General features: G+C 71.9%; 63 protein-coding genes (1 of these 63 running past the window's edge). 27 read left to right on the plus strand and 36 right to left on the minus strand.

Annotated features, from left to right (window positions below; all coding sequences use genetic code 11):
* Both D1J60_RS15020 and D1J60_RS15025 read left to right on the plus strand, forming a co-directional pair.
* Positions 1 to 1,384, plus strand: partial view of a serine/threonine-protein kinase gene (locus tag D1J60_RS15020; protein ID WP_125821443.1) — the 3' portion only. Its footprint begins 581 nt before the window's first position; 1,384 of the gene's 1,965 nt are visible here — the last part of the coding sequence; its start codon lies off the left edge, out of view; it ends in the stop codon at positions 1,382 to 1,384.
* Between the two features lie 26 nt (positions 1,385 to 1,410).
* Positions 1,411 to 1,719 (plus strand): hypothetical protein, encoded by a 309-nt coding sequence (locus tag D1J60_RS15025; protein WP_125595366.1) that lies wholly within the window; start codon positions 1,411 to 1,413, stop codon positions 1,717 to 1,719.
* Here the strand turns inward: D1J60_RS15025 and D1J60_RS15030 are convergent.
* Entirely contained in the window at positions 1,716 to 2,951 is a 1,236-nt protein-coding gene (locus D1J60_RS15030) for a glycosyltransferase (RefSeq protein ID WP_125821444.1), read from the minus strand. The two genes, D1J60_RS15025 and D1J60_RS15030, sit on opposite strands and share 4 nt — an antisense overlap.
* Positions 2,952 to 3,048: 97 nt before the next feature.
* On the opposite strand from D1J60_RS15030, the gene D1J60_RS15035 reads away from it, so the two are divergent.
* Positions 3,049 to 3,483, plus strand: a complete 435-nt coding sequence (locus D1J60_RS15035) for a VOC family protein (protein ID WP_125821445.1) — start codon at positions 3,049 to 3,051, stop codon at positions 3,481 to 3,483.
* Positions 3,484 to 3,563: 80 nt separating this feature from the next.
* Here the strand turns inward: D1J60_RS15035 and D1J60_RS15040 are convergent, their stop codons facing one another.
* The 5 genes from D1J60_RS15040 to D1J60_RS15060 all read right to left on the minus strand — a co-directional run bounded on the left by D1J60_RS15040 (position 3,564) and on the right by D1J60_RS15060 (position 8,040).
* Positions 3,564 to 4,889 carry a dicarboxylate/amino acid:cation symporter gene (locus D1J60_RS15040; RefSeq protein WP_125821446.1) on the minus strand — a complete coding sequence of 442 codons (1,326 nt, stop codon included), beginning with the start codon at positions 4,887 to 4,889 and terminating at the stop codon, positions 3,564 to 3,566.
* Between the two features lie 418 nt (positions 4,890 to 5,307).
* Positions 5,308 to 5,613, minus strand: a complete 306-nt coding sequence (locus D1J60_RS15045) for a DUF4229 domain-containing protein (protein WP_042801046.1) — start codon at positions 5,611 to 5,613, stop codon at positions 5,308 to 5,310.
* Between the two features lie 81 nt (positions 5,614 to 5,694).
* On the minus strand, positions 5,695 to 6,219 hold the full coding sequence (locus D1J60_RS15050) for a GNAT family N-acetyltransferase (RefSeq protein WP_125821447.1): 525 nt from the start codon (positions 6,217 to 6,219) through the stop codon (positions 5,695 to 5,697).
* Positions 6,220 to 6,358: 139 nt separating this feature from the next.
* Positions 6,359 to 7,522, minus strand: a complete 1,164-nt coding sequence (gene mqnE / locus D1J60_RS15055; RefSeq protein ID WP_125595370.1) for an aminofutalosine synthase MqnE — start codon at positions 7,520 to 7,522, stop codon at positions 6,359 to 6,361.
* A gap of 62 nt (positions 7,523 to 7,584) precedes the next feature.
* Positions 7,585 to 8,040, minus strand: coding sequence for an Lrp/AsnC family transcriptional regulator (locus D1J60_RS15060; RefSeq protein WP_125595371.1), 456 nt, complete (start codon positions 8,038 to 8,040; stop codon positions 7,585 to 7,587).
* A gap of 121 nt (positions 8,041 to 8,161) precedes the next feature.
* Between D1J60_RS15060 and D1J60_RS38645 the strand changes: the two genes are divergently transcribed.
* Positions 8,162 to 8,296 carry a hypothetical protein gene (locus D1J60_RS38645; RefSeq protein WP_260613643.1) on the plus strand — a complete coding sequence of 45 codons (135 nt, stop codon included), beginning with the start codon at positions 8,162 to 8,164 and terminating at the stop codon, positions 8,294 to 8,296.
* Between the two features lie 17 nt (positions 8,297 to 8,313).
* On the opposite strand, the gene D1J60_RS15065 is transcribed toward D1J60_RS38645, so the two are convergent.
* The gene (locus tag D1J60_RS15065) at positions 8,314 to 8,985 is read right to left on the minus strand and encodes a UbiX family flavin prenyltransferase (protein ID WP_125595372.1); all 672 of its coding nucleotides are present in this window, start codon (positions 8,983 to 8,985) and stop codon (positions 8,314 to 8,316) included.
* Positions 8,986 to 9,076: 91 nt separating this feature from the next.
* Here D1J60_RS15065 and D1J60_RS15070 point away from each other — a divergent pair, with 91 nt between their 5' ends.
* Positions 9,077 to 9,691, plus strand: a complete 615-nt coding sequence (locus D1J60_RS15070) for a rhomboid family intramembrane serine protease (RefSeq protein WP_125821448.1) — start codon at positions 9,077 to 9,079, stop codon at positions 9,689 to 9,691.
* Here the strand turns inward: D1J60_RS15070 and D1J60_RS15075 are convergent.
* From D1J60_RS15075 to D1J60_RS15090, 4 genes are read right to left on the minus strand one after another with little or no spacing between them, the layout of a single operon-like run.
* Entirely contained in the window at positions 9,684 to 10,268 is a 585-nt protein-coding gene (locus tag D1J60_RS15075) for a Uma2 family endonuclease (protein ID WP_125821449.1), read from the minus strand. The genes D1J60_RS15070 and D1J60_RS15075 overlap by 8 nt on opposite strands.
* Before the next feature lie 26 nt (positions 10,269 to 10,294).
* Complete coding sequence (mqnP, locus tag D1J60_RS15080; protein WP_125824041.1) at positions 10,295 to 11,200, minus strand: menaquinone biosynthesis prenyltransferase MqnP; 906 nt, start codon at positions 11,198 to 11,200, stop codon at positions 10,295 to 10,297.
* 20 nt (positions 11,201 to 11,220) lie between these two features.
* Positions 11,221 to 11,691: a hypothetical protein gene (locus tag D1J60_RS15085; protein WP_125821450.1), complete on the minus strand. Its 471-nt coding sequence runs from the start codon at positions 11,689 to 11,691 to the stop codon at positions 11,221 to 11,223.
* Positions 11,688 to 13,145, minus strand: a complete 1,458-nt coding sequence (locus tag D1J60_RS15090) for a menaquinone biosynthesis decarboxylase (protein ID WP_125595376.1) — start codon at positions 13,143 to 13,145, stop codon at positions 11,688 to 11,690. The genes D1J60_RS15085 and D1J60_RS15090 overlap by 4 nt, the downstream gene beginning before the upstream one ends.
* A 90-nt stretch (positions 13,146 to 13,235) precedes the next feature.
* Between D1J60_RS15090 and D1J60_RS15095 the strand changes: the two genes are divergently transcribed.
* Positions 13,236 to 13,559, plus strand: coding sequence for a PLD nuclease N-terminal domain-containing protein (locus tag D1J60_RS15095; RefSeq protein ID WP_125821451.1), 324 nt, complete (start codon positions 13,236 to 13,238; stop codon positions 13,557 to 13,559).
* A gap of 4 nt (positions 13,560 to 13,563) precedes the next feature.
* Here D1J60_RS15095 and D1J60_RS15100 read toward each other — a convergent pair whose 3' ends face one another.
* Positions 13,564 to 13,929 carry a cupin domain-containing protein gene (locus tag D1J60_RS15100; RefSeq protein WP_241253279.1) on the minus strand — a complete coding sequence of 122 codons (366 nt, stop codon included), beginning with the start codon at positions 13,927 to 13,929 and terminating at the stop codon, positions 13,564 to 13,566.
* A 117-nt stretch (positions 13,930 to 14,046) separates the two neighbouring features.
* Here D1J60_RS15100 and D1J60_RS15105 point away from each other — a divergent pair, with 117 nt between their 5' ends.
* Together D1J60_RS15105 and D1J60_RS15110 are read left to right on the plus strand one after the other, a co-directional pair.
* On the plus strand, positions 14,047 to 14,523 hold the full coding sequence (locus D1J60_RS15105) for a MarR family transcriptional regulator (RefSeq protein ID WP_125821452.1): 477 nt from the start codon (positions 14,047 to 14,049) through the stop codon (positions 14,521 to 14,523).
* 80 nt (positions 14,524 to 14,603) lie between these two features.
* A complete protein-coding gene (locus D1J60_RS15110; RefSeq protein ID WP_125821453.1) occupies positions 14,604 to 15,149 on the plus strand; it encodes a hypothetical protein in 546 nt (181 codons plus the stop codon).
* On the opposite strand, the gene D1J60_RS15115 is transcribed toward D1J60_RS15110, so the two are convergent.
* The 8 genes from D1J60_RS15115 to hemL form a co-directional block, all read right to left on the minus strand.
* Positions 15,125 to 15,628: an SRPBCC domain-containing protein gene (locus tag D1J60_RS15115; protein WP_125821454.1), complete on the minus strand. Its 504-nt coding sequence runs from the start codon at positions 15,626 to 15,628 to the stop codon at positions 15,125 to 15,127. The genes D1J60_RS15110 and D1J60_RS15115 overlap by 25 nt on opposite strands.
* A gap of 25 nt (positions 15,629 to 15,653) precedes the next feature.
* Complete coding sequence (ccsB, locus tag D1J60_RS15120; RefSeq protein ID WP_125595381.1) at positions 15,654 to 16,745, minus strand: c-type cytochrome biogenesis protein CcsB; 1,092 nt, start codon at positions 16,743 to 16,745, stop codon at positions 15,654 to 15,656.
* The gene (locus D1J60_RS15125) at positions 16,742 to 18,457 is read right to left on the minus strand and encodes a cytochrome c biogenesis protein ResB (protein ID WP_125821455.1); all 1,716 of its coding nucleotides are present in this window, start codon (positions 18,455 to 18,457) and stop codon (positions 16,742 to 16,744) included. The genes ccsB and D1J60_RS15125 overlap by 4 nt, the downstream gene beginning before the upstream one ends.
* A gap of 13 nt (positions 18,458 to 18,470) precedes the next feature.
* On the minus strand, positions 18,471 to 19,253 hold the full coding sequence (locus D1J60_RS15130; protein WP_241253280.1) for a cytochrome c biogenesis protein CcdA: 783 nt from the start codon (positions 19,251 to 19,253) through the stop codon (positions 18,471 to 18,473).
* A gap of 4 nt (positions 19,254 to 19,257) precedes the next feature.
* The gene (locus D1J60_RS15135) at positions 19,258 to 19,902 is read right to left on the minus strand and encodes a TlpA disulfide reductase family protein (protein WP_125595383.1); all 645 of its coding nucleotides are present in this window, start codon (positions 19,900 to 19,902) and stop codon (positions 19,258 to 19,260) included.
* 119 nt (positions 19,903 to 20,021) lie between these two features.
* Positions 20,022 to 21,257 (minus strand): hypothetical protein, encoded by a 1,236-nt coding sequence (locus D1J60_RS15140; protein WP_125821456.1) that lies wholly within the window; start codon positions 21,255 to 21,257, stop codon positions 20,022 to 20,024.
* Between the two features lie 134 nt (positions 21,258 to 21,391).
* On the minus strand, positions 21,392 to 22,066 hold the full coding sequence (locus D1J60_RS15145) for a histidine phosphatase family protein (protein ID WP_125595385.1): 675 nt from the start codon (positions 22,064 to 22,066) through the stop codon (positions 21,392 to 21,394).
* Positions 22,063 to 23,385: a glutamate-1-semialdehyde 2,1-aminomutase gene (hemL, locus tag D1J60_RS15150; protein WP_125821457.1), complete on the minus strand. Its 1,323-nt coding sequence runs from the start codon at positions 23,383 to 23,385 to the stop codon at positions 22,063 to 22,065. Before hemL ends, D1J60_RS15145 begins: the two co-directional genes overlap by 4 nt.
* Positions 23,386 to 23,731: 346 nt before the next feature.
* Here hemL and D1J60_RS15155 point away from each other — a divergent pair, with 346 nt between their 5' ends.
* The gene (locus D1J60_RS15155) at positions 23,732 to 24,169 is read left to right on the plus strand and encodes a hypothetical protein (protein ID WP_007264729.1); all 438 of its coding nucleotides are present in this window, start codon (positions 23,732 to 23,734) and stop codon (positions 24,167 to 24,169) included.
* Positions 24,170 to 24,448: 279 nt separating this feature from the next.
* Here D1J60_RS15155 and D1J60_RS15160 read toward each other — a convergent pair whose 3' ends face one another.
* A complete protein-coding gene (locus tag D1J60_RS15160) occupies positions 24,449 to 25,345 on the minus strand; it encodes an NADP-dependent oxidoreductase (protein ID WP_125824044.1) in 897 nt (298 codons plus the stop codon).
* A gap of 175 nt (positions 25,346 to 25,520) precedes the next feature.
* On the opposite strand from D1J60_RS15160, the gene D1J60_RS15165 reads away from it, so the two are divergent.
* Positions 25,521 to 25,937, plus strand: a complete 417-nt coding sequence (locus D1J60_RS15165; RefSeq protein ID WP_125821458.1) for a helix-turn-helix domain-containing protein — start codon at positions 25,521 to 25,523, stop codon at positions 25,935 to 25,937.
* 52 nt (positions 25,938 to 25,989) lie between these two features.
* A complete protein-coding gene (locus D1J60_RS15170) occupies positions 25,990 to 26,727 on the plus strand; it encodes a Mut7-C RNAse domain-containing protein (protein ID WP_125821459.1) in 738 nt (245 codons plus the stop codon).
* A gap of 15 nt (positions 26,728 to 26,742) precedes the next feature.
* Here the strand turns inward: D1J60_RS15170 and D1J60_RS15175 are convergent, their stop codons facing one another.
* On the minus strand, positions 26,743 to 27,225 hold the full coding sequence (locus D1J60_RS15175) for a hypothetical protein (protein WP_241253281.1): 483 nt from the start codon (positions 27,223 to 27,225) through the stop codon (positions 26,743 to 26,745).
* Between the two features lie 164 nt (positions 27,226 to 27,389).
* Here D1J60_RS15175 and D1J60_RS15180 point away from each other — a divergent pair, with 164 nt between their 5' ends.
* Both D1J60_RS15180 and D1J60_RS15185 read left to right on the plus strand, forming a co-directional pair.
* Entirely contained in the window at positions 27,390 to 27,722 is a 333-nt protein-coding gene (locus tag D1J60_RS15180; RefSeq protein WP_125603198.1) for a YnfA family protein, read from the plus strand.
* A 107-nt stretch (positions 27,723 to 27,829) separates the two neighbouring features.
* Positions 27,830 to 28,597, plus strand: coding sequence for an SDR family oxidoreductase (locus D1J60_RS15185; RefSeq protein ID WP_125603199.1), 768 nt, complete (start codon positions 27,830 to 27,832; stop codon positions 28,595 to 28,597).
* A gap of 3 nt (positions 28,598 to 28,600) precedes the next feature.
* On the opposite strand, the gene D1J60_RS15190 is transcribed toward D1J60_RS15185, so the two are convergent.
* Positions 28,601 to 29,275 carry a polysaccharide deacetylase family protein gene (locus D1J60_RS15190; protein ID WP_125821461.1) on the minus strand — a complete coding sequence of 225 codons (675 nt, stop codon included), beginning with the start codon at positions 29,273 to 29,275 and terminating at the stop codon, positions 28,601 to 28,603.
* Between the two features lie 300 nt (positions 29,276 to 29,575).
* Between D1J60_RS15190 and D1J60_RS37265 the strand changes: the two genes are divergently transcribed.
* Positions 29,576 to 30,394, plus strand: a complete 819-nt coding sequence (locus D1J60_RS37265) for a hypothetical protein (RefSeq protein ID WP_164720903.1) — start codon at positions 29,576 to 29,578, stop codon at positions 30,392 to 30,394.
* 79 nt (positions 30,395 to 30,473) lie between these two features.
* Here the strand turns inward: D1J60_RS37265 and D1J60_RS15205 are convergent, their stop codons facing one another.
* On the minus strand, positions 30,474 to 31,667 hold the full coding sequence (locus tag D1J60_RS15205) for an RtcB family protein (protein ID WP_125821462.1): 1,194 nt from the start codon (positions 31,665 to 31,667) through the stop codon (positions 30,474 to 30,476).
* Positions 31,668 to 31,875: 208 nt separating this feature from the next.
* Here D1J60_RS15205 and D1J60_RS15210 point away from each other — a divergent pair, with 208 nt between their 5' ends.
* The 3 genes from D1J60_RS15210 to D1J60_RS15220 all read left to right on the plus strand — a co-directional run bounded on the left by D1J60_RS15210 (position 31,876) and on the right by D1J60_RS15220 (position 35,210).
* Positions 31,876 to 32,754: a DUF3558 domain-containing protein gene (locus D1J60_RS15210; RefSeq protein ID WP_125821463.1), complete on the plus strand. Its 879-nt coding sequence runs from the start codon at positions 31,876 to 31,878 to the stop codon at positions 32,752 to 32,754.
* Positions 32,755 to 32,898: 144 nt separating this feature from the next.
* Positions 32,899 to 33,687, plus strand: a complete 789-nt coding sequence (locus D1J60_RS15215) for a DUF3558 domain-containing protein (RefSeq protein WP_125596256.1) — start codon at positions 32,899 to 32,901, stop codon at positions 33,685 to 33,687.
* Between the two features lie 107 nt (positions 33,688 to 33,794).
* Positions 33,795 to 35,210: a DUF2637 domain-containing protein gene (locus tag D1J60_RS15220; RefSeq protein WP_125821464.1), complete on the plus strand. Its 1,416-nt coding sequence runs from the start codon at positions 33,795 to 33,797 to the stop codon at positions 35,208 to 35,210.
* Between the two features lie 75 nt (positions 35,211 to 35,285).
* Here the strand turns inward: D1J60_RS15220 and lysS are convergent, their stop codons facing one another.
* Complete coding sequence (gene lysS / locus D1J60_RS15225; RefSeq protein ID WP_125821465.1) at positions 35,286 to 37,028, minus strand: lysine--tRNA ligase; 1,743 nt, start codon at positions 37,026 to 37,028, stop codon at positions 35,286 to 35,288.
* Between the two features lie 191 nt (positions 37,029 to 37,219).
* Between lysS and argS the strand changes: the two genes are divergently transcribed.
* The 6 genes from argS to D1J60_RS15250 all read left to right on the plus strand — a co-directional run bounded on the left by argS (position 37,220) and on the right by D1J60_RS15250 (position 42,942).
* Positions 37,220 to 38,983, plus strand: a complete 1,764-nt coding sequence (gene argS, locus D1J60_RS15230) for an arginine--tRNA ligase (protein WP_125821466.1) — start codon at positions 37,220 to 37,222, stop codon at positions 38,981 to 38,983.
* 91 nt (positions 38,984 to 39,074) lie between these two features.
* Entirely contained in the window at positions 39,075 to 39,422 is a 348-nt protein-coding gene (locus tag D1J60_RS15235; protein ID WP_125821467.1) for a DUF6247 family protein, read from the plus strand.
* Positions 39,419 to 39,541, plus strand: a complete 123-nt coding sequence (locus D1J60_RS38650) for a hypothetical protein (protein WP_277607498.1) — start codon at positions 39,419 to 39,421, stop codon at positions 39,539 to 39,541. The genes D1J60_RS15235 and D1J60_RS38650 overlap by 4 nt, the downstream gene beginning before the upstream one ends.
* 320 nt (positions 39,542 to 39,861) lie before the next feature.
* Positions 39,862 to 41,409 carry an alkaline phosphatase gene (locus D1J60_RS15240; protein ID WP_125821468.1) on the plus strand — a complete coding sequence of 516 codons (1,548 nt, stop codon included), beginning with the start codon at positions 39,862 to 39,864 and terminating at the stop codon, positions 41,407 to 41,409.
* 83 nt (positions 41,410 to 41,492) lie between these two features.
* Complete coding sequence (locus D1J60_RS15245; RefSeq protein WP_125821469.1) at positions 41,493 to 42,053, plus strand: hypothetical protein; 561 nt, start codon at positions 41,493 to 41,495, stop codon at positions 42,051 to 42,053.
* Between the two features lie 91 nt (positions 42,054 to 42,144).
* On the plus strand, positions 42,145 to 42,942 hold the full coding sequence (locus tag D1J60_RS15250; protein ID WP_125824045.1) for a VOC family protein: 798 nt from the start codon (positions 42,145 to 42,147) through the stop codon (positions 42,940 to 42,942).
* Positions 42,943 to 43,020: 78 nt separating this feature from the next.
* Here the strand turns inward: D1J60_RS15250 and D1J60_RS15255 are convergent, their stop codons facing one another.
* The 6 genes from D1J60_RS15255 to D1J60_RS15280 form a co-directional block, all read right to left on the minus strand.
* Positions 43,021 to 43,275: a Txe/YoeB family addiction module toxin gene (locus tag D1J60_RS15255; protein WP_125821470.1), complete on the minus strand. Its 255-nt coding sequence runs from the start codon at positions 43,273 to 43,275 to the stop codon at positions 43,021 to 43,023.
* Positions 43,272 to 43,559 (minus strand): type II toxin-antitoxin system prevent-host-death family antitoxin, encoded by a 288-nt coding sequence (locus D1J60_RS15260; RefSeq protein ID WP_206436530.1) that lies wholly within the window; start codon positions 43,557 to 43,559, stop codon positions 43,272 to 43,274. The genes D1J60_RS15255 and D1J60_RS15260 overlap by 4 nt, the downstream gene beginning before the upstream one ends.
* A gap of 170 nt (positions 43,560 to 43,729) precedes the next feature.
* Positions 43,730 to 46,120 carry a tetratricopeptide repeat protein gene (locus D1J60_RS15265; RefSeq protein ID WP_125821471.1) on the minus strand — a complete coding sequence of 797 codons (2,391 nt, stop codon included), beginning with the start codon at positions 46,118 to 46,120 and terminating at the stop codon, positions 43,730 to 43,732.
* Entirely contained in the window at positions 46,117 to 46,479 is a 363-nt protein-coding gene (locus tag D1J60_RS15270) for a hypothetical protein (protein ID WP_125821472.1), read from the minus strand. Before D1J60_RS15270 ends, D1J60_RS15265 begins: the two co-directional genes overlap by 4 nt.
* A gap of 74 nt (positions 46,480 to 46,553) precedes the next feature.
* On the minus strand, positions 46,554 to 47,072 hold the full coding sequence (locus D1J60_RS15275; protein WP_125821473.1) for a hypothetical protein: 519 nt from the start codon (positions 47,070 to 47,072) through the stop codon (positions 46,554 to 46,556).
* Positions 47,073 to 47,173: 101 nt separating this feature from the next.
* Positions 47,174 to 47,539, minus strand: a complete 366-nt coding sequence (locus tag D1J60_RS15280) for an ATP-binding protein (protein WP_125824046.1) — start codon at positions 47,537 to 47,539, stop codon at positions 47,174 to 47,176.
* 140 nt (positions 47,540 to 47,679) lie between these two features.
* On the opposite strand from D1J60_RS15280, the gene D1J60_RS15285 reads away from it, so the two are divergent.
* Both D1J60_RS15285 and D1J60_RS15290 read left to right on the plus strand, forming a co-directional pair.
* Positions 47,680 to 48,504, plus strand: coding sequence for a helix-turn-helix transcriptional regulator (locus tag D1J60_RS15285; protein WP_125821474.1), 825 nt, complete (start codon positions 47,680 to 47,682; stop codon positions 48,502 to 48,504).
* Positions 48,501 to 48,680, plus strand: a complete 180-nt coding sequence (locus tag D1J60_RS15290; protein WP_125821475.1) for a DUF397 domain-containing protein — start codon at positions 48,501 to 48,503, stop codon at positions 48,678 to 48,680. The genes D1J60_RS15285 and D1J60_RS15290 overlap by 4 nt, the downstream gene beginning before the upstream one ends.
* Positions 48,681 to 48,701: 21 nt before the next feature.
* Here the strand turns inward: D1J60_RS15290 and D1J60_RS15295 are convergent, their stop codons facing one another.
* The 4 genes from D1J60_RS15295 to D1J60_RS15310 all read right to left on the minus strand — a co-directional run bounded on the left by D1J60_RS15295 (position 48,702) and on the right by D1J60_RS15310 (position 50,992).
* Positions 48,702 to 49,169 carry a hypothetical protein gene (locus D1J60_RS15295; protein WP_125821476.1) on the minus strand — a complete coding sequence of 156 codons (468 nt, stop codon included), beginning with the start codon at positions 49,167 to 49,169 and terminating at the stop codon, positions 48,702 to 48,704.
* 8 nt (positions 49,170 to 49,177) lie between these two features.
* On the minus strand, positions 49,178 to 49,654 hold the full coding sequence (locus D1J60_RS15300) for a hypothetical protein (protein ID WP_125821477.1): 477 nt from the start codon (positions 49,652 to 49,654) through the stop codon (positions 49,178 to 49,180).
* Positions 49,655 to 49,894: 240 nt separating this feature from the next.
* Positions 49,895 to 50,167 carry a DUF1876 domain-containing protein gene (locus D1J60_RS15305; RefSeq protein WP_125821478.1) on the minus strand — a complete coding sequence of 91 codons (273 nt, stop codon included), beginning with the start codon at positions 50,165 to 50,167 and terminating at the stop codon, positions 49,895 to 49,897.
* 48 nt (positions 50,168 to 50,215) lie between these two features.
* On the minus strand, positions 50,216 to 50,992 hold the full coding sequence (locus D1J60_RS15310) for a TetR/AcrR family transcriptional regulator (protein ID WP_347147189.1): 777 nt from the start codon (positions 50,990 to 50,992) through the stop codon (positions 50,216 to 50,218).
* 94 nt (positions 50,993 to 51,086) lie between these two features.
* Here D1J60_RS15310 and D1J60_RS15315 point away from each other — a divergent pair, with 94 nt between their 5' ends.
* Positions 51,087 to 52,007: an ATP-binding cassette domain-containing protein gene (locus D1J60_RS15315; RefSeq protein WP_125821480.1), complete on the plus strand. Its 921-nt coding sequence runs from the start codon at positions 51,087 to 51,089 to the stop codon at positions 52,005 to 52,007.
* Positions 52,004 to 52,750, plus strand: a complete 747-nt coding sequence (locus tag D1J60_RS15320; protein ID WP_125821481.1) for an ABC transporter permease — start codon at positions 52,004 to 52,006, stop codon at positions 52,748 to 52,750. Before D1J60_RS15315 ends, D1J60_RS15320 begins: the two co-directional genes overlap by 4 nt.
* Here D1J60_RS15320 and D1J60_RS15325 read toward each other — a convergent pair.
* Positions 52,747 to 53,019, minus strand: coding sequence for a DUF1876 domain-containing protein (locus D1J60_RS15325; protein ID WP_125596210.1), 273 nt, complete (start codon positions 53,017 to 53,019; stop codon positions 52,747 to 52,749). The two genes, D1J60_RS15320 and D1J60_RS15325, sit on opposite strands and share 4 nt — an antisense overlap.
* Positions 53,020 to 53,067 lie beyond the last annotated feature (48 nt).

The raw sequence follows: 53,067 nt of genomic DNA on the forward strand, positions 1-53,067 counted from the left end.
CCTGTACGCCCTGGGGTGCGTGCTGTACGCGCTGCTGACCGGCGCGCCGCCGTTCGCCGGGACCGAGCAGGCCTGGGTGCTGATGCGGATGCACCTGGAGGAAGCTCCCCCGGCCCTGGGTGCCGTACGGGGCGACCTGCCGCCCGCGCTCGTGGAGCTGGTGGACTCGCTGCTGGCCAAGGAGCCGGGCGACCGGCCCGACGCCCTCACCGTCGCGGACCGGCTGCGCGCGCTGCTGCACGGACCCGCCGTACGCGACGTACCCACCATGGACCTGGGGACGGCCCCCACGGTCACCGACACCCCGGCCCCGAGCCGCCGGAACGTGCTGCTCGGGCTCGGCGGGCTCGGGCTGCTGGCGGGGGCCAGCGGCGGGACGTACGCCGTGTGGCGGCTGACCGGCGACAAGAACGACGCCGGCAAGAACGACGGCGGCAAGAACCCCGGCGACACGAAGAACGGCGGCGGACCTTCCGCCGAAGGGACCACCGAGCCCGGCACCGCCGGGATCCGCATGGTGCAGGAGATCAGGAAGCACGCCGGCTCCGTCGACTCGGTGGGGATCAGCCCGGACAGCAGGTACATCGTCAGCGGCGGCAACGACCGCAGCATCCAGCTGTACAACTTCGCCGGCGGCGGCAGCCTCACCCTCTCGCCGATGCCCGAGGCGGCCGTGACCTGCGTGTCCTACAGCCCCGACGGCAAGGTCCTCGTCGGCGGGAGCGACAAGGCCCTGCGCCTGCACGACGTCTACAGCCTGGAGCTCCTCGGCGTCCTGGCGGGCCACACGGGGCTGGTGCGCGCGGTGGCGTTCAGCCCGGACAGCAAGACCCTCGCCAGCGGTGCCGACGACGGCACCATCCTCCTCTGGGACGTGGTGAGCCGCTCCACCACCGCCGTCGCCACCCTCACCGGGCACGCCAAGCCGGTGCTGTCCCTGGCCTTCGCCCCCGACGGCTCCCTCGCCAGCGGCTGCGCCGACGGCACCATCCGCCTCTGGGACACCGCGAGCCGGACCTCCACGGCCACGCTCGCGGGCCACGCCAAGGCCGTCGCCGCGGTCGCGTTCAGCCCCGACGGGAAGATCCTGGCCAGCGGCAGCGCCGACAGCAGCGTCCGGCTGTGGGACCCGGCCTCACGCAAGAGCACCACCCTCCCGGGCCACAACAACCCCGTCCGGTCGGTGGCGTTCAGCCCCGACGGGCAGACCATCGCCAGCGGCGGCGGCCGCACCGTCCGCCTCTGGGACGTCGCCTCCCGCGAGCACCGCGCGACGCTCAACGGACACCTGGCCGCCGTGACCTCGGTCGCGTTCACCCCCGACGGCAAGACCCTCGTCAGCGCGAGCGAGGACGACCGCATCCGGGTGTGGAAGCGGGCCTGACGGCGGACGGCGGCGAGGATGGCCGGATGACGTCCATAGACCGGCCCGAGGACCAGGGGTGCCTGCGCTGGGTGCTCGCCGTACCCCTGGCCCTCCTCTACCTTCCGGCCACGTTCTTCCTCTACGGCTCGCTGGTGCTCCAGCCCGACTCCGGCTCCCCGTACGACCCGATGCGCGACGACGCGCGGGTCAACGCCGTGCTCTCGGTCGGGCTGTGGTTCCTCGGGCTGCTCCTGACCGCCGTCCCCGTCTTCCACCGCAACCTCGGGCGGTGGTGGTACGCGGTGCCGTTCCTCCTCGCCTCGGTCGCCTACTGGCGGTGGCAGACCGTCTAACGGGCGGACTCCGCCGCGGCCGCCTCGACCAGCAGCTTCGCCGCCACCGCCGCACCGTCCGCGTCGAACGCGGCGGCCACCGACGCCGCCCGGGCGGCGGTCTGCGGGGTCAGGGCGGTCTCCAGCGCGGCCGACAGGGACTCCACCGTCGGGGTGGGGCCGTCGTGGGCCGCGCCGATGCCGAGGCCGGCCACGCGGGAGGCGAAGTACGGCTGGTCCGCGCCCTGCGGAACGATCACCTGGGGCGCGCCGGAGCGGGTCGCGGTGGTCGTGGTGCCCGCACCGCCGTGGTGGACGACGGCGGCGACGCGGGGGAACAGCGCCTGGTGGTTGGCCTCGCCGACGACGAAGCAGTCGTCGCCCGCGTCGGCCGCCGCCAGGTCGGCCCAGCCCCGGGAGAGCAGTACGCGGCGGCCCTGCGCGCGGACGGCTTCGACGACGGTCCGGGCGAGCCCGGCCGGGTCGGCCATGGGGATGCTGCCGAAGCCGACGTACACCGGCGGCTCGCCGGCGTCGAGGAACTCCACCAGGTCGGAGGGGAGCGGCCGCTCGTCCGGCAGCACCCACGCACCGGTCTGTACGACCTCCAGCGCGGCCGGCCGCACCCACGGGGCGAGGGCGGGATCGGTGGCCAGCCAGGGCCGGTCGGTGAAGACGTGGCCGCGGAGGTCGTCCACGGCCGGCAGGCCGACCGACTCCCGGAAGGCGTTGACGGCGTCGCCGAAGACGTCCTGCGCGTCGCGGGCGTCCCGCTCCCACAGCACCTCGTTGTCGGTGATCTCCGGCGGCAGCGGCCTGCCCGGGCGCGGGATCGGCGGGTGGTGCGGGGAGGGCAGGCTGACGGGCTGGTAGCTCGCGTACACGTACGGGACGCCCAGCTTCTCGGCGGCCGCCTTCACCCCGGCCACGGCGGGCACCAGGCCGGTCGCGAGCAGGACGTCGCAGCCGTCGGCCGCCACCCGCGTCACGCTCTCGTAGAACGCGGCGACCAGCTCGGCGGCCCGCTTCGCGATCCCTCCCGGCGCCGGCGGCACCTTCCCGGTCACCAGGTCGCGCACCGACGCGCCGGTCGGGACCATCTCCACGCCGACCCCGGCGAGCCGACCGGCGAACTCCTCGTCCGGCGGCGCGCACACCAGCACCTCGGCCCCCAGCTCCTTCAGCCGCACCGCGAGCCCGACGAGCGGCTCGACGCCCCCGCGCGAATCGTAGGCAGACAGCACCACACGCATTCCGTACTCCCAATCCCCCGTGAAACGGCTCAGGTTGGAGAGTCTGCACCACGGTGATGATCTTGTGGCAAGCCCGGGGCTGCGCTATACGTTGGGCATGGCCAAGGAAATCCAGGTGACGTACGACTGCGCCGACCCCGCCGCCCTGGCGGCCTTCTGGGCCGAGGTGCTCGGGTACCGCGTCCAGCCGCCGCCGGAGGGCTTCGCCGACTGGCCGTCCGCGCTGACGGCGTGGGGCGTGCCGCCGGAACAGCACAACAGCCGCTCGGCGATCGGCGACCCGGACGGCAAGGGGCCGCGGATCTTCTTCCAGCGGGTCCCGGAGGGCAAGACGGCGAAGAACCGCCTGCACCTGGACGTCCGCTCGGCCCCGGGCCTGAAGGGCATGGAGCGGATGGACGCCCTGGAGGCGGAGGCCACGCGCCTGGAGGCCCTGGGCGCCAAGCGCCTGTACCGCCTCGACCCCGACGGCATCGACGAGGGCATCATCGTGATGGCCGACCCCGAGGACAACGAGTTCTGCCTGGACTGACGCACGACGCTCACGCGCGAACGCCGAAGCCCCCGCCCAGGATCCCGGGTGGGGGCTTCGGCGTATGCCGTGAGTCGCGGTCAGGCGGCGACGGGGACCGGCTGGGCGGTGGTGTCGCGGGCCGGCTCGTCCAGCAGGGAGGACGAGGCGGCGGCGTAGGCCTCCTTGTCGAGGATCCCCTCACGGGCAGAGACGATCACCGGTACGACCGCCTGACCTGCGACGTTCGTTGCCGTCCTCATCATGTCGAGGATCGGGTCGATCGCCATCAGCAGGCCGACGCCGGCGAGCGGCAGGCCCAGCGTGGAGAGGGTCAGGGTGAGCATCACGGTCGCGCCGGTCAAGCCGGCCGTGGCGGCGGAGCCGACCACCGAGACGAACGCGATGAGCAGGTACTCCTTGATGCCCAGCTGCACGTCGAAGATGTTCGCGATGAAGATCGCGGCGAGCGCCGGGTAGATCGCGGCGCAGCCGTCCATCTTCGTGGTGGCGCCGAACGGGACGGCGAAGGAGGCGTACTCCTTCGGGACGCCGAGGCGCTCGGTGACCTTCTGGGTGACCGGCATGGTGCCGACCGAGGAGCGGGAGACGAAGGCCAGCTGGATCGCGGGCCAGGCGCCCTTGAAGAACTGGACCGGGTTGACCTTGGCGACGGTCCACAGCAGCAGCGGGTAGACGCCGAACATGACGAGCGCCGAGCCGATGTAGATGTCGGCGGTGAAGGTGGCGTACTTGCCGATGAGGTCCCAGCCGTAGCTCGCGATGGCGGTGCCGATGAGGCCGACGGTGCCGATCGGGGCGAGGCGGATGACCCACCACAGGGCCTTCTGGAGGAGCTCCAGGACGGACTCGGCGAGGTTCAGGACGGGCTGGGCCTTGGCGCCGAGCTGGAGGGCGGCGATGCCGGCGACGGCGGCGAGGAACACGATCTGGAGGACGTTCAGCTCGGTGAACGGGGTGACGATGTCCTTCGGCACGATGCCGGTCAGGAAGTCGATCCAGGAGCCGTGCCGCTTGGGCTCCTTGCCGTCGGCCGGGGTGAGGCCGGTGCCGGCGCCCGGGTCGGTCAGCAGGCCGATCGCGAGGCCGATGCCCACCGCGATCAGCGAGGTGATCATGAACCAGAGCAGGGTGCGGGAGGCGAGCCGGGCGGCGTTGTTCACCTTCCGCAGGTTGGTGATGGACACCAGGATGGCGAAGAACACGAGCGGGGCGACGGCCAGCTTCAGCAACTGGATGAAGATGTCACCGACCTGCTCCAGGGTGGTCTTCAGCCAGCTGACGTCCTGGCTGCGGGCGATCCAGCCGAAGAGGACGCCGAGCGCGAGGCCGGCGACTATCTGGGCCCAGAAGGGGAACTTGAACGAGGCCTTGGCGGGAGCCTGGGCCTGGGGGGACGCGGACACGGCAATCTCCGGGGGACGCGCGGACGTACGGCGGATGGTTTCTGCGAGGGGTGCGGTACGGCGGCAGCCGGAAAGGGGCCGGGCCGGCCGGGGACCGCTGCTGGAGGCGGCTGGGCTTCAGCTTCAGCGGCGACAGCAACAGGCCGCGGACACGCGGCGGCAGAGGTCGACGTGCAGGCGCGCCACGAGCGGGACGCTCGGGCTCATCGGGTGCGCGGCTGCGGTCAACATGTTGAACACGCTAACACTTTGGCTTTGAGAATCTCAAAGGGATGCTTTGAGCACGCATCGCGCGGGGGCGCGGCGACCGGCCGCACCCGGCCCCCGAAACGCCGAAGCCCCAGCGTGGCGGGGGGTGTTCCCGGCGCTGGGGCGTGTCGGTGCGCGGAGCGGCCGCGGGGCCGCTGTGAGGTAGGACTCAGGCGCGCGCGGCGTCGTCGGCCGCGTCCTCCTGGCTGCGGTTCGCGGCGAGCCGCTCCTTCGCACCCGCGACGCGTCCGGAGATCTGCTGGGACATCTCGTCGCGCTGCTTGCGCAGCAGGACGAAGGACAGCGGGGCGGAGAGCACCAGCGCGAGGAGCACGATCCAGGCGAAGTTGGCGTCGCCCAGCCCGGCGGGCACCCAGCCCACGTTGACCAGGACGGCGACGAGCACCAGGCACCCGACGAAGATGCCCAGGCGCATCGCGGTGTAGCGGATCGTCGCGCTCGGCTTGAGGGCCACGGTGACCCCTCCCTCTCTTCTTGCGTCGGCACGTGCCCGTCCAGTGAAGCACGCCGGGCCCCCGCCGCGGCCCGGCGGGGGTCAGTGCAGGGGCAGCAGCATCGTGATGTCGTCGCGGTCGTCGCCGGGGGCCACGCGGATGGCGCCGGGGACCCGGCCGACCTCCTTGTAGCCGCAGGCCGCGTAGAAGTGCTCCAGTCCGACCCCGCCGCGGCACTCCAGGCGGATGGCCTCGATGCCCTCCAGCGAGCGCGCCGCGTCGGCGAGGGCGGCCATCAGTTCGCGTCCGGCACCGCGGCCCTGGAGGGCGGGGCCGACCATCACCGTGTACGCCCAGACCCAGTGCTTCCGCAACGGGTGCGCCTCGAAGGCGAGGAAGGCGACCGCCCGCACCACGCCGTCGGCATCCCGCCCGACCAGCAGCCGGTGGCGACCCTCGGCCAGCGCGACGAGGTGCTTGACCAGCGCGGGGCGGATGTCGTCGACGGTGACCGGCGGGACGAAGCCGACCGCGCCGCCGGCGTTGGTGACCTCGGTCCACAGCTGTGCGATGCCGTCGCGCAGGGCGGGGTCGACGACCGGATCGAAGGTGAAGGTAAGGGTCATAGAGCGAGAGTATCTATTACCATCCCGCCGGGCAACGGGTTTTCGTGACCGTCCGCCCCCGCAGACGACGGGAGCCCCGGACCGTCGGGGACGGTCCGGGGCTCCTGTGTGCGCAAAGGGTGCGCGCAAGGGGCGCGCGTCAGACGCGCATCGCCTGCGGAGTCTCGCGCAGCGAGGCGTCCGGGCCCGGGTACTCGCGGATGACCTCGTAGCGCGTGTTGCGCTCGACCGGGCGGAAGCCGGCCTCGCGGATGAGCTCCAGGAGGTCGTCACGGCCCAGCTTGTTCGGGGTGCCGTAGTTGTCCGCGTCGTGCGTGATCTTGTACTCGACCACCGAGCCGTCCATGTCGTCCGCCCCGTGCTGGAGCGCGAGCTGGGCGGTCTGCACGCCGTGCATCACCCAGAAGACCTTCACGTGCGGCACGTTGTCGAAGAGCAGCCGGGAGACCGCGAAGGTCTTCAGCGCCTCGGCGCCCGTGGCCATCGTGGTGCGCGCCTGGAGCCTGTTGCGGACCTTGCCGTCCTTCACGTCCACGAAGTCGTGCTGGTAGCGCAGCGGGATGAAGACCTGGAAGCCGCCGGTCTCGTCCTGGAGCTCGCGCAGCCGCAGTACGTGGTCCACCCGGTGGCGCGGCTCCTCGATGTGCCCGTAGAGCATCGTCGCCGGGGTCTTGAGGCCCTTCTCGTGCGCCAGGCGGTGGATCCGCGACCAGTCCTCCCAGTGGGTGGCGTGGTCGACGATGTGCTGGCGGACCTCCCAGTCGAAGATCTCCGCGCCGCCGCCGGTGAGCGATTCGAGGCCGGCCTCGATCAGCTCGTCGAGGATCTCGGAGGCCGAGAGGCCGGAGATCGTCTCGAAGTGGTGAATCTCGGTGGCCGTGAACGCCTTCAGCGAGACGTTCGGCAGCGCCTCCTTGAGGGCGGACAGCGAACGCGGGTAGTACCGCCACGGGAGGGTGGGGTGCAGGCCGTTGACGATGTGCAGCTCGGTGAGGTTCTCGTTCTCCATGGCCTTGGCCAGGCGGACGGCTTCCTCGATGCGCATCGTGTACGCGTCCTTCTCGCCCGGCTTGCGCTGGAACGAGCAGTAGGCGCACGAGGCCGTGCACACGTTCGTCATGTTGAGGTGGCGATTGACGTTGAAGTGGACGACGTCGCCGTTCTTGCGCGTGCGCACCTCGTGGGCGAGACCGCCCAGCCAGGCCAGGTCGTCCGACTCGTAGAGGGCGATGCCGTCCTCGCGCGTCAGCCGCTCGCCGGAGCGGACCTTCTCCTCCAGCTCACGCTTGAGCCCCGCGTCCATGCCGGTGTCTCCTCTGCCTGTCCCTGTCCAGCACCTGTCTGCAACCGCCACCCACCGTACTCTCAGGCGTCCTCGGGCAGGTCGCCGACCCGGTTCTCCCACTTCGTGGAGAGCACGATCGTGGTGCGGGTCCGGGAGACGCCCTTGGTCCCGGAGAGCTTGCGGATGATCCGCTCCAGGCCGTCGACGTCACCGGCGCGCACCTTGAGCATGTACGAGTCGTCGCCGGCGATGAACCAGCAGTCCTCGATCTCCTGGAAGTCGCGCAGCCGGCGCGCCACGTCCTCGTGGTCCGCGGCGTCGGAGAGGGAGATGCCGATCAGCGCGGTGACGCCGAGCCCGAGCTCGGCGGCGGCGACCGTCGCGCGGTAGCCGGTGATCACGCCGGCGGTCTCCAGCCGGTTGATGCGGTCGGTGACGCTGGGGCCGGAGAGGCCCACGAGACGGCCCAGCTCCGCGTACGAGGCGCGGCCGTTCTCCCGAAGCGCCTGGATGAGCTGCCTGTCCACCGTGTCCATTACGTGGAGCCTTCCATTATTCGGCGATCCTGCAAGTTTAGGTATAGAATCAAAGGCGCACAGGGTCAACACCCTGTGAATCTTTCAACAGATCAATGACGATCTTCAGGAGTGGTTCACCGTGTACACGATCGAGGCGGCCTACGCGCACATGCGACAGCTCCAGGAGCTGGCCAACCGATCCCGCACCGACCAGCCCGCAGCCGCCCGCCGCGTCGACAAGACCCGCCGTCCGGGCAGCGCCAAGAAGCGCTGACGCCGGCACCGACGCCGCTACTCACGGGGGCGGGCGCTGCCAAGCTCCCCCTCCCAACGGCGGTACAGCCCGTGCGGCACACCTGCCGCGTCGAGCACCCGCCCCGCGACGAAGTCCACGAGGTCCTGGATGTGCGTCGCGCCCGCGTAGAACGCCGGAGAGGCGGGCAGCACCACGGCGCCCGCCTCGTCCAGCGCCACCAGATGCCTGAGCGTCTGCCCGTTCAGCGGGGTCTCCCGCACCGCGACCACCAGCCGGCGCCGCTCCTTGAGCGTCACGCTCGCGACGCGCTGGAGCAGGTCCTTCGACAGCCCGAGCGCCACACCCGCCACGCAGGCGGTGGAGGCCGGGACGATCAGCATCCCCTTGACGGGGTACGAGCCCGAACTCGGGCCGGCCGCCAGGTCCCCGGCACCCCAGTACCGCACGCCGTCCAGGTCGAACCCGGCGAAGGTCCCGGGCTTGCCGTCCGCGCCGCGGCCCAGCCACTCCTCCAGGTCCGCGCGCCAGTGCGCGTCCCGGAAGGCGATCCCGGTCTCGTCCAGCAGGGTGAGCCGCGAGGCCCGGCTGACCACCAGGTCGACACTCTCGCCCGCCGCCAGCAGCCCCCGTACCACCGCCGCCGCGTACGGCGTCCCGGACGCCCCGGAAACCCCGACCACCCACGGGGTGCGCTTGCCGTCAGTCATACCTCCGAGACTATCCGGCCACGGCGCGGAGGCACTCTGTAAGGTGTCCGCACGTCCCATGGGGTGGGACGGCACGAGGGGGAACACCACCATGAGCACGACGACGACGGCCGAGCCCGCCTGGAGTCAGACCGACCGGGCCAAGGCCGCCGGACAGCTGATGCTGGGCTGGGTGGCCCTGCTGTGGCTGATCGAGGCGGTCGACTACGCCACCGGGCACGCGCTGGACGCGTACGGGATCGTGGGCCGCGACCCCGACACCCTCACGGGCGTCCTCACGGGCTCGTTCCTGCACTACGGCTTCGACCACGTCGCCTCCAACAGCGTCCCCCTGCTGGTCCTCGGCTTCATAGCGGCCCTGTCCGGGATCCGGCGCTTCCTCGCGGTGTGCGGGCTGATCATCCTGGCGGACGGCCTCGGCACCTGGCTGATCGCCCCGTCGGACGGCGTGACCCTGGGCGCCTCGGGCGTCGTCTACGGACTGTTCGGCTACGTCGTGGTCCGCGGGTTCGTCGAGCGCAGGGTGCTGGGCGTCCTGGTGGGCGTGGCCGTCGGCGCGTACTGGGGAGGAACGTTCTTCCTGGGCCTGCTGCCGCTGGACCCGACGATCAGCTGGCAGGGCCACCTGTGCGGTCTGGTGGGCGGCGTACTGACGGCCCTGTACTTCCGCCGCCCGGCCCCCCGGCAGCCAGCGCCGCTCAGCTGACGACCCCGGGGTCGACGGGCAGCGCCGAGGTGTCGACGCTCAGCTTGCCGATGCCGGTCTCCACCACGACGGCGTCGCCGTACGGGATCACGTCCCGGCCGCGGTAGCCGTCGGGGCCCGGGTTCCACAGGGTGACGCAGTGCGCCTTGTAGGGGTCGAAGATCAGGTAGTGCGGGATCCCGCGCCGGGCGTAGGCCTTGTCCTTGATCTCGTAGTCGTTGCGGACGCTCCCCGGGGACACCACTTCAACCGCCAGCTCGATCAGGTCGGGCGGGTAGGCGCTGAGGTTCTTGCGCCGCTCGGTGTCCGGAATGACGGCGAGGTCCGGGCAGAACTCGTTGTCGCCGTCGAGGGGGACCGCAACGTCGGAGATGAAGCCCCACTCCGGTGAAAGCTGCGGCCTCAGAAGGGACTGAACCTCCCAGATGGTCTGGCTGTGATGCGGCTTGACCGGACTCATCACGATGGCGCCCTCGACAATCTCCATCCGGTAGCCCGGGAACATGTCCTCGAACCGGCTGAGCTGTGAGTGCAGGCGGTCGCTCTCCGAGACGGTCACGTCGGCCTCCCTGTCCATGCACTCGATGGTAGGCCGCACGCTAGCTAGACCGTCAGACCCCGCACCACCAGATCCGCGAGTGCGCACACGAACAGGGCAATCCCGATGAAACCGTTGACCGTGAAGAACGCCCGGTTCAGGCGGGACAGGTCGTGCGGCCTGACGATGGTGTGCTCGTAGAGGAACGCCGCCGCGACGATCAGGAGGCCCAGCCAGAGGAAGGCGCCGCCGTCGGTGAGGACGGCGTACCAGGCCAGCAGGGCCGTGGTGACCACGTGGCAGCCGCGGGCGCCCCAGAGGGCGGCCGGGACGCCGAAGCGGGCCGGGACCGACTTGACGCCGTCCGCGCGGTCGGAGTCCACGTCCTGGCAGGCGTAGATCAGGTCGAAGCCGCCGATCCACACGCCGATGGCGAGCCCGAGGACCACCGCCTCCCAGGACCATTCCCCGGTGACGGCGAGCCAGGCGCCGACCGGCCCCATGGCCTGGGCCAGGCCCAGGATGGCCTGCGGGAAGTTCGTGAAGCGCTTGCCGTACGGGTAGACCACCATCGGGACGACGGCGACCGGGGCCAGCGCCAGGCACAGCGGGTTCAGCAGGGCGGCCGCGCCGAGGAAGACCACCAGCGCGATCCCCGCCCCGGTCCAGGCGGACCGCACCGAGACCGCGCCCGTGACGAGCTCGCGCCCGGCCGTACGCGGGTTGCGGGCGTCGATCTCCCGGTCGATGATCCGGTTCGCGGCCATCGCGAAGGTGCGCAGCCCCACCATGCAGACGGTGACGAGCAGCAGCTCGGTCCAGTGCACGCGCCCGTCGAGCCGGTACATGGCCGTCAGCGCGGCGATGTACGCGAAGGGCAGCGCGAAGACGGAGTGCTCGATCATCACGAGCCGCAGGAAGGCCTTCACCTTCCCGGGTGCCTGCGGGGCGGATCCGGATCCGGATCCGATGACTCCGTCGGCGGTGGTCATCACGCGAGGCTCCCGCGGAAGGCTTCGAGGTCGGCCGCGAGCTCCGCCGCCGGGAGGGCGCCGAGCTCCAGCGTCCGGACGGTCTCGTCGTCGTGGCCCTCGGGCGGGGTGACCCGGGCGGTCACCTCCCAGGAGGCGCCGGAGGGGCGGGCGTCGAGGCGCAGGAAGGTGCCGGCCTCGGCGGTGAACGCCTCCCCGGCCGCCAGGGCCTGCTGGAGCTGTTCCGCGAAGGCGTCGGCCTCGGTGTCCCGCGCGCCCGGCAGCTCGAAGCCGCCGCCGTCGCCGTCCGCCTCGAACACCAGGGCCCAGATGTCACCGGACCCCGCGAACTCCTCCGGGCTCACCCCGGCCTCCTCGGCGGCGGCGAGCACGCCGGGCTGCGTCGGGTCGATCTCCGGGCGCATCAGGGCGACGTACCTCGTCGGGGTGCCGATGAAGACCTCGGGACCGCCCACGGCAATCGGGCTCACAGGCCGTACTCCTTCCAGCGGCGGTCCACCAGGGCCGCCGTAGCCGGGTCGGACTCGACCATGTCGGGCCAGCCGCCGTCGCGGGTGTAGCCCTCCTCCGGCAGCTTCTTGGTCGCGTCGATGCCCGCCTTGCCGCCCCAGAACTGCTGGTAGGAGGCGTGGTCCAGGTGGTCCACCGGTCCCTCGACCACGGTCAGGTCGCGCGAGTAGTCGGTGTTGCCCAGTGCCCGCCAGGAGACCTCGTGGAGGTCGTGGACGTCGCAGTCCTTGTCGACCACGATGATCAGCTTGGTCAGCGACATCATGTGGGCGCCCCAGATGGCGTGCATGACCTTCTGGGCGTGCTTGGGGTACTTCTTGTCGATCGAGACGATCGCGCAGTTGTGGAAGCCGCCCGACTCGGGCAGGTGGTAGTCCACGATGTCCGGCACGATGATCTTGAGGAGCGGGAGGAAGAACCGCTCCGTGGCGCGGCCCAGCGGGCCGTCCTCCGTCGGCGGCCGGCCGACCACGATCGACTGGAGCAGCGGGCGCTTCCGCATCGTCACGCAGTCGATCTTCAGGGCCGGGAAGGGCTCCTGCGGGGTGTAGAAGCCGGTGTGGTCGCCGAAGGGGCCCTCGGGGAGCATCTCCCCGGGCTCCAGCCATCCCTCGATCACGACCTCGGCGTTGGCCGGGACCTGGAGCGGGACGGTCTTGCAGTCGACCATCTCGATCCGCTTGCCCGCGACGAACCCGGCGAACAGGTACTCGTCGATGTCGCCCGGCAGCGGTGCGGTGGAGGCGTAGGTGACGGCGGGCGGGCAGCCGAAGGCGATGGCGACCGGCAGCCGCTCGCCGCGCGCGGCGGCGACGGCGTAGTGGTTGCGGCTGTCCTTGTGGATCTGCCAGTGCATGCCGATGGTGCGCTTGTCGTGGCGCTGGAGCCGGTAGAGGCCGAGGTTGCGGACACCGGTCTCGGGGTGCTTGGTGTGGGTGAGGCCCAGGTTGAAGAAGGAGCCGCCGTCCTTGGGCCAGGTGAAGAGCGCCGGGAGCCGGTCGAGGTCGACGTCGTCGCCGGTGAGGACGACCTCCTGGACGGGCGCGGACTCGCCCTTCACCTTCTTCGGCGGTACGTGGACCATCGAGCCGAGCTTGCCGAAGGCCTCGCGGACGCCGATGAAGCCCTGGGGCAGCTCGGGCTTGAGGAGGCCGCCGATCTTCTCGCTGATCTCGCCGTAGGACTTGAGGCCGAGGGCCTTCAGGAGGCGGCGGTCGGTGCCGAAGACGTTCATGGCGAGCGGCATGGCCGAGCCCTTGACGTTCTCGAAGAGCAGGGCCGGGCCGCCGGCCTTGTTCACTCTGTCGACGATCTCCCCGACCTCCAGGTACGGGTCGACTTCGGCCTTGATGCGCTTGAGGTCGCCCTCCCGCTCCAGAGCCCGGAGCAGCGAGCGGAGATCGTCGTAAGCCATGGAGCCCAGTATCCGTCACCCCATACCCTGGAACCGTCACCGGGGCCCCGCGCGGGCCCGTCGTCACTTCCCGGGAGTCGGTCCCACACCGTGCTGCGCTATCTGCCGTTCCTGCTGATCCTGGCGCTGACCATCTACGCCTTCATCGACTGCCTGAACACCCCGGAGGAGGAGGTCAAGCACCTGCCGAAGACGGTCTGGGTGCTGATCATCCTGCTGTTCTCGATCGTCGGCCCGGTGGTGTGGCTGTTCGCGGGCCGCAAGCGCTCCGCGGCCGGCGGCGGGGGCCGGGCGCGCCGGCAGCAGTGGGTGGCGCCCGACGACAACCCGGAGTTCCTGAAGTCCCTGCGCGAGGAGCAGGAGAAGAACAGGGACAAGGACGGCGACACGGACAAGGGCAAGGACAAGGAGTAGGGCGTCACCGCGCCCAGGGCAGGACGCGGGTCCCCTCGGTGCCGGGGACCGAGGCGACGCCGTCGGCGCGCATGACCACGTACGCCTCGAAGCGCTCGGGGGCGTGGATCCGGCGCAGGACGCCGGGCGGCAGGACGAGGGTCTGACCGGCGGACACCTTCTCGGTGCGGCCGTCGCAGGTGACCTCCAGGGAGCCGACGGTGAGCTGCCAGACCTGTTCGCGGCTGACGGAGTGCTCGGGGCCGGTGGCTCCGGCGGGCATGTCGACGTGCCAGGTGGAGAGCTCGGAGCTGCCGCGGCTGGGGGCGGCCAGGCCGGTCATGGTGGCGTTGGGGGAGGCGGTGACGTTCTCGGGGGAAGCACTGATCACGTGCAAGGCGGGTCCTCTTCCGTTTCCGTGGAGTGCGTGACGACAGAGGTAAGTAAAGTGTCTTTACTCGCATGAGTCAAGGGGCTTTACTCGGCATGCCCGCCCGCCGATGCCACCATGGACCGCGTGACATCCAACGAAGAGAGTTCCGGCGTCGAGCTGGCCTTCCTGCTCGGAATCGGCTTCCAGCTGATGCTCGGCGAGTTCACCCGGCGCCTCGCCGACGAGGGCTACGCCGACCTCCGCCCCCTGCACGGCATGGCCTTCCAGGCCCTCAAGGGCCCCGGCGCCACCGCCAGCGAGCTGGCCGAGCGGCTCGGGGTCACCAAACAGGCCGCCGGGCAGATCGTCGACGATCTGGAGAAGCGCGGCTACGTCCGGCGCGAGCCGCACCCGGGCGGCGGGCGGCGCAGGCTCGTCGTCCTGACCCCCGCCGCCGAACAGCACCTGGCCACCGCCGGACGGGTCCTGCACGGACTGGAGGCGGAGCTGGCCGGCCAGGCCGACCTCGGCGCCCTGCGCGGGGAGCTGGCGCGCCTCATCCGCGCCCTGCACGGCGACGGGGGACTCCCGCCGCTGCGGCCGGTGTGGTGACCCGGGCGACGGGAGCGGCGTGACGAAAACCGGCCGGAAAGATCATTGAACGCGTTCAACCCCGCTGGCAGAATCAGGCCATGCCACCGCCGCGCACCCGGCCCGGGATCCGCGTCCTCGACACGGTCCTGCGCAACCTGCTCGCGTACGGGGTGCTCACCTGCGCCCTGCTCGCCATGACGGGCGGCTGGGACCCGCAGCGCCACGACGCGCGCCCCGTCCCCGCCGTGTACGACGCCGACATCTCCGAGATCGTCGGCACCTGGCGCTGCGTCGACGGCACCGAGGTGGTCTTCCGGGCCGACGGCAGCGCCGACGTCACCCTCCTCGACGGCCAGGACCGCGACTACGCCGCCGGCTGGCGGCTCTCGGGCTCCGGCTCCTGGCGGCTCACCGGCCGGCAGCCCGCCGACCGCACCCTCGGCCAGCACCTGCGGCTGCGGCTGCCCGCACCGGCCGCCACCGCCGCCCGCACCGGCACCGGCCCCCCGGCGGCGGCTCCCCAGCGCTACGCGTGGACCTTCGAGCTGCGCCGCGACGAGCGCGGGGCGCTGGAGCTGTACTTCGGGTTCTTCCTCGGGACCGGCCCGGCACGCGGCTCCTACGTCCTGGAGAAGGACGCGTAGGAGGCGCGCAGCTCCGCCCAGCGGACGTCGGTCCAGGCCCCCCAGTCCGTGGGGTGCCCGGCCAGGAAGGACTCCAGCCGCTCGAAGTGGTCGTGCCAGCCGGCCAGGCAGTCCAGGCGCTCCTCCGGCGAGCCGCCGCGCTCGTTCAGGAAGCGGATCACCGTCGAGTCGGTGCCGACCGCCTCCAGGTGGAAGCGGATCCGGCCGTGTTCGGAGACCGTGTACTCGGCGACCCGCTCGGTGTCCCAGGCGGTGACCTGCCCGGACACGGAGGTGCCGGTGTTGGGCCAGCGCAGGGTGACGGCCCCGCCGAGCCGGCGTTCCAGCACGTCCGCCGCCGCCAGCCAGCCGAGCAGCCCCTCCGCCGTGGTCAGGGCGGGCCACAGGGCGGCGTACCCGTACGGCAGGTGCATCTCGAAGCGGATGGTCCAGCGGCCGGGGCCGCGCGGCTCGCTGGTGGCATGGCTCACAGGAGACATACCACCAGCGTCCCACTCCCCCGGGTCAGACGCCCGCGTACGAGTGCTTGCCGCTGAGCAGGATGTTCACGCCGTAGTAGTTCCAGATCCAGCAGGCGAAGGCGAAGAGCGCCAGGTAGGCGGCCTTGCGGCCCTTCCAGCCGGCCGTGGCCCGCGCGTGCAGGTAGCAGGCGTACGCCACCCAGGTGACGAAGGACCAGACCTCCTTGGGGTCCCAGCCCCAGTAGCGGCCCCACGCGTCGCCCGCCCAGATGGCGCCCGCGACGATGGTGAACGTCCACAGCGGGAAGACCGCCGCGTTGATCCGGTAGGAGAACTTGTCGAGCGAGGCCGCCGAGGGCAGGCGCTCGAGCACCGAGCTGCGGAACCGCCCGACGGTCCGGCCCGCCTCCAGGTGGCTCTCGTAGCTGTCGCGGAACAGGTAGAGCACCGCGCCGGCCGCGCCGATGTAGAAGACCGCGCCGCAGAAGATGGCGGTGGAGACGTGGATCCACAGCCAGTACGAGTGCAGGGCCGGGACCAGCTGGTCACTGTCGGTGTAGAGCCAGGTGGTGGCGATGCCGAGGTCCAGCAGGACCGTCGTGACCAGGATCAGGCCGAGCCAGCGGACGTTCTTCTTCAGCGCCAGGAGCAGCAGGTACGCGCCGACCGCGACCGTGGAGAAGGTCACCGAGAACTCGTACATGTTGCCCCAGGGGGCCCGCTGCACGGACATCGCGCGGGAGACCACGCCGCCCGCCTCGATGAGGAAGCCGAGCACGGTCAGCGAGACCGCGATCCGCCCGTACAGGTCGCCCTGCTCGGTGCCGCCGGCCGCGCCCGGGCCGTCCGGGACGTCCCGGCTGCCCGACGCGGAGCGGGTGACGACCTCCGGCTTGTCCAGGACGGCCGTGCCGCCGCCCTTCTGCCGCACCCGTACGGCGGGAGCCGCTCCGGCCGCCGCCTTCGACGCCGTCAGCGCGGCGGCCGTACGGCCCACCTTGCTGCGGCTGCCGAAGACCCACTCGGTGATGTGCGCGAGGAAGGCGAGCGTGTAGACCGCCATCGACGCGTACACCAGCTTGTTGCTGAGATCGGCGAGGCTCTCGTTCGTCGCCGCCGCGAGCAGCGTCGTCATGCGCGCTCCCCTTCTTCTTCCTCGGTGTTTCCGGCCTCGGCCGGTTGCGCCGGGCTCGGCGCCCGTTCGTACAGGGCGGCGCAGAGCACCGACAGCTCCTCCGGCAGTTTCGCCGACTCGCTGCGGCCCAGGCCCGCCAGCTCCACGACGGTCAGGCCGTCCTCGTCCTTGACCGCGCGGACCCAGATCCGGCGGCGCTGGATGAACAGGGACGCGGCGAGACCGCCGATGGCGACGAGGGCGCCCGCCAGGGCCAGCCCGTTGGCGGGCTGCTGGGTGACCGAGAAGGTGGCCCAGCGCTCGATGCCCTCGAACTTCACGGTGCCCGCGCCGTCCGGCAGGGTCATCGTCTCGCCCGGCAGCAGCCGCTGCTTGAACAGCTGCCCCTCCGGGTTCTTGAACTCCTGCATCTTGGAGGTGTTCAGCTGGTACACGTTCTGCGGCAGGCCCGCGTCGACGCCCAGGCTGCCGTGGTAGGCGCTGAGGGCGAGGACGGGGAAGTCCAGGGCCGGGAACTGCGAGAGCATCGTGCCCTTGCCCTCGCCGGCGAAGGTCGGCACGAACATGGCGTTGAAGCCGAGCTGTTCCTTGTCGCCGTTCTTGTTGCGGTAGCCGTCCGGGACCTTGACCGCGCCCGAGGAGCTCAGGTTCGCGTCGAAGGGCAGCATCGGCACGGCGTCCTTGTAGATCACCTTGCCGGTGGGATCGGTCACCGAGATGACCGGCGCGTAGCCGTGGCCCAGCAGGAAGATCTTGGAGCCGTCGATCTCCAGCGGCCTGTTGACCTCGATCTCGGCCTTCTTCGGCTCCCCGTGCGCGCCCTCGCTGTAGGTGACGTACGCCTTGAAGTCGCGCGGGGTGCCCTTCTGCGGGCCGCTCTTCTCGTAGCTCGCGTCGAACCTGTCCAGGGTGAACGAGAACGGCGGCAGGTCGTCGGAGGAGAAGAGGCTGCCGGACTTGAAGTCGTCGTACTGGGTGAGCGTGTTCGCGAAGCCCTTGCCGCGCAGGACGAGCTTGCCGCCCTCGGACTTGAAGAGCTGGCCGCACGCGAAGGCCACCAGCATCACGATCAGGGCGATGTGGAAGGCCAGGTTCCCCGCCTCGCGGAGGTAGCCCTTCTCGGCGGCGACGGCGTCGGCGCCGGACTCCGTACGGAAGCCCCTCTTGCGCAGCAGCGCCTTCCCGTCGGCGAGGACCTCCTCCGGGGAGGCCTCCGTACGCCACGTCGCGTACGCCGGCAGCCGCTTCAGACGGCGCGGCGCACCCGGCGGGCGGCCGGTGAGCTGGCCGACGAACTGCCAGGTGCGCGGGACGATGCAGCCGATCAGCGACACGAACAGCAGGATGTAGATCGCGGAGAACCACACCGAGCTGTAGACGTCGAAGAGCTGGAGCTTCTCGGCGGCCGGCACCCAGAACTCGTGGGTCTTCTTCCACTCGGCGACCTTCATCGGGTCCACCTGCGTCTGGGGGACGAGGGAGCCCGGGATGGAGCCGAGGGAGAGCAGGAACAGCAGGATCAGCGCCACGCGCATGGAGGTGAGCTGGCGCCAGAACCAGCGGGCCCAGCCGAGCACCCCGATGCCGACGGGGGCGGCCGCGCTCTCCTCGGCGGGGGCCGTGGAGAGCTGCGCTCCGGCGGCGGCGTCGGCTTCCGCCTCGGCGTCGGCCTCGTGGGGCGCCTCGACGGGCGCCTTGTCGGTCGTACTCATGTCCGTGTAGTCCTCAGATCCCCACCGTGAAGGTTTGGGTCCAGCTCTGCATCTCGTTCACGATGCCGGTCCACATCCCCGTGACGAGCAGCACGCCGGTCAGGATCAGCATGCCGCCGCCGATCCGCATCACCCATGCATAGTGCTTCTTCACCCAGCCGAAAGCACCGAGCGCCTTGCGGAAGGCGAGTGCCGCCAGGATGAAGGGCAGGCCGAGGCCGAGGCAGTAGACGGCCGTCAGAAGGGCGCCGCGCCCGGCGGTGGCCTGGTCGATGGAGAGCGTCTGGACGGCCGCGAGCGTCGGGCCCATGCAGGGGGTCCAGCCGACGCCGAAGAGCACGCCCAGCAGGGGCGCGCCGAGCAGGCCCGCCGCCGGCTTCTTGTGGAAGCGGAACTCCCGCATGGTCAGGCCCGGGATGGCGCCCATGAAGAAGAGGCCGAGGACGATCACCAGGCCACCCATCACCCGGGTGATGAGCTCCTTGTTCTCGCCCTGGAAGACGTCGCCGAACTGCCCGAAGAGGGCGCCCGTCGAGACGAACACGGCGGTGAAGCCGAGGACGAACAGGCTCGCGCCGGCCAGCATCCGGCCGCGCCGGGCCTCGGCGAGGTCGGCACCGCTGACGCCGGTGACGTAGGAGAGGTAGCCGGGCACGAGCGGGAGCACGCACGGGGAGAAGAAGGAGACCAGCCCGGCGAACAGGGCGATCGGCAGGGCCAGCAGCAGGGCGCCGTTCAGGACCGTGGTGTTGACGCCGGTGACCGCCTCGGCGGCCGGCAGGAGGTACGGGTCCACCAGGTCACTGCTCCGCGAGGAGCGGGTCGATCATCGAGCGCAGCTGCTCCTCGTTGACCGCGACGAGGGTGCGGGCGGCGATCTTGCCCTGCTTGTCGAGGACGATCGTCGAGGGGATGGACTGCGCGTTGAGCGTGCCCTTGGGGAAGCGGAGCATCAGCTTGCCGTCCGGGTCGTAGAGGCTCGGGTAGGTGATCCCGAAGTTCTGCTCGAAGGCGGCGGCGTTCTGCTTGCTGTTGTCGCGGGTGTTGATGCCGACGAACGCGACGTCCTTGCCGCCGTCGGTCAGGTCCTTGGAGACCTTCGCGAAGTACGGGGCCTCGGCGCGGCAGGGCGGGCACCAGGAGCCCCAGACGTTGAGGACGACGACCTTGCCCTTGAGGGTGGTGGTGTCGAGCGTCTTGCCCTCGACGGTCTCCCCGTCGAGCTTGGGCGCGTCGACGCGGTCGGCCTTGGCGACGGTGGAGATGCCGCTGGGGCCGGTCACGTAGTTGCCGCCGGCGGCGCCGGCCGGCTTGCCGCCACTGCCCGAATCGCCGCACGCGGACAGGGTCAGGGCGCTCGCGAGGGTGATCGCGGTCAGCAGGACGGCGCGGCCGCTGGTCGAGCGGCGGCTGGTTCGAGGTGAACGCGCGCGGCTAAGGCTCATGTGAAAAGTTTCGCATGACCGATTTGCGGATCTTCCGCACCCCCCGACGGCCCGCGGACCGGCCCTCAAAGCCCTGGTCAGGGGTGGTCGGGGGCGGCGAGCGGGCGGTCAGCGGGCGGTCAGCGGCCTGCGGAAAGGTTCCGCCAGCCGCCGTTCGGGGCCTGCCCGGGGCCCAGGGTGCGCAGCCCGGACAGCACTTTCGGGTCCTGGACGTCCAGCCAGTCGGTGAACTGCCGGAAGGATACGAGGCGTACGTCCTTTTTGTCCGCCATGGTCTTGAGTGCCTCCTCGACGGCGTCCATGTAGATGCCGCCGTTCCACTCCTCGAAGTGGTTGCCGATGAAGAGCGGCGCGCGGTTGGTCTCGTACGCCCGCCGGAAGCCGCCGAGGTAGGTGGCGGTGGCCTGGGCGCGCCAGCCGGGGTAGTTGGCCGCCACGCCCCTCGTGGTGTTCCGCGACTGGTTGGCGAGGATGTTGTAGTCCATCGACAGCACCTCGAAGGAGTGCCCGGGGAAGGGCAGCGACTGCAGCGGCAGGTCCCACACCCCCTCCTTCTTCACCGGCCAGCGCTGGAGCCCGCCGGGCGAGCTGGAGTCGTAGCGCCAGCCGAGCGCGCGGGCGGTGGGCAGCAGCGCGTCCTGCCCCAGGAGGCAGGGGGTGCGGGCGCCGGTCAGCTCCACGCGGTAGTCGAAGGGGAGCGGTTCGAGGTCGGTGAAGCCGGTGTGGGTGCGCCAGCCGGTGACGAACGCCGTCGCCTGCTCGATCTCGCTGCGCCAGTCGTCGGGGGTCCAGTGGGCGACGGAGCCGGCGCCGGAGCAGAAGTGGCCGTTGAAGTGGGTGCCGATCTCGTGGCCGTCGAGCCAGGCCTGGCGGACGTGGCGCAGGGTGCTGCGGACGTTCTCGTCCTTGAGGTAGCCGATGTCGGAGGCCCCGACGGGGTTGTTCGGGGGGCGGTAGAGGTCCTTCTTCGACTCGGGGAGGAGGTAGAGGCCGGAGAGGAAGAAGGTCATGGCCGCGCCGTGGTCCTTGGCGAGGCCGAGGAAGCGCGGGAAGAGGCCGTTGCCGATCTCGCCGGCGCCGTCCCAGCTGAAGACGACGAACTGCGGGGGCGTCTCGCCGGGCTGGAGGGGCGTGGGGCGGGGCGGCTGGTGCGGCTGGGGTCCGGTGTCGGCGGTGGACCCGTCGCCGATGGGCTTCGCGGGGGCCAGCGCCCCGCCTCCGGATCCGGATCCGGGCCCGTCCTTGGTGCGGGACCCGTCGGCCCCGCACCCCGCGATCCCGCCTGCGGCGGCTGCGGCGGCCCCGATTCCGAGGCCGAGCAGCGCCCTTCGGGTGATGGCGCGCGCATCGCTCATGAAACGTCATATAAACGGACATGGCGGCGCCGTCGAGAGGCGGACACGACCCGCGATGCGGAACTTTTACGAAAGTAGGACAAACCACGGCGGTGACGGCGGGGCTGTTCACAGCCCCGCCGTCACCCCGGGGGCTACGCGCCGAAGGCCTTGGACTTGCCCTTCACCGGCTTCGCCCCCGCGAGGAGGTGGGCGGGAACCAGGTCCCGCGCCGGCTCGCTGTACCCCACCGACACCAGCCTGTCGTCCTGGTACGTGAACGACGTCAGCGAAGCGAGCGTGCACTGCCGCCGCCGCGGGTCGTGCCACAGCCGCCGCCGCTCCGCGAAGCTCCGTACGATCCAGATCGGCAGCTGGTGGCTGACCGCCACCGCCTCGTGCCCCCGCGCCGCGTCCCGCGCCGCCTCGATCGCGCTCATCATCCGCACGACCTGCTCGACGTACGGCTCGCCCCACGACGGCTTGAACGGGTTCGTCAGGTGCTTCCAGTTGCCCGGCTTGCGCAGCGCGCCGTCGCCGACGCCGAAGGTCTTGCCCTCGAAGACGTTGCCCGCCTCGATCAGGCGGCCGTCGGTGGCCAGCTCCAGGCCGTGCACCTTCGCGATCGGCGCGGCCGTCTCCTGCGCACGCTCCAGCGGCGAGGCCACCACGTAGGTGACGTCCCGGTCCTGGAGGTGCTCGGCGACCCGGTCGGCCATCTGCCGGCCCAGCTCGGAGAGGTGGTAGCCGGCCCGGCGCCCGTACAGGACGCCCTCCGGGTTGTGCACCTCGCCGTGCCGCACCACGTGGACGACGGTGATGTCGCTCATGCCGTCGCCTCCGCGGCGGCCCGCGCGGCGGCCGGCAGCGCGGCCGCGATCCGCTCCACCGCCCGCTCGTCGTGGGCCGTGGACACGAACCAGGACTCGAACGCCGACGGCGGCAGGTACACGCCCTGCGCCAGCATCGAGTGGAAGAACGCGTTGAAGCGGAACCCTTCCTGCTTCTTCGCGTCGTCGTAGTCGCGGACCTGCTCCCCGGTGAAGAACACCGAGAACATGTTGGACGCGGTCTGCAGCCGGTGCACCACGCCCTCCTTGCTCAGCGCCTCCGTCACCAGGCCCTGGATCTCCTTCGAGACCGCGTCGACCTTCGCGTACGCCGCGTCGTCCAGCAGCCGCAGCTGCGCCAGGCCCGCCGCGGTGGCGATCGGGTTACCGGAGAGCGTGCCCGCCTGGTAGACCGGGCCGGCCGGGGCCAGGTGCCCCATGACGTCCGCACGGCCGCCGAACGCCGCCGCCGGGAAACCGCCGCCCATGACCTTGCCGAAGGTCATCAGGTCGGGCCTGACCCCGTCCACCCCGTACCAGCCGGCGCGGGAGGTGCGGAAACCGGTCATCACCTCGTCGGAGACGTACAGCGCGCCGTTCTCGCGGCACAGGTCGGCGAGGCCCTGGTTGAAGCCCTCGGCCGGGGTGACGACGCCCATGTTGCCGGGCGCGGCCTCGGTGATCACGCAGGCGATCTCACCGGGGTGCGCGGCGAACGCCGCCCGCACCGCGTCGAGGTCGTTGTAGGGGAGCACGATCGTGTCGCCGGCCTGCGCGCCCGTGACACCGGGGGTGTCGGGCAGGGCGAAGGTGGCCAGGCCGGAACCGGCGGAGGCCAGCAGCGCGTCGACGTGTCCGTGGTAGCAGCCCGCGAACTTGACGACCTTGGCGCGCCCGGTGAAGCCGCGGGCCAGCCGGATCGCCGACATGGTCGCCTCGGTGCCGGAGGACACCAGGCGCACCTGCTCGACGGGCTCGATACGGGCGACGATCTCCTCCGCGAGGGCGACCTCGCCCTCGCCGGGCGTGCCGAAGGAGGTGCCACGGGCGACCGCCGCCTGCACCGCCTCGATCACCTCGGGGTGGGAGTGGCCGAGGATCATCGGCCCCCACGAGCAGACGAGGTCGACGTACTCGCGCCCGTCGGCATCGGTCAGGTAGGGACCGGTACCGGACACCATGAACCGGGGCGTACCGCCCACGGCACGGAAGGCGCGCACGGGAGAGTTCACGCCGCCGGGGGTCACGAGGGACGCGCGCTCGAAGAGCGTCTGCGAAACTGGGGCTTCATACGGGTACGGGTAGCTCACACCAGCCATGGTCTCAGAGGCCGCGACAGACTTGCGGACGGGCGTTTCACCGCGCCGCCGCGGGGGAGGTCACTGCCATGATGATCAGGCTGCGTGGCGGGGGCCACGGGGCCGGGGCAGGCAATACGTGTCGGGTGGAGATATGCAACGCGGTGGTGGACCGGGCGAGGGTACGGACGGCCTCGACCCGCAGCGCGCCCGCGAAGCCCGCGAAGCCCGCCGACGCGGCAAGCACCGGCGGCGCGCCGCCGAGGCCGCCGACCCCGCACCCGCCCCGCTCCCGGGCCGGCCTGCCGGCACCGAGGACGAGGCGGACGACGCGCTGGACACCGGCGGCCTGCCCAAGGGCCGCGGCATGGGAGTGACGTACAAGTACTTCGGCGCCCCCGACGGCGCCACGGCCGCGCGGGTGCCGCAGACGATGCGGCCGGAGGAGCTGGGCGGCGACGAGCTCGGCATGGGCGGCATGTTCACCAAGATCAAGCCGGAGACCATGGCCGCGATGGTCCTGACCGGCATCGAGGGCATACCCCTGCACAAGGTGCCGCCGCTGGAGCTCGTCGTCCTGCACCCCGACTACGCGGTGGTCAAGCTGCCGATGACGGTGGTGGACCCGCTGCGCGGGGTGGGCGAGGAGTCGGTGGGCGCGGCCGCCTTCATCTGGTCGACGGTCCCCGACCGCGGCGGGCCGCGCGACGCCTTCAACGTCTACCAGCTGCTGCACGAGTGGCAGGACTTCTCCCACCGCCTCCACGAGAACGGCCACCAGGCCTACTGCCTCGTCTGGCCGTAGCCCCCCTCCCGCTGCGCGGGGCTGGGTCCCCTACCCCTGCGCGCAAAACGCCGCGTGGGCTGGATTCGCGCAGCGAAATTCCAGCCCCGCCGGCGATTGAGGCGCGGGGGTCTGGGGGCGGAGCCCCCAGGGGGTCCGGGGCGCAGCCCCGGGGAACGGGCAAAGGGCGGGGCGGGGAGCAGCACCGCGCAGCGGCACCGCGATCCGCACCCGGCCCGCCGGCACCGGCCCCGCCCCCGCCCACCCGGACGGAGTCCGGTCCGGCGGCACGGCCGTGCGTCAGGGGAGCAGGACCACGCGCCCCCGGGTACCCGGAGTGGCAAGGGCCTCGTGGGCCTTGGCGGCCTCCGCGAGGGGAAGGGTGTCCGCCACCCGGAGCGTCAGCCCGCCCGCGTCGACCAGGGCGGACAGCCGGGCCAGCAGCGCCCCGTCCGGGGCGACTTCCTGTTCCGCCACCCGGATCCCCCGCTCCGCGGCCGGAGCCGCGCCGGGGATGACGCCGACGTACGTACCGCCGTCGCGGACGAAGCCCAGCGCGGGCGCGCCCAGCACCGCCGTGTCCAGCACCCCGTCCACCGGCCCGGCGGGCGCCCCGCCCCGGGCCACGAACTCCGCGGCGCCGAGCGAGCGTACGAACTCCTCGTCCCCCGCGCCCGCCAGCGCCGTCACCACCAGCCCCGCCCGCACGGCCAGCTGCACCGCCAGGCCGCCGACCACCCCGGCCGCGCCGGTGATCAGTACCGAGTCGCCCGGGGCGAGCCCCAGGAGGTCCACCGAGCGGGCCGCCGTCAGCCCGGCCAGCGGCAGCGCCGCCGCGGCCGCGTCGTCCACCGACTCGGGGGCCGCCGCCACCGCCGAGGCGTCGAGCACCGCGTACTCGGCGTGCGTGCCGAGCGGCTTCACCGTGCCGTAATGCAGCCCGACCACCCGGCGGCCCTCCGTCCAGCCGTCCACGCCGGCGCCGACCGCGTCGATGTCCCCCGCCACGTCCCAGCCGAGCCCGATCCGCTGCCCGGCCCCGCCGAAGACGCCGGCGCGGACGCCGCCGTCGACCGGGTTCACCCCGGCGGCCCGGACCCGGATCCGGACCTGCCCGGCCCCCGGCTCCGGGACCGCCACCTCCGCCAGCTCCACCCGCTCCGGGCCGCCGAAGGTGCTGACGAACGCCGCCCGCATGGTCCCGGTCCGCTGCTTCGGCTGCTGCTGCTGCTGCTCACTCATGGTCTCTCCCCGTTCGTCTCGGCCGGACCGGCCGTCCGGCCGTTCCCGATGACCACTAACTTATGGAGAGGTACTCTCTTTTCGTAAGTACGCACTCCGGAGTGCGTACCCGACCCGGAAGTGGGCTCCCATGGCCACCCGCACCGCCGCCGCCCTGCGCGAAGAGGCCCGCGCCGCCTACGACGCCTTCGTCAGGGACTGCCCCACCAGCCAGCTCCTGGCCCGCATCAGCGACAAGTGGGTCGGCCTCGTCCTCAGCGCCCTCGGCGAAGCCGAACAGGGCTCCCTGCGCTACAGCGAACTCGGCCGCAAGATCCCCGGCGTCAGCCAGAAGATGCTGACCCAGACCCTGCGCTCCCTCGAACGCGACGGCATCGTCACCCGCACCGTCACCGCGACCGTCCCCGTCCGCGTCGACTACCGCCTCACCGAACTCGGCGGCAGCCTCGGCTGCCTCCTCTCCTCCGTCAAGCGGTGGGCCGAGAACCACTTCGACGAGGTCAGCGCCCACCGCGACGCCTACGACGAGGCCGCCGCCACCGCCTGACCCCCTGCGAAATTCGGCCGCACCACCACACCCCCAATGGCATGCTGGGACCGTGAACGGTCCTGGCATCCACCTCACCCTCGCCCCCGAACTGCGCCTCTTCGCCCCGCCCAGCCGGCGCGTCGACCGCGTAGCGACCGCCACTGACGGCGCCTCCAGCCTCGGACACGTCGTCGAATCCGCCGGCGTCCCCCTCACCGAGGTGGGCCGGCTGCTCGTGGACGGGCGGGAGGTCACCGTCGCGTACGTGCCCCAAGGCGGCGAATCCGTCGAGGTGTTCGGCGTCGACCGCCCCCAGCGTGTCACCGGCGCCCCGCTGCGCTTCCTCCTCGACGTCCACCTCGGCACCCTCGCCCGCCGGCTGCGCCTGCTCGGCGTCGACGCGGCCTACGAGAACGAGGACATCGGCGACCCCGCCCTCGCCACCCGCTCCGCCGCCGAGCGGCGCGTACTGCTCTCCCGCGACCGCGGCCTGCTGCGCCGCCGCGAGATCTTCGCCGGCGCGTACGTCTACAGCGACAACCCGGACGACCAACTGCGCGACGTCCTAGGCCGGTTCGCCCCCGAACTCGCACCCTGGACCCGCTGCACCGCCTGCAACGGACCGCTCCGCGAAGCCGACAAGGACAGCGTGGGCGCCCGGCTGGAGCACGGCACGCAGCGCTCGTACGACGTGTTCGCCGAGTGCACCGGCTGCGAGCGCGTCTACTGGCGCGGCGCCCACCACTCCCGCCTGGAGCGGATCGTCCTCGACGCCCTGGCCGAGTTCGGCGACGGCGCCACCGTCTGAGCCGCCCGGCCGGGGTCAGAAGGCGTACGGGTCGCCCGTGTCCAGCGCCAGCACCACGTGCTCGTTGTTGGCGCGGTTGCGGTCGGCGGCGCCGCCGTCCCACAGGGTGTCGATCCGCACCGCGACCTCGGCCGGCCGCTCCCGCAGCCCGAGCAGCAGCGCGATGTGGCGTCCGCGCCCGTGCCGCGGCAGCGTGCCCGTCTCGCACACCACCTCCCGCCGGCCGACCCGTGCGCAGCCCTCGGACAGCTCGTGCCGGTCGGCGAGGTCCGCCGACAGCCGCACCCGCACGGTCGCGTTCGGCACCTCCGCCGGACCCTCGTTCTGCGGCACCATCCACAGCTTCAGCTGCCCGTGGGACAGCTGGACCCGCCCGTGGTAGGCCACGTCGGCCTCCTCGTCCGACCCCGGCCAGGCGCCAGCCGGGCCCACGGGCCCCGCCCCGCACAGCACCAGCAAGCCCGCCACCACCACACTGCGTACGGCACCACGGCGCACCGCCACCACCTCCTCGCTCCTGGCTCCTGGCTCCTGGCTCCTGGCTCCTCGCGCGACCGTAGCCACCCGGCCCACCCGCCGATCGGACCATCACACGAATGAGGGCGAGCCGTCCGCCATTCGCCCGGCGGCCCCGCCCCACCCCCGTGCGTAGGCTTCGAGCCATGCTGATCGCCCGCTCCGCCGCCCTGTTCGCCCTCGCCGCCCTCCTGGAGATCGGGGGCGCCTGGCTGGTGTGGCAAGGCGTACGCGAACACAAGGGCTGGGCCTGGATCGGCGCCGGGGTCATCGCCCTCGGCCTGTACGGATTCGTCGCCACCCTCCAGCCGCAGGGCGACTTCGCCCGCGTCCTCGCGGCCTACGGCGGGGTGTTCGTCGCCGGGTCCCTGCTGTGGGGCGTGGTCGCCGACGGCTACCGGCCCGACCGCTGGGACGTGGCCGGCGCGCTCGTCTGCCTCGCCGGGATGGCCCTGATCATGTACGCGCCGCGCCGCTGACCCGGCCTATGCTGGCGGAGATTCGCCCGTACGAACGACCGAACCGGCGGGCGAACCCGCGACCCGCGGCCCGCGGCCCGCGACCGACCCCACGAGGAGCCCCGCCCATGAGCACGCGCCCGGCCACCCGAACCGCCGTCGTCACCGGCGCGAGCAGCGGAATCGGCGCGGCCACCGCCCGGCAGCTCGCCGCCGCCGGCTACCACGTCGTCCTCACCGCCCGCCGCAAGGACCGCATCGAGGCGCTCGCCGCCGAGATCACCGGGGCCGGCCACGAGGCCACCGCCCACGCCCTCGACGTCACCGACCGCCCCGCCGTCGACGCCTTCGCCGCCTCCCTGGAGCGCTGCGACGTACTCGTCAACAACGCCGGCGGAGCCATCGGCGCCGAGCCCGTCGCCACCGGCGACCCGGCCGACTGGCGCACGATGTACGAGGTCAACGTCATCGGCACCCTCAACCTCACCCAGGCGCTGCTGCCCGCCCTCACCGCCTCCGGCGACGGCACGGTCGTCGTGCTCTCCTCCACCGCCGGCCACGCCACCTACGAGGGCGGCGCGGGCTACGTCGCCGCCAAGAACGGCGCCCGCGTCCTCGCCGAGACCCTGCGCCTGGAGATCGTGGGCCAGCCCGTCCGCGTCATCGAGATCGCGCCCGGCATGGTCAAGACCGAGGAGTTCGCCAAGACCCGCTTCCGCGGCGACGCCACCAAGGCGGAGAAGGTCTACGAGGGCGTCGCGGAGCCCCTCTCCGCCGACGACGTGGCCGACACGATCACCTGGGCGGTGACGCGCCCCAGCCACGTCAACATCGACCTGCTGGTGGTCCGCCCCCGCGCCCAGGCCTCGAACACGAAGGTCCACCGCGAGCTCTAGCCATCAGGGCACCAGCCCGGCACTCCTCAGGTGCGGCATCAGGGCCGCCGGCCTCAGCCCGGCGGCCTTCGCCGCGTCCAGGGCCCGCTGGAGGTCCGCCGCCAGCGTCGGCGTGAAGTGCAGCAGCACGATGTCCCCGGCCTTCAGCTGCGGTGTGGGCGGGGTCTGGCCCCAGGTGGTGAAGTCGTGCGTCCAGGTGACCAGCGCCTTCACCCCGCACGCCTTCGCGGCGAGCCGCACGTCGTCGTTGACCGCCCCGTACGGTGGGCGCAGCAGCTTCGGCGTCTTCCCGAAGGTCTCGGCGATCCGTTCCCCGGCCCCGCACACCTCGGCGTCCTTCCCGGCGGCGTCGAGGGTGGTGAGGTCGGGGTGGTTGACGGTGTGGTTCTCGACGGTGGCCCTGCCCTGGTCGACCAGGCCGGTGAAGTAGGCGGTGTCGTACGAGGTCGCCCCCGGGAGCAGGAACATCGACACCGGCACCCGCTTCTCGGACAGGATCCGGGCGGCCTCGGGGTCGTGGTTCCAGCCGTCGTCGACGGTGATGAAGACGACCTTCTCCTGGGTCGGCACGTGCGACACGACGGGCGGCAGCCCGACCCCCGCCTGAGCGGACCCGGCGGCCCCGAGGGCGAGCGACAACGACGCGAGGGCGGCGACAAGCACACGAGTTCTCCACATGCCGCCACCTTGGTCTAGACCAACTCTCGCCGTCAATTCCCCTCCCCCAAGCGGAAGTTGCCGCCCCGCAGCGCCCTGGGGGGTCACACGGGGTGAATCCGCACGCGTGGCCGGCGGCCCGCGACGCACTCCACCCGGCACGGGCGGCGGCGGCTCGGCCGATCGGCGCCATTTGTGACACCTATCTGATGATCGGACCTCGCGCCTCACGTCGGACGGGCTCCGGCGGGCGAACCATGCGGGGCAGAGGCCGCCAACGCCTCGACGTCAGACCCCCGGTTCCCACGAGGAGCACCACACATGAGTCCTGAGACAAGGACACCGTCCCGCATGGGCCCGCTGCCCCGGCAGAGCAAGTGGCTCGCCGGCGGCGCGGTGGCCACGATGGCCATCGCGATGCTCGGCCTCGCCACCCCCGCACAGGCGGACACCGACGCCCCGGCGTCGGCGACCGTCGCCGCGGCGCCGGCCGGCGAGAAGTGCAAGGGCGACGAGAAGGACAACGACGACTACGAGCCCGAAGTCAAGGGCGCGGCGGCCGACCCCCACAAGGACAAGTGCGTCAAGGTCGGCCCGCCCGGACCCCCCGGACCCCCCGGAGCCCCCGGAGCCCCCGGCCGCGACGGCCGAGACGGCCGAGACGGCCAGCCCGGCGCGCCCGGCCAGCCCGGCACCCCCGGCCCGCCCGGACCCCCCGGAACCAGCGCGTGCGGCAACGACATCGACTCCGTCCTCCCCAACCAGACCGAGGAAATGAGCGTCTTCCTCGTCGACGGCGTCGCATACGGTGGCCACCGGCACGACGACACGACGGGGAACTACATCCGCCAGGACCTCACCAACCCGGCGCAGAACCCCGGCTACCCGGACGCGAGCACGGTCTGCTCCGCGACCCTCTCGGTGCACGGTCCGGCCGCCAACTTCAAGGTCCAGACCACGATCGGCACCGTGTACGAGCTCCAGTGCAACGCCAACGCCCCCGCGGGCAACCTCGACTGCGGTCCCATCACCACGGAACCCCTGGTCCTGAGGCGCTGGAACCAGGTGGTCTTCGTGGACGACCCCGCCGGCCCGTTCGCGGCCAAGAAGAACCTGTCGAAGAGCAGCAAGGCCTCCTGACCCCGTCAGGCCCCCGCTGAGCAACACACGTGTGCCGTGCCCGGATCCCTCCGGGCACGGCACGGTGCGTTCAGCCCGGTCAGCCCTTCACGCAGACGACCGCCTTGAGCTTCGCCACGACCTGCACCAGGTCCGTCTGCTGGTCGATGACCTGCTCGATCGACTTGTACGCACCCGGGATCTCGTCCACCACGCCCGAGTCCTTGCGGCACTCCACGCCCTGCGTCTGCTCCGCCAGGTCCCGCACGGTGTACCGCTTCTTCGCCGCCGTCCGGCTCATCTTCCGGCCCGCGCCGTGCGAGGCGGAGTTGAAGGCCTTCTCGTTCCCGAGCCCCTTCACGATGTACGAGCCCGTGCCCATCGAGCCCGGGATGATCCCGTACTCACCGCTGCCGGCGCGGATCGCGCCCTTCCGGGTGACCAGCAGGTCCATGCCGTCGTACCGCTCCTCCGCCACGTAGTTGTGGTGGCAGCTGATCTCCTGCTCGAAGGAGACCCTCGCCTTGCGGAACTCCTTGCGGACGACCTCCTTGAGCAGGCTCATCATCGCCGCGCGGTTGTACTTCGCGTACTCCTGCGCCCAGAACAGGTCGCTGCGGTACGCGTCCATCTCCGGAGTCGCGGCGAGGAACACCGCGAGGTCCCGGTCGACCAGGTTCTGGTTGTGGGAGAGGCCACGGGCCACACCGATGTGGTGCGCCGCGAGCTCGTTGCCGATGCCGCGGGAGCCCGAGTGCAGCATGAGCCACACCGCACCGGACACGTCAATTGAAACTTCAATGAAATGGTTCCCGGAGCCTAGCGTTCCGGTCTGCCGCAGCGCCCTGTCGCGCCGGAACTTCACCTCGTCCGCCAGGTAGTCGAACCGCTCCCACAGGTCCCCGAACCCCGCCTCCGAGAAGCCGTACAGACGCCCCGGGTCGACCGGGTCGCGGTGCATCCCCGCGCCCACCGGGATGGCCTGCTCGATGCGCGAGCGGAGCTTCGACAGGTCGCCCGGGAGGTCGTTCGCCGTCAGGGACGTCTTGACCGCCGACATGCCGCAGCCGATGTCGACGCCGACCGCCGCCGGGCAGACCGCGTCCTTCATCGCGATGACCGAGCCGACCGTGGCGCCCTTGCCGTAGTGCACGTCCGGCATCACGGCCAGGCCCTTGATCCAGGGCAGTCCGGCCGTGTTCTGGAGCTGCCGCATCGCGCTGTCCTCGACCGACGCCGGATCCGTCCACATCCGGATCGGGACATTGGCCCCGGGTACCTCTACGTACGACATAAGACAACGATCCCCTGAAATCCTCAGAAAAGTATGAATACGCGAAAAGCCGCGCTCATCACCCCAAAGCAGACAGGGAACCGGCGCCGGCACGTGCGTGTGCGATAGACATTGTGTCCATCCGGGCCCAAGTCGCGGCAACGGAATTTCCCGAGGGAGCCAAGGGGAGCCAGTGGACGTGGACCCAATGCCGGTACACCGGACGCCGGTGCGTCGCCGCCGAGTCCTGCCGGGCATCGCGGTGCTCACCGCGCTCGTCGCGGGCGCGACCGGGTGCACCGACGGCAACGGCACGGGGACCAGCGACCCCAAGGGCGGCGGGAGCAGCGCCGCGCCCGCGCAGCCCGGCAAGTACCGCAGCCTGCCCCAGCCCTGCAAGGCCGCCGACGCCAAGCGGCTCAGGGCCATGCTCCCGGCCACCGACTCCCTCACCACCGAGCAGCGCGAACGGCTCTACGCCGGGACCGCGGACCCCTCGTACGACGGAGACCGGCACGTCGGCTGCCGCTGGAACGCGCAGACCCCCGAGGCGAACCTGCTGCTGTCGGTCACCTTCGAGCGCGTGGTCTCGTACGACCGCGCCACGGCGAGCGACGACGACAAGGCCCGCCAGGTGTACGTGCGCCAGCTGACCGCCGCGAAGCTGCCCTTCCCGGGGCCGACGGGGAGCCCCACGCCCGGCGCCGGTAACGGTACGAATACGAGTGGCGGGCCCAGTGCGCCCCCCGCCCCCGCTCCCGGCGGCAGCACCGTGCCTGCGCCGGCCGCCTCCGCTCCCGGTTCCGCTTCGCCGTCCGCGCCGTCCGCACCCGCCTCGCCGGCCTCCCCCAGCGCCGCGCCCGAGCTCGGCTCGCGCGTCCTGGAGGGGCTCGGCAGCGAGGCGTTCCTCGACGACAAGCTCAGCGCGGCCGGCGCCACCGCCGCCCAGGCGCGGACGGTGCGGATCGTGTTCCGCACCTCGAACGTCCTCGTCACCGTCGAGTACAGCGTCCAGCCGTCCGGGCCGGCCTCGGTCCCCCCGAGCGCGGAAACGCAGGACAGGGCGCGCCAGTTGGCGCAGGCCCTGGCCGAGCGTTTCAGCGAGTGACGGCGCCTGTCAGAGGGGGCGTGCACGCCCCACGTGACGGCGCGCACAGCAGCCGGGCGCCCGGTCGGGCTACCGTTGCCCGGGTCCAGCGCCCGCAACGCGCCCCGAAGAAGACCCCGCGTCTGCCCAACGTCTGAAGGAACCATGCACCGATCAGCCTCGCGCCTCACCCGCGTTCTCGCCTGCGCAGCCGTCCCGGTGATCCTCACCGTCGCCGGCTGCTCGTCCGACTCGGACAAGTCCTCGGGTGCCAAGGACTCCGGCAAGAAGACCGAAGCCTCCTCGCCCGCCAAGCCGGGCACGAAGTCCGCGGCCCCGCTGGAGAAGGTGGCCTTCGCGAAGCTGCCCGACCCGTGCAAGGCCGTGGCCGGCAAGAGCATCGACTCGCTCGTGCCCGAGGCGAAGGAGAAGAACGGGACGGCGGCCAAGTCGAACGACCTGGCCAACCGTGCCAGCTGCTCCTGGAACGGCCTCAAGACGGACGGCGCGAAGGGCTCGCAGTACCGCTGGCTCTCCGTCTCCCTGGTCCGCTACGACTCGCACGCCTCGCTCGGCAGCGGCAACAAGCGCGCCGAGGACCAGTACAACAAGCAGATCGAGCTGGCGAAGACCACCGAGGGCGCGCACGACGTCAAGGCCGAGCCGGCCGCCGGGGTCGGCGACGCGGCCACCTCCGTGGTCTTCGGCGTGAAGAAGGACGTCGAGTTCTTCAACAACTCGGTCGTCGTCCGCACCCAGAACGTGGTCGTCACCGTCGACTACAACGGTGCCGCCTACGAGGGCGCCAACGCTCCCGACCAGGGCAAGCTGCTCCAGGACGCGATCAGCGCCGCCAAGGAGACGGTGGCGTCGATCGGCGCGGCCAACACCGGCGAGGGCGCGGCTCCGTCGGGTTCCGCTTCGGCTTCCGCTTCCCCGTCGGCGCAGTCGTAGCGAGAATCCCTCCTACAGGAGGGGGCCTAGGGAACGGGTGACGCGCAGTCACCCGTACGCTGTGCCTGCTTTGGCTCGACAACGGAGGGGGACCGCGGGTGGCCGCGATGCAGCTGACTCGTACGCACCGGATACTCATCGGTGTCGTGGTCGCCGGGGCCGTGGTCATCGCGGCCATCGGTTTCGCGGGTTCTTACGCCGCGGTCCGCGCGCTGGCCCTGAAGAAGGGCTTCGGCAGCTTCTCGCTGGTGTTCCCGATCGGCATCGACGCGGGCATCTGCGTCCTGCTGGCGCTGGACCTGCTGCTGACGTGGATCCGCATCCCCTTCCCCCTGCTGCGCCAGACGGCGTGGCTGCTGACGGCGGCGACGATCGCGTTCAACGGCGCGGCGGCCTGGCCGGATCCGCTGGGCGTGGGCATGCACGCGGTGATCCCGGTGCTGTTCGTGGTGACGGTCGAGGCGGCCCGGCACGCCGTGGGCCGGATCGCGGACATCACCGCGGACCGGCACATGGAGGGCGTGCGGATCACCCGCTGGCTGCTGTCGCCCGTGCCCACCTTCAAGCTGTGGCGCCGGATGAAGCTGTGGGAGCTGCGCTCCTACGAGCAGGCCGTGGGCATGGAGCAGGACCGGCTGATCTACCAGGCGCGGCTCCAGGCCCGGTACGGGCGGGCGTGGCGGCGCAAGGCGCCGGTGGAGGCGCTGATGCCGCTGCGGCTGGCGCGGATCGGCGTGCCGCTGGCGCAGACGGCCCCGGAGGGGCTGGCGGCGGCGGGGATCGACCCGGTGCTGCTGCCCCCGGCGGTCGCGAAGGGTCCGGCCGTCGCCGCCGGGGCGGCGGTGCTCCCGGCCGCGGACGGCCATGCTGCCCCTGCCCTGCCGGCGGCGCCCGCGGCTGCGGAAGGCGCTCCCGCTGCGGTGCCGGCCCAGGCGGCGCCCGCTTCCGGCCCGGCGCCCGTTTCCGGCCCGGCGCCCACCGACGGGTCCGGCGGCGACGCGGCCCCGGAGGTTCCCGAGCAGCGGGAGGGCCGGGACCGGGCCGCGGCGCAGCCCCGGAAGCCCCAGGCCGCCGCGCACGCCCCCGCGCCCTTCGCGGTGGACCCGACGGCCATGCCCGCCGCGCACGACAGCGCCTGGTTCGCGGGGCCGCGGGCGCCGCAGGCGACGTACGAGGGGGACTACAACCCCCAGTACGTCGAGGGCCTGGAGCCGACGCCGGTCATGGCCCCGGCCGGCCCGGAGGAGGAGCCGCTGCCGGAGCAGCTGGAGCCGGTACAGCCCGGGGCCGAGCAGCCCGGGGCCGAGGACGCCGAGGAGGAGAAGTTCGCGGAGGCCGCGTACGAGGTCTTCCGGGCGTACATCGACCGGTACTCCCACTTCCCTGAGCCGGACGAGCTGGACAAGCGCCTCTCCGCGCACCTCGGGCGGACGCACCCGCGCAGCGAGGCCGAGCTCAAGCGGCTGATGCCCGCGCTCAAGCAGCGCTACCAGCGCGACCTGGAGAGCGAGCACATCGCGTAGCGGCAAGGACATGCGGAAGGGCCCGCACCCCCCGAGGGGTGCGGGCCCTTCCGCATGTTCCGGCCGCGCGCCGGATCAGGCGGCGAGCAGCTTGCGCACCCGCTCGGCGCCGACCGCGAGGAGCAGCGTGGGCAGGCGCGGGCCGGTCTCCCGGGTCACGAGCAGGCGGTAGAGCAGGGCGAAGAACTCGCGCTGGGCGACCTTCAGCTCGGGCGTCGGCTTGGCGTCCGGCTCCAGGCCGGCCATGACCTTCGGGACGCCGTAGACGAGGGTGGTGAGCCCGTCCAGGGACCAGTGCGAGTCGAGGCCCTCCAGCAGCAGCCGCAGGGACTCGCGTCCGGCGTCGTCCAGGGAGGACAGCAGCTCGGTGTCGGCGTCCTCGCGGACCAGGGTGCGCTGGTCGGCGGGGACCTGGGTGGTGATCCAGTTCTCGGCGCGGTCCAGGCGCGGCCGTACGTCGTCGAGGGAGGTCAGCGGCTGCGACGGGTCCAGGTCGGAGAGGATGCGCAGGGTCTGCTCGTCGTGCCCGGCGGTGATGTCGACGACCGACGCGAGGGTGCGGTACGGCATCGGACGCGGGGTGCGGGGCAGCTCGTGGGAGGCGACGCGCACGGCGCGGGCGTGCGCGGCGGCGTCGGCCGGCAGCACGGAGCCGTCGGCGACCTTGGCCTCCAGCTTGTCCCACTCGTCGTACAGGCGCTGGATCTCCTGGTCGAAGGCGATCTTGAAGGACTGGTTCGGGCGGCGGCGGGCGTACAGCCAGCGCAGCAGCTGCGGCTCCATGATCTTCAGCGCGTCGGCCGGGGTGGGGACGCCGCCCTTGCTGGAGGACATCTTGGCCATGCCGGAGATGCCGACGAAGGCGTACATCGGGCCGATGGGCTGCTCGCCGCCGAAGAGGCCGACGATCTGGCCGCCGACCTGGAAGGAGGAGCCCGGGGAGGAGTGGTCGACGCCGGAGGGCTCGAAGACGACGCCCTCGTAGGCCCAGCGCATCGGCCAGTCGACCTTCCAGACCAGCTTGCCGCGGTTGAACTCCGAGAGCTTGACGGTCTCGGTGAACTGGTCCTCCGTGCAGACGTAGGTCAGCTCGGTGGTCTCGTCGTCGTACGCGGTGACCTTGGTGAAGTCCTTGTTGCACTCGCCGCAGTACGGCTTGTACGGGAAGTACTCCGCGCCCTCGGCGCTGCCGTCGTCCTCGCCGGCCGCGCCGGAGCCCTCGGCGGCCTCGAGCTCGGCCTCGTCGACCTGCTTCTGCTGGGGCTTCTTGCCGCCCGGCTTCTGCTTGGTGCGGTACTGGGCGAGGACGGCGTCGATGTCCCCGCGGTGCTTCATCGCGAACAGCACCTGCTCGCGGTAGGCGCCGGAGGTGTACTGCTCGGTCTGGCTGATGGGGTCGTACTCGACGCCCAGCTCGGCCAGGGACTCGACCATGGCGGCCTTGAAGTGCTCGGCCCAGTTCGGGTGGGCGGAGCCCTCGGGCGCGGGCACGGCGGTCAGCGGGCGGCCGATGTGCTGGGCGTGGGACTCCTCGGTGACGCCGGGGATGCCCTTGGGGACCTTGCGGTAGCGGTCGTAGTCGTCCCAGGAGATGAGGTGGCGGACCTCGTGGCCCCGGCGGCGGATCTCGTCCGCGACCAGGTGCGGGGTCATGACCTCGCGCAGGTTGCCCAGGTGGATCGGGCCGGAGGGGGAGAGGCCGGACGCGACGACAATTGTTTTGCCCGGGGCCCGGCGCTCCGCCTCGGCGATGACCTCGTCCGCGAAACGGGAGACCCAGTCGGTCTCTGTGCTGCTGCTCTGCGCGCTCTGAGCCACGACACGTCCTTCTATCTCGAATGCTGGCTATGGCCATTCTCCCAGACGGAAGGGGCCGCTCCGGGGTTGCTTCCGCCTGCTGATACGCGCCGCCATATACCGGGAGACGGGCACCCTCCGCGTGGGATACTCGGCACTTGTCGGAACAACCAAGCGCACGCGCACGCGCAACCTCACAGGAACGGCAGCTCATGGCCTCGGTCCCTTCCCTCGCTTCTTCCGTCGAACAGCGCGTCTCGGACGCCCTCGCCTCCGCCCTGCCGGAGGCCGGTGCCGCCGACCCGCTGCTGCGACGTAGCGACCGGGCCGACTTCCAGGCCAACGGCATCCTGGCGCTCGCGAAGAAGGCCAAGGCCAACCCGCGCGAGCTGGCCGCCACCGTCCTGGAGGGGCTGGACAAGGGCGGTGTGATCAAGGACGTCGAGGTCTCCGGCCCCGGCTTCCTCAACATCACCGTCTCCGACGAGGCGATCATCAAGACGCTGGCCGCGCGCGCGGCCGACGACCGGCTGGGCGTGGCGCTCAACGCGTCCGCCGGCACCACGGTGATCGACTACGCGCAGCCGAACGTGGCCAAGGAGATGCACGTCGGCCACCTGCGGTCCGCCGTGATCGGCGCGGCCATGGTGGAGATCCTGGAGTTCACGGGCGAGAAGGTCATCCGCCGCCACCACATCGGCGACTGGGGCACCCAGTTCGGCATGCTCATCCAGTACCTGCTGGAGCACCCGCACGAGCTGGACCACAAGGGCGGGGACGAGGAGGCCTCCGGCGAGGAGGCCATGTCCAACCTCAACCGCCTCTACAAGGCCTCGCGCGCCCTGTTCGACTCCGACGAGGAGTTCAAGACGCGGGCCAGGGCCCGGGTGGTGGACCTCCAGGCGGGCGACCCGCAGACGCTGGAGCTGTGGCAGCGGTTCGTCGACGAGTCGAAGATCTACTTCTACTCGGTCTTCGACAAGCTGGACATGGACATCCAGGACCCCGACGTCGTCGGCGAGTCCGGCTACAACGACATGCTGGTCGAGACGTGCAAGCTGCTGGAGGAGTCGGGCGTCGCCGTCCGCTCCAACGGCGCGCTGTGCGTGTTCTTCGACGAGTACAAGGGCCCGGACGGCAACCCGACCCCGCTGATCGTCCAGAAGTCCGACGGCGGCTTCGGCTACGCCGCGACCGACCTGTCGGCGATCCGCAACCGCGTCACCGACCTGGCGGCCACCAGCCTGATCTACGTGGTGGACGCGCGGCAGGCGCTGCACTTCAAGATGGTCTTCGAGACGGCCCGCCGGGCCGGCTGGCTGAACGACGACGTCAAGGCCGTCCAGCTGGCCTTCGGCACGGTCCTCGGCAAGGACGGCAAGCCGTTCAAGACCCGTGAGGGCGAGACGGTCCGGCTGGTCGACCTGCTGGACGAGGCGGTGGAGCGGGCCGCCGCGGTCGTCCGCGAGAAGGCCCAGGACCTCACGGAGGAGGAGATCGCCGAGCGCGGCGCCCAGGTGGGCATCGGCGCGGTGAAGTACGCGGACCTCTCCACCTCCGCCTCGCGCGACTACAAGTTCGACCTGGACCAGATGGTCTCGCTGACCGGTGACACGTCCGTGTACCTCCAGTACGCGTACGCGCGCATCCAGTCGATCCTGCGCAAGGCGGGCGAGGCCCGGCCGGCCGCCCACCCCGAGCTGGAGCTGACCGCGTCGGAGCGGGCCCTGGGCCTGCACCTGGACGGCTTCGGCGCGCTGGTCGCCGAGGCGGCGCAGGAGTACGCCCCGCACAAGCTGGCGGCGTACCTGTACCAGCTGGCCTCGCTGTACACGACGTTCTACGCCGAGTGCCCGGTGCTCAAGGCCGACACTCCCGAGCAGGTCGAGAACCGCCTGTTCCTGTGCGACCTGACCGCCCGCACCCTGAACAAGGGCATGGCCCTCCTCGGAATCCGGACCCCCGAGAAGCTCTGACGCACCGTCCGGCGGCCCCCGGCGCAACCACCCCGCGCCGGGGGCCGTCGCGCTCTATCGTGGGAGCCGTCCGATCCGAGGAGGAGCCAGGATGACGACCGCGACGCCCTCGCTCGGTGGTTCCGTACCGCCGATGCCCGAGTACACGCCAAAGGCCCTGCGCGCCGCCATAGCGGCCCACGCCCCGGCCCTGCTGGCGGACTTCGACTCCGCCTGGCGGCGGCAGATCTGCGACGCCTACGACATCGGTCCGGTCCCGGCGTTCATGGCCCGCTGGTGGGGCGAGTACGCCCTGGCGCGCGACCCCGAGCTCGACCAGCACGTGGCCGGCCTGGAAGCCCGGGCCGCCGAAGCCACGGACGCCGACGCGGCCCGCAGCCTCCTCGACGCGGCTTCCCGCATCCGCCACAGGCTGCGCGCCCTGGAGCCGGGCGAGTGAGCGAGGAGTTCACCGGGCCGCCGTGGGCGGTGGACTACACCCAGGACGCCGAGAAGTACCGGATCAGCCTGCCCGACGAGGCGCGGGAAGCATGCCGGGAAGCCTCTTCGAACTGCTGACCGCGCGCCACCCGCACCGGGGGGAGAACGTGGAACCCGCGCGGTCCACCGTCCCCCGAGGCCCGCACATCGCGTATTTCGACAGCGACCGCGGATGGATCCGGTTCGCCTCCTGCCCCGTGTGGCCGAGCCGCAGATCGTGGTGGAGGAGATCTTCTGGCAGTAGCCGGTGCGCACCGCCCCGAACACCCCACCCTGACCGCGTCCTGTCATGCCCTCCGTGTTCGACCGGGCAATACCGCTCGGTAGCCTTCCGTTCACGCGGCCCCCCTACGTTCGGCCACGACCGCGCCGAACACCCGAGGGGACATCTCCCGCACATGCGCCGCAGACCGCTGAAGACGCTCACCGTCCTCGCCATAGCCGCCTCCACGGCCGCCGGAACCGCCGCCACGGCGAACTCCGCGCCCCAGCAGAGCGACTCGCGCCAGGACATCCGGAACGTCATCTACCTGCTCGGTGACGGCATGGGCCGCACCCACGTGACGGCCGCCCGCGACCGGTTCATGGGTCCCGGCGGCAAGCTCACCATGGAGACCCTCCCCCACACGGGCGCGGTCGCCACGTACGCCGTCGAGAAGAACAGCGCGAAGCCCGCCCTGGTCACCGACTCGGCCAGCTCCGCCACCGCCTGGGCCTCCGGCGTGAAGACCTACAACGCGGCCATCGGCGTCGACGCGTACGAGAAGAAGGTCGCCACGCTGATGGAGCAGGCCCACGCGGCCGGCTTCGCCACGGGCAACGTCTCCACCGCCGAGGTCACCGACGCCACCCCGGCCGCCCAGTTCAGCCACGCCCTGCTGCGCGGCTGCCAGGGCCCGACCTACTCCGACGCCGCCTGCCTCCCGAAGAAGGAGGACGGCAGCTACGAGCAGGCCCCGGCCGACAAGACCCTGGTCACGCCGATCGCCGAGCAGATCGCCCGCAACGGCACCGCCGACGTCATCCTCGGCGGCGGCCTGGCCCGCTTCGAGCCGGACGACCAGAAGGCCCTCCAGGCCCAGGGCTACCAGGTCCTCGGCAGCTTCGGAGACCCGAAGCTGCCCGCGCAGACCGCCGCGAGCCAGAAGGCCGCCACCAAGGCCGACCTCGACAAGGCGAACGGCAAGAAGGTCATCGGCCTGTTCAACCGCGGCAACCTGACCGTCGAGCACAACAAGGCGGCCCTCCCGGCGGACGCCCCGCAGAAGCAGGAGCCGACCCTCGCGGACATGACCCGCAAGTCGATCCAGCTGCTGAACGAGCGCAAGCAGGGCGGCTCGTACGACCGCGGCAAGTCGAAGAAGGGCTTCTTCCTCCAGGTCGAGGGCGCCCAGATCGACAAGCGCTCGCACGCGAACGACGCCTCGCAGGCCCTCGACGAGATCAAGGCGTTCGACGACGCGGTGAAGGCCGCGTACGAGTTCGCGAAGAAGGACGGCCACACCCTGGTGATCGTCACGGCGGACCACGAGTGCGCCGGCTTCAACATCATCGAGAAGGGCACGTACACCAACGCCGAGGCCGTCGCGCCCCCGTCCAACACGGACGGCGGCAACCCCGCCAACAACAGCGTCCCCTCGCGTTCCTCCTCGGGCGCCAAGGACCCGGCCCGCTCCAGCGGCATCGTGAACGGCACGGGCTCCGGTGACGCGAAGAACTTCGGCCCGGCCACCTTCCGCACGCCCGACGACCCGGCGGGCGTCAAGGACGGCAGCCCCGAGGCCAGCCTGTGGCTGACCTACCTGTCGGGCAACCACACCGGCGCCGACGTCCCGATCTACGCCTACGGCCCGAACGGCGGCGCGTTCGCCGCGAGCCAGAACAACACCGAGCTGTACGGCAAGATGTACCGCTCGCTGTTCGGCCGCTCCCCGCAGCAGCACTGATACCCGGCGGCCGGGGCCCGGGGGCGCACTCCCCCGGGCCCCGGCCGCCGTCTTTCCTCCCCCGGTCTCCAGGAGCACCCCCGATGACGCTGACCCACCTCCCCCGCGCGGCGGCCGCCGCCACGGCCGTCGCCGCCCTGCTCGCGCTCGCCACGGGCTGCTCGGACGCCGGAGCCCGGCCGGAGACGGCGAAGGACCCGGTCCCGGCCGCCTCCCCGGTGGCCCTGCCGGCGCCCCGCAGCGCGCCCTCCCCGCAGGCCGTCCTCAGCCCGGCGCCGGCGGCGGGGGAAGTCCGCGTCCAGCAGGGCCCGTTCACGGACCGCGTCCAGCTGACCGGCCTGCGCCTGACGGCCTCCCCGTCGTCGGTCACCGGTCACATCGCGATCAGCTCCGACATCAGCGACACCCTGGCCCTGGAGATCACCGCCGCCTACTACGACGCGGACGGCCGCCTGCTGGGCACGGGCTCCTTCCACCACCAGGAGGAGGGCGAGGAGGCCCACGCCGGGCACGCCCCGGCGCAGCAGCACGCCGAGGGCCCGCGCGCGGCCGGCGCCGGCATCGACTTCACCGTCCCCGCCGACGGCCTGACGGGCACCCCGGCGAGCGCGGTCCTGACGATCCCGGTACTGGTCAACGAGTAGTCACCCGTACGGACCGATTCCGGGCGGTGGGGCCGGGTAGGGGACGCCCCGTCCAGCCCCAGCACCACCGACGGAGGCATCCGTGCCCGACATGAACGGCCCCTACAAGCCCGGCACCCCGTGCTGGATCGACCTGATGGTCCCCGACCAGCAGGCCGCGATCGACTTCTACAGCGACCTCTTCGGCTGGCAGGGCGAGGTCGGCCCGCCGGAGACGGGCGGCTACGCCGTCTGCACCCTCAAGGGCAAGCCGGTCGCCGGGATCATGAAGGCGATGAACCCGGACGGCACGGTGCCCGACCCGCTGCCGCCGACGGTGTGGACGACGTACCTGTCCACGGACAGCATCGACGCGACGGTCAAGTCCGTCACGGACGCGGGCGGCACGGTCATGATGGGCCCGATGGACGTCATGGACCTCGGCCGGATGGCCGTGATCGCCGACCCGGCGGGCGCGGTCGTCGGCCTGTGGCAGCCGGGCACGTTCGACGGGGCCGGCATCGTCAACGAGCACGGCGCGCTGATCTGGAACGAGCTCACCACCCCGGACCTGGCGAAGGCGTCGGCGTTCTACTCCTCCATCCTGCCCGTCACGACCACGGAGTCGGAGATGGAAGGCGCCGAGGGGTACGTCGAGTTCAAGGTCAACGACCGCGCGGTCGGCGGGATGATGGACATGAGCAAGATGCCGCCGGGCGTGCCGCCGCACTGGCAGCCGTACTTCCACGTGGACAGCGTGGACGACGTCCAGGCGGCCGCCGTCCGCGCGGGCGCCACCGTCCTGGCCCCGGCGTTCGACATGGTCGCGGGCCGCATGGCGGTCCTGGCCGACCCCCAGGGCGGGGCCTTCTCCATCATCACGGCGTCGATGCAGGAGGACCCGGCCTAGGGTCCGTCCCCAGGCTGTGGACAACCCGTGCGCGCCGCCCTCCTCCCGTCCCGGCGGGCCGCGCGCGCGGCGGGGGCGTCAGTAGTGGTAGCGGGCCTGCGCGACTTCCACGGCACCGTCCCTGACGCGGTACACGAGCCGGTGCTCGTCGGTGATCCTCCGGGACCACCAGCCGGACAGGTTCTCCTTGAGCGGCTCCGGTTTTCCCGCGCCCTCGAACGGCGTGCGCTGGATTTCCTTGATCAGGCGGTTGACCCTCTTTAGGATCTTCGGGTCGGCCGTCGCCCAGTACGTGTACTGGTCCCAGGCCCGTCCCGAGAAGACGACCTTCAAGGGGCGGACCCCTCGGCTTCGGGCTCGTCCTCGTCCTCGCCGATCAGCTCCCGGGCCTGGCCGTGGCCGGCGTCCAGCTCCGCGATGGACTCCATCAGGATCTGCGCGTTGCGCGGCGAGCGCAGCAGGTAGACGGTCTCCTGCCAGGACCGGAAGTCCTCGGCGGACATGATCACGACGTCGCCGTGCTCCCTGGAAGTGACCTCTATGGGCACGTGATCCTCGTTGACCTGCCGGATCAGCGGGTAGAAACGCTGCCGGGCCTCGTTGGCCGAGATCGGCACGGGCTCACCTCCCAGTGCGGAGTCGTACGGAATTACCGTACCAGTCAGCGCTTCCGGAGGCGCTGCCACCAGCGGCACGGGCAGGCCCCCAGGCTGTGGGTAACCGCTCCCCGGCCCGCCGCCCTCCGCGTGGCCGGACCGGGTCGGCGGCCGCGGGCCCACACGGCCCCTCAGTCGGACGGCTGCCACCACCTGCGGGAGCCGCCGTGCTGCTCCCGCAGCTCGGCGGCTGCCCCGCGGGCCGTCGTCTCCTGGGCGGTGTCGCCGACCGCCGCGTGGAGGTCCGCCGCCCGCTCCAGCGCGTCCGCCGCCTCGGCATGGCGTTCCAGGGCGTACAGCGCGAAGCCCAGGCCTCCGAGCGCGGCCGCCTGCTCGGCCCGGTGCCCGGAGGCCGCGAAGAAGGCGCCGGCCCGCTCGTGGTTCTCCCGCGCCTCCTCCCACCGCCCGGTGCGCCCATGGATCAGTGCGAGGTTGTTCAGGATCTGCCCTTGCGGGTAGGGCTCGTCCGTTTCCGTGAAGATCTCGAGCGCCTCTCCGTACCGCGCCTCGGCCTCCTCGTCCCGGTCCAGCGCGCGCAACGCGTCGGCGAGGCGGTTCAAGGTGCCGGCCTCCTGCCGGCGGTTGCCGAACTCCCGCTGCGTGACCAGGGCCTCCCGTCTGGCGGCCACGGAGTCCTCGTGCTGTCCGGCCAGCCACAGCGCGTCCGCGAGGGAGTTCCTCGCGGCCGCCTCCCGATGGCGGTCCCCGAGCCCTCCCATGATCGAGACGACCTGGCGGTGCAGGGCGATGGACTCGTCCAGCCGTTCCAACCGCTCGAAGACCTCGGCCAGACTGGCCAGGACGGTGCCCTCCGCATGTCGGATGCCCAGCTCGCGGAAGATCTTCAGGGATTCCCAGAGGCGCCCCTCCGCCTCGATCCAGCGATTCCTCGCCATGTACACGGTGCCCAACGTGTGCAGGGCCTTCCCCTCCCCCATCCGCAGGGAGTTCTGCCGGAAGATCTCCAGCGCCCGGGTCAGGGCCCCCGTCGCCTCGTCCAGCTGGTCGGCGCCGACGTACGCGAGGCCGAGGTCGTACAGACGCGCACCGATCTGTTCGGCGTGCCCCGTCGGCTCGGCGACCGTGAGCATTCCCTGCGCCACCAGTACCGCGTCCTGCCGGTACCGGTAAATCTGGAGGTAGGGGATCAGCCTCCGGCCGAGTTCCCCTGCGAGCTCCGGCCGTCCCTCGTCCCCGGCGAAGCCCACGGCTGCGACCAGCATGGCCCGTTCCGTGCTGAGCCAGTCCAGCGCCTGTGCCACCGAGGGGAGTCCGGGCCCCGGGGCCACCGGGGCGCCGTCCACGCCGAGGACCCGCGTCGCCTTCCCGGTATCCAGGCAGAGGCTCCCCAGCAGGGCGTCGACCGCCTCCTCCCGGCCGTCCTCGGCCGCGCATTCCTCGCCGCGCTCCCGCGCGTACAGCCGGACCAGGTCGTGCATGCGCCAGCGGCCCGAGCCGACCGGCTCCTCCGACAGGAGGGAGGCGCGTACGAGAGCCGCGAGCTTCCGGCGGAGGTCGACGGGCTCCTCGCCCGTCAGCAGTGCCGCGTACGCCGTGCCGCAGTCCGGGCCCGGGTTCACCGTCAGCAGGCGGAAGGCGCGGGCCTGGTCCTCCGGGAGGCGCCCGTACGAGAGGTCGAAGGCAGCCCGGACGCCGTCGTCCAGCTCCGAGTCCAGGGTGGACAGCCGGGTGCGGGCGTCGGCCAGCTGGGCTGCCAGTTGCGTTACGGGGAGGCCCGGGTCGCCCGCAAGCAGCGCCCCGGCCACCGTGAGGGCCAGCGGCAGCCGCCCGCACTGTTCCGCGACCGAGGCGAGGGCGTCCGGTTCCGCCGCCGGGCGGGGGTCCTGCGGCCAGGTGCGCAGTACCGCCCTGGTGAGGAGTTCGGCGGCGGGGTCGGGCGCCAGCTCGTCCAGGGGTACGACGCGTGCGGGGAAGTCCCGGTGCACGAGCCGGTGCCGGGAGGTGATGAGCAGGCGGTGTCCGGGGTGCGCCGGTACGAGGTCGCGGACCTGGGCCACCTCGGCCGCGTCGTCGGCGACGACCAGCACCCGGTGTCCCGCCCGGGCGGATTCCGCCAGTAGCCCCCGGTACAGCGCCGCCCGGCCGTCCGGGGACCCCGGCATGTCCGCGTCCCGGATCCCGAGCAGCCGCAGCATCTCCCGCACCGCGTCGGGACCGCTCACCCCGCCGCCGGCGGCGTAGCCGCGCAGGCGCAGGAAGAACACCCGGTCCCCGAACCAGCCCCGTTCCGCCGCCCCGTGCGCCGTCGCGACGGCGAGGGCGCTCTTGCCGACCCCGGCCAGGCCGGAGACCACGGCGACCGTGGGCCCGCCGTCGGCGAGGAGGCCCAGCAGTTCCTCCGCCGGCCCGTCCCGCCCGACCAGCACGGCCGGCGCCTCGGGCAGTCCGAGCCCGGCCCGGGGTACGGGGCCGGCTCCGGCGGCGTAGTTGATCTGGTCGCCGCCGATCTGGGTGATCCGGGCATGGCCGCTCGCCCGGGCGTGCTGCTCAGCGCCGCTCACGAGGACGGCTCCTCGGCCTCACCGCCGCCGCGCTGCTGGATGCGGGAGTCGCCGTCGGCGCGGGCGTGCTGGTTGACCCCGCCGGGGGCGGTGCCGCCGCCGTGCTGGGTGATCTGCGAGGTGCCGGAGGCGCGGGCGCGCTGGTTGAGGGAGTTGCCGCCGGAGCCGCCGGCCCACCAGCCGACGGCCAGGGCGATGACGGCGGCCATGGCCCCGGCGAACGCGCCCGCGACGGAGATCCGGTCGGAGTCCTTCTCGGGGAACCAGCCGAAGGGGTCCCACTGCCCGAACCCGAAGGCGATCAGGAACCCGATCCCGGTGGCCACGACCACCACAACCCACCGCCACGGACGCGACATTGATCCCCCTCCGGCCGTCTGCTCCGATCAGTCGAAGCTAGCAGCCGGCGGAGGGGAAACCGACCCGAGCCGGGTCAGCGCTCGGGCGGCGCATCCTCGACCTTGATGTCGAACTCCACCCGGTTGTTCTGCTGGTTCCGGTCGTCCGGGCTGTGCACCGCCCACCTGCCCTTGAGCACGGTGCCCGGGGCGAGGTTCTGGTCCAGGTGGATCGGCACGATGGCGGTGGCGGTGCGCTGCGACTTGAGCCCCGCCGGGAACTCGCACCGCACCGTGCGGTGGTTGCCGGAGGCCTCGCAGTCCCCGGGGAAGTAGGGATCCCTGGCCTCCGTCCCGCGCGGCAGGTTGACCGTGATGACCAGCGGGGAGTTGGTCGCCTCCGGGCCGAGGTTGGCCACGAACGCGTGGAGCGAGGTTTCGCCGCCGGGAGGCGCGGCGTCCGGGTCGATCCGTACCGCCTCCAGGTCCGAGTTGGACGGTGCGGCGGCCACCGCGTGCGGCGCCGGCTGCGGCAGGGCCCAGGCGGGGCCTCCCATCAGCAGCGCCGCCGCACCCACCACCATCGCGGCCCTGTACCGGGTCGTCGCGCTCATGAGCCTGCACCACACCTTTCACGCTCTGCGAGCTCGTACGCACGCCATGCTGGCTGCCGTGGGGAGGCGGATCCGGCTTCGACCCGGTAGCGGGCCGTCTATCACTCGTGTGCCCGGAACTCGGCCCAGACGACCTTGCCGGGCCGCCGGGGCAGCACCCCCCACTCGTCGGAGACGCACTCGACGATCAGCAGCCCGTTCCCGTGCGGCCGCCCGAGGATCCGCGACCGCCCGGGCCCGCTGTCATGCACCTCGATCCGTACGCAACAGCTGAAGTTGAGGAGCCGGAGGCGGTAGGCGCGGCCGCGCGGGACGCCGTGGCGGAGGGCGTTGGTGGCCAGTTCGCTGACGCAGAGCACGATGTCCGCCTGGCGGTCGGTTACGTCCCAGGTGGTGAGCGTGTCGCGGGTGTATGCGCGTGCGGCGGGCACCGTTTGGAAGGTCCGGGGGAACAACCGCTCGCGCATCAGGCCGGGTTGAGTATTTAGGTTCACGGCACGATGGTGGCGTGCTGTGACTAGCCTGTGACCCTGCGCGAACCCGTACTCCTTCATGAGTATGGGTTCGCACCGGGTAATCCACATGCACAGGTGGGGAGTCCATCGCCATGCCACCAAAGAAGCGCCCGCGCGCAAATGCGACATCCCTGAAGATGATCGGCCGACAGGTAGCAGCCGCTCGCGTCACCAAGGGCCTGACCCAGAAGCAACTCGCTGCCCTGGTCCGGCTGGACGAGGAGACCATCGGATCGATCGAACAGGGCCGCCGTCGGCTGATGCCGAACGTCGCCGAGCTGCTGGATTTCCACCTGGGCCTGCCGGGCCTGCTGACCGTCGCGGCCCATGAGATGCCGGACGCCGACGTGATCCCGCCCTGGGCCGAGGAATTCCTGGAGCATGAGCGCGAGGCCGTTGCCGTCTCCTCGTACGAGAACCAGGTCGTTCCCGGCCTGCTCCAGACCGATGCCTACGCCGAAGCGGTATTCCGTAGCTGCGTTCCGGTCCTGGGCGAGGAGGAGATCGCCGGCCGCACCGCGGTGCGCGTCGGACGGCGGGAGATCCTCCGGCGCAAGGAGCCCGTCATGCTCAGCTTCGTGATCTGGGAGCCCGTACTCCTGCTGCGACTGGGCGACCGGGAGGTCCACCGGGACCAGCTGATCCACCTTCGCGCGTGCTCAGAACTCCCGGGGGTATCCGTCCAGATCTACCCGCTGAAGCACTCAAGGCACCCGGCGCTCGATGGTCCCTTCGTCCTCCTCGAAACCCCCGATCACCAGCGGCTCGCCTACATGGAAACCCAGCGTGGCAGCCACCTCACCTCCGAGCCAAATGAGGTGAGCAGCGTGGAACGCATTTATGCCATGCTGCGGACACAGGCCCTCAACCCCGATGAGACGAGGGCCGAGTTTGACCGCCTGCTAGGAGAGTCATGAGCGCCGCACTGAAGTGGATCAAGTCCAGCTACAGCGGAAGCAATGGCGGCAACTGCGTCGAGGTCGCCACCACCCCCGCCGCCATCCACGTCCGGGACTCCAAGGTCCCGGACGGTCCCACCCTCGACCTCGCCCCCGCGAGCTGGGCGGCGCTGACCGGCTGGGTCGGCCGGTAGCACCGCCCAGGGCGCCGGGGGTCAGTGGAAGGTCACCGCGTACTGGCCGGCGGTAGCCGTCGGCTCGTAGTGGACCGTGCCGTACCAGCCCTCGTACGCGAGGGTCCCGCCCAGCACGTACCCGTCGAAGGCCTTGGCCTCGACCCCGGCGTGCGGGACCGGTACCAGGGCCCTGACGCCGATCTGGCTGCCGTCGTTGAACGCGAAGGTGGCGTCGCACGACGAGGTGTCGTACTTCGTCCCCCTCTTCTGGACCGTGCACTCGCGGTAGACGGTGCCGATCGTCTTCGTGCCGGAGGTCATCGGGCCGTTGCTGCCGCACGGCACGCCGACCCCCGGGAGGCCGAGCGCGCAGGTCAGCGGCGCCTTGCCCACGGGGTCGACGGTGAACGCCGGCGGGCTGACGATCGTGATGCCGTCCGCCGCCGCCGGCCCCGCGAGGGCTGTCGCCGCTGCCAGAGCCGCAGCGGCGAGGCTGAGGTATCGCATCAACGGCCTCAAGGCACCGACACGGTGTACTTGTTCGGGGTTCCCGCGACCGGCTCGTAGTGCACGTAGCCCGTAGTGCCCTCGTAGAGCCCGCTGCCACCCGTCACCACACCGTCGAAGGCCTTCGCCTCGACGCCCGCGTGCGGGGCCTCGACCAGAACGGTGGCGCTGATCTGGCTGCCGTTGTTCCAGCGGAAGTTGATGGTGCACAGGTGCTTGTCGAAGTTCGCGCCCACCTCTTCGACCACGCAGAAGCGGTACGAGGTGCCGGTGACCGCGTCGGTGTCGTCGTCGGTCATCGTCCCCTTGCTGGCGTACGGCACACCGAGCTGCGGTGTGCCGCCGGCCAGCGGTGTGCCCACCCCGTCGACCTTGAACCACGGCACGGCGGCTGCCGCCGACGCCGGTCCCGCCATCGCCATCAGGATTCCCGCCGCCGAGGCTGTCGCCAGCGCTCCGCGTACGAGGTACCCGGGTCGTCGCATCACATGCTCCCGCCGTGTCCGCCGGCCGCCCCTCGCGGCCGGTGCACGGCAGATCCGATCACCGCACGGCCCCGCCACGCCCGGGACGTCACGCGGCGCAACCCCTCGGCGGGCGTGTCCCACCCGACCGGCCGGTGGTACGGGCGGCCGAACACCCGCGCGCCCCCTCGAACGGCGACGGCCCGGGCGTCTTCACGCCCGGGCCGCTGCGATGACCCCTTCCGCCGAGCCGGAGACCGGTCAGCGCGTGATCGGGTACGACGTGCGTCCCGACGCGCCGTCGATCTCGTCGTGCGCCTTGTTGAGCAACTGCTCCCTCAGGTCGCCGAGCGCGCGCGCCGCCGCGAGCTCCTCGCCCACCCGGGGCTGATTACCGTCGCTCGGGTGACGGCTGGCGTAGCCGTGCGAGCGCAGCTCGCTCCCGTCCGGCAGGCGGACGAGGGCGGCGGCGCGGGTACGTTCGTTGTCTTCATCGAACTTCACGTCGACATGCCATCCGACGGCATCCTTCATGACGATCACCTCCGTGGCCGCTGCTTTCCAGCGTGCACCCGTACGGGGCTACGCGCTCGGCGGGGCCGTCCGCTCCGCGATCAGGCGGGCCAGGCCGTCGAGGATGCGGTCCAGGCCGAAGCGGAACTGGAAGTCGGGCTCGCCCGAGCCGGCGAAGGCGCCCGAGGACAGCAGGCGCGTCAGGGCGGGGTGGGTGTCGGAGGCGGTGAGCAGGTTCAACGTCTTCACGTAGCGGCCGATGACCTGGTCGGGGGCGACGCCGCTCTTGATGATGGCGTCCATCATGTCGGCGGCCATGGTGGCCTCGTTCCGGACCAGGCCCCCGATGAGGATGATCGCGGAGAGCTTCTCGCCCTCCTCCAGGGCCGTGCCGGCCATGGAGGCGAGGCCGCGTTCCATCCAGGCGAGCTGGTTGGGTGAGGCGGGCGGGGCGTTGAGCGGGATGCGCAGGATCCACGGCTTGGTCATGAGGAGGGTGCGCTGGGCGTACGCCCAGTCGGTCAGCAGGGCCCGCCAGTCCCACCCCTCCGCCTCCGGCGGGAGCGGCGGCGGGGTGCCGACGCCCGCCTCGGACATCAGGATGTACAGCTCTTCCTTCGCCGTGACGTAGCGGTAGAGGGACATCGTCGAGACGCCCAGCTCCTTGGCCACGCGGCCCATGGAGACGGCGTCCATGCCCTCGGTCGCGGCCAGGGCGACGGCCGCGTCGACGATCTTGGGGAGGGTGAGGGTCGGGCGGGGGCCCTTGCCGGGGCGTTCGCGCAGGCCCCAGGCCATCTGCAGGCTCACCGGGAGCCCGGTTTCATCTGGTTCGTCCTTCGGCACGGCCACCCCTCCCTTCACGTCTCGTTGACCCACATCCTAGTTCTGTGTATTACTTACGCAGAAGCGCGTAACCCATACGCAGAAGGGATGAGCCGTGAACGACCACGCCCTGTACGCCCGCGCCCTGACCAAGTCCTACGACGGCACCCGCGTCCTCGACGGCCTCGACCTGGCCGTCCCGAAGGGCTCCGTACTCGCCCTCCTCGGCCCCAACGGGGCGGGCAAGACCACCACCGTCCGCATCCTCGCCACCCTCACCGCCCCCGACTCCGGGACCGCGCGCGTCGCCGGGCACGACATCACCGGCGCGCGGGCCCTCGTACGCGAACGCATCGCGCTCACCGGGCAGTTCGCCGCCCTGGACGACCTCCAGACCGGCACCGAGACCCTCCGCATGACCGGGCGGCTGGCCGGGCTCTCCGCCCGCGACGCCCGCACCCGCGCGGACGAACTCCTGGAGCGCTTCGGCCTGTCGGAGGTCGCGGGTGCGCTCAGCAAGACCTACTCCGGCGGGATGCGGCGCCGCCTGGACCTCGCCGCGAGCCTCGTCGGGCGGCCCGAGGTGCTCTTCCTGGACGAGCCCACCACCGGGCTCGACCCGCGCAGCCGCCTCGAACTCTGGGACGCCGTACGGGAGATGCGCGCCGACGGCACCACCGTCCTGCTCACCACCCAGTACCTGGAGGAAGCCGACCGGCTCGCCGACCGGGTCACCGTCCTCGACAGCGGGAAGATCACCGCCGAGGGCACCCCGGCCGAGCTGAAGGCCCGCGTCGCCGGGCACCGCCTCGACCTCACCCTCACCAGCCGCCGCGCCTACGAGGCCCTCGCCGACCGCGCCGTGCACCACGCCCCCGACGACCTGACGCTGGGCCTGGCCACCGACGGCTCCGCCGCCCAGGTGCGGGCCCTGCTCGACGAACTCGACCCCGACCGCACCACCGTCGCCCGCTTCGCCGTGCGCAGCGCCACCCTCGACGACGTATTCCTCGCCCTGACGGGAGCATCCCGATGACCGCCACCGCCCTCACCATGGCCGGGCGCAGCCTGCGCATCAGCCGGCGCAGCCCGGACGCGCTGATCGCCGCCCTGATGCTGCCGGTCATGCTGATGCTGATCTTCGTCTACTTCTTCGGCGGGGCCATCGACACCGGCACCGAGTACGTGACCTACGTGGTCCCGGGGGCGATGCTGCTGTGCGCCGGCTTCGGCGCGGCGAGCACCGCCGTGAGCGTGGCCGACGACATGAGCAAGGGCATCGTCGACCGCCTGCGCTCCCTCGACGTCGGCGGCGTGCCCATCCTCGCCGGGCACGTCGCGGCCTCGGTCGTACGCAACCTGCTCTCCACCACCCTGGTGCTGCTGGTCGCCCTCGCGATCGGCTTCCGGCCCTCGGGCGGGCCGCTCACCCTGCTGGCCGCCGCCGGGCTGCTCGTCGCGTACATCACCGCGATCTCCTGGCTCGCCGCCGCGCTGGGGCTGCTCGCCAAGACCCCGGAGGCGGCGGGCGGGTTCACCTTCCTGATGATGTTCCTGCCGTACCCCTCCAGCGCGTTCGTCCCGATCGACACCATGCCGTCCTGGCTGCACGGCTTCGCCGGGCACCAGCCGCTGACGCCGGTCATCGAATCGCTGCGGGCCCTGCTGCTGGACCAGCCCGCGGGCAGCACCCCGTGGACGGCCGTCGCCTGGTGCGCGGGGATCACCGCCCTGGCCCTCGCCCTCGCGACGGCCCTGTTCCGGACGCGCACCCGCTAGCGCTTGAGCGGGTAGGAGTGCTTGCCGGAGACCTCGTCGATCTCCGTGTGCGCCTTCTGGAGCAGCTGCGACGCCAGGTCCATGAGGGCCCGCGAGCCCGCGATCTCCTCACCGACCCGCAGCTGCTCCGGGTCGGAGGGATGGCGCATGGCGTAGCCGCGCGCCCTCATCTCGCAGCCGTCACCGAGCCTGAGCATGGCCGCCGCGTTGGTGCGGTGGCCGTCCTCGGTGAACTCCAGCTCCACGTGCCATCCCGCGAGCGTGGCCATGGCGGATCGCCTCCCACAGTCGGGCTACCCCTCCAGGGTGCGCCCGCC

Source organism: Streptomyces sp. W1SF4, from assembly GCF_003950035.1.
In the GTDB taxonomy this organism is placed as follows: domain Bacteria; phylum Actinomycetota; class Actinomycetes; order Streptomycetales; family Streptomycetaceae; genus Streptomyces; species Streptomyces racemochromogenes.

Excerpts from the sequence above, each read along its gene's own strand:
- D1J60_RS15285 (WP_125821474.1), top strand. The coding sequence starts at position 47,680 with ATGCCACCAAAGAAGCGCCCGCGCGCAAATGCGACATCCCTGAAGATG.
- D1J60_RS15320 (WP_125821481.1), top strand. The coding sequence starts at position 52,004 with ATGACCGCCACCGCCCTCACCATGGCCGGGCGCAGCCTGCGCATCAGC.
- D1J60_RS15105 (WP_125821452.1), top strand. The coding sequence starts at position 14,047 with ATGGACCGCGTGACATCCAACGAAGAGAGTTCCGGCGTCGAGCTGGCC.
- D1J60_RS15110 (WP_125821453.1), top strand. The coding sequence starts at position 14,604 with ATGCCACCGCCGCGCACCCGGCCCGGGATCCGCGTCCTCGACACGGTC.
- D1J60_RS15205 (WP_125821462.1), bottom strand. The coding sequence starts at position 31,667 with ATGTCGTACGTAGAGGTACCCGGGGCCAATGTCCCGATCCGGATGTGG.
- D1J60_RS15125 (WP_125821455.1), bottom strand. The coding sequence starts at position 18,457 with ATGAGTACGACCGACAAGGCGCCCGTCGAGGCGCCCCACGAGGCCGAC.
- D1J60_RS15235 (WP_125821467.1), top strand. The coding sequence starts at position 39,075 with ATGACGACCGCGACGCCCTCGCTCGGTGGTTCCGTACCGCCGATGCCC.
- D1J60_RS15240 (WP_125821468.1), top strand. The coding sequence starts at position 39,862 with ATGCGCCGCAGACCGCTGAAGACGCTCACCGTCCTCGCCATAGCCGCC.
- D1J60_RS15305 (WP_125821478.1), bottom strand. The coding sequence starts at position 50,167 with ATGAAGGATGCCGTCGGATGGCATGTCGACGTGAAGTTCGATGAAGAC.
- D1J60_RS15290 (WP_125821475.1), top strand. The coding sequence starts at position 48,501 with ATGAGCGCCGCACTGAAGTGGATCAAGTCCAGCTACAGCGGAAGCAAT.
- argS (WP_125821466.1), top strand. The coding sequence starts at position 37,220 with ATGGCCTCGGTCCCTTCCCTCGCTTCTTCCGTCGAACAGCGCGTCTCG.
- D1J60_RS15250 (WP_125824045.1), top strand. The coding sequence starts at position 42,145 with ATGAACGGCCCCTACAAGCCCGGCACCCCGTGCTGGATCGACCTGATG.
- D1J60_RS15050 (WP_125821447.1), bottom strand. The coding sequence starts at position 6,219 with ATGACCCTTACCTTCACCTTCGATCCGGTCGTCGACCCCGCCCTGCGC.
- hemL (WP_125821457.1), bottom strand. The coding sequence starts at position 23,385 with ATGGCTGGTGTGAGCTACCCGTACCCGTATGAAGCCCCAGTTTCGCAG.
- D1J60_RS15180 (WP_125603198.1), top strand. The coding sequence starts at position 27,390 with ATGCTGATCGCCCGCTCCGCCGCCCTGTTCGCCCTCGCCGCCCTCCTG.
- D1J60_RS15155 (WP_007264729.1), top strand. The coding sequence starts at position 23,732 with ATGGGAGTGACGTACAAGTACTTCGGCGCCCCCGACGGCGCCACGGCC.
- D1J60_RS15035 (WP_125821445.1), top strand. The coding sequence starts at position 3,049 with ATGGCCAAGGAAATCCAGGTGACGTACGACTGCGCCGACCCCGCCGCC.
- D1J60_RS15135 (WP_125595383.1), bottom strand. The coding sequence starts at position 19,902 with ATGAGCCTTAGCCGCGCGCGTTCACCTCGAACCAGCCGCCGCTCGACC.
- D1J60_RS15165 (WP_125821458.1), top strand. The coding sequence starts at position 25,521 with ATGGCCACCCGCACCGCCGCCGCCCTGCGCGAAGAGGCCCGCGCCGCC.
- D1J60_RS15160 (WP_125824044.1), bottom strand. The coding sequence starts at position 25,345 with ATGCGGGCGGCGTTCGTCAGCACCTTCGGCGGCCCGGAGCGGGTGGAG.
- ccsB (WP_125595381.1), bottom strand. The coding sequence starts at position 16,745 with ATGACGACGCTGCTCGCGGCGGCGACGAACGAGAGCCTCGCCGATCTC.
- D1J60_RS15185 (WP_125603199.1), top strand. The coding sequence starts at position 27,830 with ATGAGCACGCGCCCGGCCACCCGAACCGCCGTCGTCACCGGCGCGAGC.
- D1J60_RS37265 (WP_164720903.1), top strand. The coding sequence starts at position 29,576 with ATGAGTCCTGAGACAAGGACACCGTCCCGCATGGGCCCGCTGCCCCGG.
- D1J60_RS15215 (WP_125596256.1), top strand. The coding sequence starts at position 32,899 with ATGCACCGATCAGCCTCGCGCCTCACCCGCGTTCTCGCCTGCGCAGCC.
- D1J60_RS15025 (WP_125595366.1), top strand. The coding sequence starts at position 1,411 with ATGACGTCCATAGACCGGCCCGAGGACCAGGGGTGCCTGCGCTGGGTG.
- D1J60_RS15090 (WP_125595376.1), bottom strand. The coding sequence starts at position 13,145 with ATGGCTTACGACGATCTCCGCTCGCTGCTCCGGGCTCTGGAGCGGGAG.
- D1J60_RS15140 (WP_125821456.1), bottom strand. The coding sequence starts at position 21,257 with ATGAGCGATGCGCGCGCCATCACCCGAAGGGCGCTGCTCGGCCTCGGA.
- D1J60_RS15270 (WP_125821472.1), bottom strand. The coding sequence starts at position 46,479 with ATGTCGCGTCCGTGGCGGTGGGTTGTGGTGGTCGTGGCCACCGGGATC.
- D1J60_RS15295 (WP_125821476.1), bottom strand. The coding sequence starts at position 49,169 with ATGCGATACCTCAGCCTCGCCGCTGCGGCTCTGGCAGCGGCGACAGCC.
- D1J60_RS15070 (WP_125821448.1), top strand. The coding sequence starts at position 9,077 with ATGAGCACGACGACGACGGCCGAGCCCGCCTGGAGTCAGACCGACCGG.
- D1J60_RS15220 (WP_125821464.1), top strand. The coding sequence starts at position 33,795 with ATGCAGCTGACTCGTACGCACCGGATACTCATCGGTGTCGTGGTCGCC.
- D1J60_RS15060 (WP_125595371.1), bottom strand. The coding sequence starts at position 8,040 with ATGGACACGGTGGACAGGCAGCTCATCCAGGCGCTTCGGGAGAACGGC.
- D1J60_RS15145 (WP_125595385.1), bottom strand. The coding sequence starts at position 22,066 with ATGAGCGACATCACCGTCGTCCACGTGGTGCGGCACGGCGAGGTGCAC.
- D1J60_RS15275 (WP_125821473.1), bottom strand. The coding sequence starts at position 47,072 with ATGAGCGCGACGACCCGGTACAGGGCCGCGATGGTGGTGGGTGCGGCG.
- D1J60_RS15325 (WP_125596210.1), bottom strand. The coding sequence starts at position 53,019 with ATGGCCACGCTCGCGGGATGGCACGTGGAGCTGGAGTTCACCGAGGAC.
- D1J60_RS15075 (WP_125821449.1), bottom strand. The coding sequence starts at position 10,268 with ATGGACAGGGAGGCCGACGTGACCGTCTCGGAGAGCGACCGCCTGCAC.
- D1J60_RS15245 (WP_125821469.1), top strand. The coding sequence starts at position 41,493 with ATGACGCTGACCCACCTCCCCCGCGCGGCGGCCGCCGCCACGGCCGTC.
- D1J60_RS15300 (WP_125821477.1), bottom strand. The coding sequence starts at position 49,654 with ATGCGACGACCCGGGTACCTCGTACGCGGAGCGCTGGCGACAGCCTCG.
- D1J60_RS15030 (WP_125821444.1), bottom strand. The coding sequence starts at position 2,951 with ATGCGTGTGGTGCTGTCTGCCTACGATTCGCGCGGGGGCGTCGAGCCG.
- D1J60_RS15065 (WP_125595372.1), bottom strand. The coding sequence starts at position 8,985 with ATGACTGACGGCAAGCGCACCCCGTGGGTGGTCGGGGTTTCCGGGGCG.
- D1J60_RS15280 (WP_125824046.1), bottom strand. The coding sequence starts at position 47,539 with ATGCGCGAGCGGTTGTTCCCCCGGACCTTCCAAACGGTGCCCGCCGCA.
- mqnE (WP_125595370.1), bottom strand. The coding sequence starts at position 7,522 with ATGGACGCGGGGCTCAAGCGTGAGCTGGAGGAGAAGGTCCGCTCCGGC.
- D1J60_RS15190 (WP_125821461.1), bottom strand. The coding sequence starts at position 29,275 with ATGTGGAGAACTCGTGTGCTTGTCGCCGCCCTCGCGTCGTTGTCGCTC.
- D1J60_RS15115 (WP_125821454.1), bottom strand. The coding sequence starts at position 15,628 with ATGTCTCCTGTGAGCCATGCCACCAGCGAGCCGCGCGGCCCCGGCCGC.